General features: G+C 49.8%; 46 protein-coding genes and 1 tRNA gene (2 of these 47 only partly in view). 22 read left to right on the top strand and 25 right to left on the bottom strand.

From position 1 onward, the window contains the following. The 5 genes in view from rfbC to ICL55_RS19650 are tightly spaced (at most 23 nt apart) and all read right to left on the bottom strand, a layout consistent with a single transcriptional unit that may run on beyond the window. On the bottom strand, positions 1-351 hold the 5' portion of the coding sequence (rfbC, locus tag ICL55_RS19670; RefSeq protein ID WP_188100335.1) for a dTDP-4-dehydrorhamnose 3,5-epimerase. The gene continues 204 nt to the left of window position 1, outside the view; only the first 351 of its 555 coding nucleotides appear in the window; its start codon is at positions 349-351; the stop codon falls past the left edge of the window. An 8-nt stretch (positions 352-359) separates the two neighbouring features. Then, the gene (gene rfbB / locus ICL55_RS19665) at positions 360-1,415 is read right to left on the bottom strand and encodes a dTDP-glucose 4,6-dehydratase (RefSeq protein WP_188100333.1); all 1,056 of its coding nucleotides are present in this window, start codon (positions 1,413-1,415) and stop codon (positions 360-362) included. A 21-nt stretch (positions 1,416-1,436) separates the two neighbouring features. Then, positions 1,437-2,381: a UDP-glucuronic acid decarboxylase family protein gene (locus ICL55_RS19660; RefSeq protein ID WP_168871638.1), complete on the bottom strand. Its 945-nt coding sequence runs from the start codon at positions 2,379-2,381 to the stop codon at positions 1,437-1,439. 23 nt (positions 2,382-2,404) lie between these two features. Next, entirely contained in the window at positions 2,405-3,715 is a 1,311-nt protein-coding gene (locus tag ICL55_RS19655; protein WP_188100331.1) for a UDP-glucose dehydrogenase family protein, read from the bottom strand. Next, the gene (locus ICL55_RS19650) at positions 3,712-4,836 is read right to left on the bottom strand and encodes a DegT/DnrJ/EryC1/StrS family aminotransferase (protein WP_343067827.1); all 1,125 of its coding nucleotides are present in this window, start codon (positions 4,834-4,836) and stop codon (positions 3,712-3,714) included. The genes ICL55_RS19655 and ICL55_RS19650 overlap by 4 nt, the downstream gene beginning before the upstream one ends. Positions 4,837-4,961: 125 nt before the next feature. On the opposite strand from ICL55_RS19650, the gene ICL55_RS19645 reads away from it, so the two are divergent. Continuing rightward, positions 4,962-6,221: a 3-deoxy-D-manno-octulosonic acid transferase gene (locus ICL55_RS19645; RefSeq protein ID WP_188100327.1), complete on the top strand. Its 1,260-nt coding sequence runs from the start codon at positions 4,962-4,964 to the stop codon at positions 6,219-6,221. Here ICL55_RS19645 and ICL55_RS19640 read toward each other — a convergent pair. Further along, positions 6,191-7,102 (bottom strand): hypothetical protein, encoded by a 912-nt coding sequence (locus ICL55_RS19640; RefSeq protein ID WP_188100325.1) that lies wholly within the window; start codon positions 7,100-7,102, stop codon positions 6,191-6,193. The genes ICL55_RS19645 and ICL55_RS19640 overlap by 31 nt on opposite strands. A gap of 89 nt (positions 7,103-7,191) precedes the next feature. On the opposite strand from ICL55_RS19640, the gene ICL55_RS19635 reads away from it, so the two are divergent. Further along, on the top strand, positions 7,192-7,761 hold the full coding sequence (locus tag ICL55_RS19635) for a thymidine kinase (RefSeq protein WP_188100323.1): 570 nt from the start codon (positions 7,192-7,194) through the stop codon (positions 7,759-7,761). Between the two features lie 92 nt (positions 7,762-7,853). On the opposite strand, the gene ICL55_RS19630 is transcribed toward ICL55_RS19635, so the two are convergent. Further along, positions 7,854-8,336, bottom strand: coding sequence for a GtrA family protein (locus ICL55_RS19630; protein ID WP_188100321.1), 483 nt, complete (start codon positions 8,334-8,336; stop codon positions 7,854-7,856). A 56-nt stretch (positions 8,337-8,392) separates the two neighbouring features. Further along, positions 8,393-9,883 (bottom strand): acetyl-CoA carboxylase biotin carboxylase subunit, encoded by a 1,491-nt coding sequence (gene accC, locus ICL55_RS19625; RefSeq protein WP_188100319.1) that lies wholly within the window; start codon positions 9,881-9,883, stop codon positions 8,393-8,395. Positions 9,884-10,059: 176 nt separating this feature from the next. On the opposite strand from accC, the gene ICL55_RS19620 reads away from it, so the two are divergent. The 4 genes from ICL55_RS19620 (at position 10,060) to ICL55_RS19605 (ending at position 13,218) form a co-directional block, all read left to right on the top strand. Next, positions 10,060-10,722 (top strand): heme exporter protein CcmB, encoded by a 663-nt coding sequence (locus ICL55_RS19620; protein WP_188100317.1) that lies wholly within the window; start codon positions 10,060-10,062, stop codon positions 10,720-10,722. A gap of 144 nt (positions 10,723-10,866) precedes the next feature. Continuing rightward, the gene (gene ccsA / locus ICL55_RS19615; RefSeq protein WP_188100315.1) at positions 10,867-11,529 is read left to right on the top strand and encodes a cytochrome c biogenesis protein CcsA; all 663 of its coding nucleotides are present in this window, start codon (positions 10,867-10,869) and stop codon (positions 11,527-11,529) included. Beyond that, on the top strand, positions 11,526-11,759 hold the full coding sequence (locus tag ICL55_RS19610) for a CcmD family protein (protein ID WP_188100307.1): 234 nt from the start codon (positions 11,526-11,528) through the stop codon (positions 11,757-11,759). Before ccsA ends, ICL55_RS19610 begins: the two co-directional genes overlap by 4 nt. A 40-nt stretch (positions 11,760-11,799) precedes the next feature. Beyond that, complete coding sequence (locus ICL55_RS19605) at positions 11,800-13,218, top strand: Glu/Leu/Phe/Val family dehydrogenase (protein ID WP_169228354.1); 1,419 nt, start codon at positions 11,800-11,802, stop codon at positions 13,216-13,218. Between the two features lie 138 nt (positions 13,219-13,356). Here ICL55_RS19605 and ICL55_RS19600 read toward each other — a convergent pair whose 3' ends face one another. Further along, positions 13,357-13,797 carry a type I restriction enzyme HsdR N-terminal domain-containing protein gene (locus tag ICL55_RS19600; protein WP_188100305.1) on the bottom strand — a complete coding sequence of 147 codons (441 nt, stop codon included), beginning with the start codon at positions 13,795-13,797 and terminating at the stop codon, positions 13,357-13,359. Positions 13,798-13,882: 85 nt separating this feature from the next. Between ICL55_RS19600 and ICL55_RS19595 the strand changes: the two genes are divergently transcribed. The 4 genes from ICL55_RS19595 to ICL55_RS19580 all read left to right on the top strand — a co-directional run bounded on the left by ICL55_RS19595 (position 13,883) and on the right by ICL55_RS19580 (position 18,391). Beyond that, positions 13,883-14,653 carry an AMP nucleosidase gene (locus tag ICL55_RS19595; protein ID WP_188100303.1) on the top strand — a complete coding sequence of 257 codons (771 nt, stop codon included), beginning with the start codon at positions 13,883-13,885 and terminating at the stop codon, positions 14,651-14,653. Positions 14,654-14,673: 20 nt separating this feature from the next. After that, positions 14,674-16,422, top strand: a complete 1,749-nt coding sequence (locus ICL55_RS19590) for an ABC transporter ATP-binding protein (RefSeq protein WP_188100301.1) — start codon at positions 14,674-14,676, stop codon at positions 16,420-16,422. Positions 16,423-16,524: 102 nt separating this feature from the next. After that, a complete protein-coding gene (gene queA / locus ICL55_RS19585; protein ID WP_168871653.1) occupies positions 16,525-17,574 on the top strand; it encodes a tRNA preQ1(34) S-adenosylmethionine ribosyltransferase-isomerase QueA in 1,050 nt (349 codons plus the stop codon). Between the two features lie 136 nt (positions 17,575-17,710). Next, positions 17,711-18,391, top strand: a complete 681-nt coding sequence (locus ICL55_RS19580) for a 2-C-methyl-D-erythritol 4-phosphate cytidylyltransferase (protein WP_188100299.1) — start codon at positions 17,711-17,713, stop codon at positions 18,389-18,391. A 137-nt stretch (positions 18,392-18,528) separates the two neighbouring features. Here the strand turns inward: ICL55_RS19580 and ICL55_RS19575 are convergent, their stop codons facing one another. Further along, positions 18,529-19,500, bottom strand: a complete 972-nt coding sequence (locus ICL55_RS19575; protein ID WP_188100297.1) for a Gfo/Idh/MocA family protein — start codon at positions 19,498-19,500, stop codon at positions 18,529-18,531. 55 nt (positions 19,501-19,555) lie between these two features. Then, a complete protein-coding gene (gene radC, locus ICL55_RS19570) occupies positions 19,556-20,263 on the bottom strand; it encodes a RadC family protein (protein WP_188100295.1) in 708 nt (235 codons plus the stop codon). Between the two features lie 222 nt (positions 20,264-20,485). On the opposite strand from radC, the gene ICL55_RS19565 reads away from it, so the two are divergent. From ICL55_RS19565 to ICL55_RS19550, 4 genes are all read left to right on the top strand, one after another. Further along, on the top strand, positions 20,486-21,442 hold the full coding sequence (locus ICL55_RS19565; RefSeq protein WP_188100293.1) for a ribose-phosphate pyrophosphokinase: 957 nt from the start codon (positions 20,486-20,488) through the stop codon (positions 21,440-21,442). Between the two features lie 38 nt (positions 21,443-21,480). Beyond that, entirely contained in the window at positions 21,481-22,071 is a 591-nt protein-coding gene (locus tag ICL55_RS19560; RefSeq protein ID WP_169228361.1) for a 50S ribosomal protein L25, read from the top strand. 65 nt (positions 22,072-22,136) lie between these two features. Then, a complete protein-coding gene (pth, locus tag ICL55_RS19555; RefSeq protein WP_188100291.1) occupies positions 22,137-22,712 on the top strand; it encodes an aminoacyl-tRNA hydrolase in 576 nt (191 codons plus the stop codon). 58 nt (positions 22,713-22,770) lie between these two features. After that, the gene (locus ICL55_RS19550) at positions 22,771-23,382 is read left to right on the top strand and encodes a fumarylacetoacetate hydrolase family protein (RefSeq protein ID WP_188100289.1); all 612 of its coding nucleotides are present in this window, start codon (positions 22,771-22,773) and stop codon (positions 23,380-23,382) included. Positions 23,383-23,507: 125 nt separating this feature from the next. Here ICL55_RS19550 and ICL55_RS19545 read toward each other — a convergent pair whose 3' ends face one another. After that, positions 23,508-23,951, bottom strand: a complete 444-nt coding sequence (locus ICL55_RS19545; RefSeq protein ID WP_188100287.1) for a MarR family winged helix-turn-helix transcriptional regulator — start codon at positions 23,949-23,951, stop codon at positions 23,508-23,510. A gap of 81 nt (positions 23,952-24,032) precedes the next feature. Here ICL55_RS19545 and ICL55_RS19540 point away from each other — a divergent pair, with 81 nt between their 5' ends. After that, entirely contained in the window at positions 24,033-26,162 is a 2,130-nt protein-coding gene (locus ICL55_RS19540) for an alpha-ketoacid dehydrogenase subunit alpha/beta (RefSeq protein WP_343067825.1), read from the top strand. Between the two features lie 89 nt (positions 26,163-26,251). Here ICL55_RS19540 and ICL55_RS19535 read toward each other — a convergent pair whose 3' ends face one another. The 7 genes from ICL55_RS19535 to ICL55_RS19505 all read right to left on the bottom strand — a co-directional run bounded on the left by ICL55_RS19535 (position 26,252) and on the right by ICL55_RS19505 (position 36,785). Next, complete coding sequence (locus tag ICL55_RS19535) at positions 26,252-27,538, bottom strand: DUF4302 domain-containing protein (RefSeq protein ID WP_188100285.1); 1,287 nt, start codon at positions 27,536-27,538, stop codon at positions 26,252-26,254. A 24-nt stretch (positions 27,539-27,562) separates the two neighbouring features. Then, a complete protein-coding gene (locus ICL55_RS19530; RefSeq protein ID WP_188100283.1) occupies positions 27,563-28,876 on the bottom strand; it encodes a DUF4302 domain-containing protein in 1,314 nt (437 codons plus the stop codon). Between the two features lie 36 nt (positions 28,877-28,912). Further along, positions 28,913-29,767 carry a zinc-binding metallopeptidase gene (locus tag ICL55_RS19525; protein ID WP_188100281.1) on the bottom strand — a complete coding sequence of 285 codons (855 nt, stop codon included), beginning with the start codon at positions 29,765-29,767 and terminating at the stop codon, positions 28,913-28,915. 21 nt (positions 29,768-29,788) lie between these two features. Beyond that, positions 29,789-31,243, bottom strand: a complete 1,455-nt coding sequence (locus tag ICL55_RS19520) for a RagB/SusD family nutrient uptake outer membrane protein (RefSeq protein ID WP_188100279.1) — start codon at positions 31,241-31,243, stop codon at positions 29,789-29,791. A gap of 21 nt (positions 31,244-31,264) precedes the next feature. Then, positions 31,265-34,855, bottom strand: coding sequence for a SusC/RagA family TonB-linked outer membrane protein (locus ICL55_RS19515; RefSeq protein ID WP_188100277.1), 3,591 nt, complete (start codon positions 34,853-34,855; stop codon positions 31,265-31,267). 178 nt (positions 34,856-35,033) lie between these two features. Then, the gene (locus ICL55_RS19510; RefSeq protein ID WP_188100275.1) at positions 35,034-36,011 is read right to left on the bottom strand and encodes a FecR family protein; all 978 of its coding nucleotides are present in this window, start codon (positions 36,009-36,011) and stop codon (positions 35,034-35,036) included. A 135-nt stretch (positions 36,012-36,146) separates the two neighbouring features. After that, complete coding sequence (locus ICL55_RS19505) at positions 36,147-36,785, bottom strand: RNA polymerase sigma-70 factor (protein ID WP_188100273.1); 639 nt, start codon at positions 36,783-36,785, stop codon at positions 36,147-36,149. Between the two features lie 976 nt (positions 36,786-37,761). Here ICL55_RS19505 and ICL55_RS19500 point away from each other — a divergent pair. Together ICL55_RS19500 and ICL55_RS19495 are read left to right on the top strand one after the other, a co-directional pair. Then, a complete protein-coding gene (locus tag ICL55_RS19500; protein WP_188100271.1) occupies positions 37,762-40,920 on the top strand; it encodes a SusC/RagA family TonB-linked outer membrane protein in 3,159 nt (1,052 codons plus the stop codon). Between the two features lie 28 nt (positions 40,921-40,948). After that, positions 40,949-42,517: a RagB/SusD family nutrient uptake outer membrane protein gene (locus tag ICL55_RS19495; protein WP_188100268.1), complete on the top strand. Its 1,569-nt coding sequence runs from the start codon at positions 40,949-40,951 to the stop codon at positions 42,515-42,517. Between the two features lie 116 nt (positions 42,518-42,633). On the opposite strand, the gene ICL55_RS19490 is transcribed toward ICL55_RS19495, so the two are convergent. Together ICL55_RS19490 and ICL55_RS19485 are read right to left on the bottom strand one after the other, a co-directional pair. After that, a complete protein-coding gene (locus tag ICL55_RS19490; RefSeq protein WP_188100266.1) occupies positions 42,634-43,194 on the bottom strand; it encodes an RNA polymerase sigma-70 factor in 561 nt (186 codons plus the stop codon). A 135-nt stretch (positions 43,195-43,329) separates the two neighbouring features. Then, positions 43,330-44,775 (bottom strand): hypothetical protein, encoded by a 1,446-nt coding sequence (locus tag ICL55_RS19485; protein WP_188100264.1) that lies wholly within the window; start codon positions 44,773-44,775, stop codon positions 43,330-43,332. A gap of 163 nt (positions 44,776-44,938) precedes the next feature. On the opposite strand from ICL55_RS19485, the gene ICL55_RS19480 reads away from it, so the two are divergent. The 4 genes from ICL55_RS19480 to ICL55_RS19465 all read left to right on the top strand — a co-directional run bounded on the left by ICL55_RS19480 (position 44,939) and on the right by ICL55_RS19465 (position 54,059). Further along, on the top strand, positions 44,939-45,985 hold the full coding sequence (locus tag ICL55_RS19480; RefSeq protein WP_188100261.1) for a FecR family protein: 1,047 nt from the start codon (positions 44,939-44,941) through the stop codon (positions 45,983-45,985). A gap of 255 nt (positions 45,986-46,240) precedes the next feature. Then, complete coding sequence (locus tag ICL55_RS19475) at positions 46,241-49,642, top strand: SusC/RagA family TonB-linked outer membrane protein (protein WP_223151508.1); 3,402 nt, start codon at positions 46,241-46,243, stop codon at positions 49,640-49,642. 20 nt (positions 49,643-49,662) lie between these two features. Beyond that, positions 49,663-51,459 (top strand): RagB/SusD family nutrient uptake outer membrane protein, encoded by a 1,797-nt coding sequence (locus ICL55_RS19470; protein ID WP_188100259.1) that lies wholly within the window; start codon positions 49,663-49,665, stop codon positions 51,457-51,459. A 143-nt stretch (positions 51,460-51,602) separates the two neighbouring features. Continuing rightward, complete coding sequence (locus ICL55_RS19465; protein ID WP_188100256.1) at positions 51,603-54,059, top strand: outer membrane protein assembly factor BamB family protein; 2,457 nt, start codon at positions 51,603-51,605, stop codon at positions 54,057-54,059. A gap of 213 nt (positions 54,060-54,272) precedes the next feature. Here the strand turns inward: ICL55_RS19465 and yiaA are convergent, their stop codons facing one another. The 3 genes from yiaA to ICL55_RS19450 all read right to left on the bottom strand — a co-directional run bounded on the left by yiaA (position 54,273) and on the right by ICL55_RS19450 (position 55,930). Next, positions 54,273-54,686, bottom strand: coding sequence for an inner membrane protein YiaA (yiaA, locus tag ICL55_RS19460; protein ID WP_188100254.1), 414 nt, complete (start codon positions 54,684-54,686; stop codon positions 54,273-54,275). A 170-nt stretch (positions 54,687-54,856) separates the two neighbouring features. After that, positions 54,857-54,928 (bottom strand) — tRNA-Met (locus ICL55_RS19455). A 234-nt stretch (positions 54,929-55,162) separates the two neighbouring features. Further along, the gene (locus tag ICL55_RS19450) at positions 55,163-55,930 is read right to left on the bottom strand and encodes an NIPSNAP family protein (RefSeq protein WP_188100251.1); all 768 of its coding nucleotides are present in this window, start codon (positions 55,928-55,930) and stop codon (positions 55,163-55,165) included. Between the two features lie 108 nt (positions 55,931-56,038). Between ICL55_RS19450 and ICL55_RS19445 the strand changes: the two genes are divergently transcribed. Continuing rightward, the gene (locus ICL55_RS19445) at positions 56,039-57,154 is read left to right on the top strand and encodes a suppressor of fused domain protein (protein WP_188100248.1); all 1,116 of its coding nucleotides are present in this window, start codon (positions 56,039-56,041) and stop codon (positions 57,152-57,154) included. Here ICL55_RS19445 and ICL55_RS19440 read toward each other — a convergent pair. Then, positions 57,151-57,671: the 3' portion of a hypothetical protein gene (locus ICL55_RS19440; protein WP_188100246.1), read on the bottom strand. It continues 1,384 nt past the right edge of the window; the window shows 521 of its 1,905 coding nt (coding positions 1,385-1,905); its start codon lies beyond the right edge, outside the window; it ends in the stop codon at positions 57,151-57,153. The genes ICL55_RS19445 and ICL55_RS19440 overlap by 4 nt on opposite strands.

Below are 57,671 nucleotides of genomic sequence, written 5' to 3'. Positions count from 1 at the left end.
TGCAAATCCTTTAGGGACCAGCAACTGTTTTTTATTTTCTGCAGTGAGTGTTATCGTATAGGATTTACCGTAGGTAGGTGATCCTTCACGAAGATCCACTACTGCATCTACGATGGCACCTTCCAATACTCTGATCAGTTTGGTTTGTGCATAAGGTTCCAGCTGATAGTGCAGGCCTCTCAGCACACCGTAGGAGGAGCGAGCCTGGTTGTCCTGAACAAAGTTGTATTCTATGCCGGCAGCCAGGAACGTATTGGCATTGTAGCTCTCGAAAAAATATCCACGGTGGTCTCCGAAGACAGTTGGCTCATATATGATTAACCCGGGAAACCCGGTTTCTGTAAAAGGCATAACTATATTTATCGCTTTTGGTACTGTTCCTGATAATATTTTTGGTAATTGCCGCTGGTGACATGTTGTAACCACTCTTCATTGGCAAGATACCAGTCCACTGTTTTTTCCAGGCCTTCTTCAAACTGGAGGGAGGGTTCCCATCCCAGTTCCTTGTTCAGCTTGGTGGCATCTATCGCATAGCGCAGGTCATGTCCGGCGCGGTCTTTTACGTAGGTGATCAACTGAGCAGAGGTACCTTCAGGGCGGCCCAGTTTCTGGTCCATGATGCGACACAGCAGCTGTATCAGGTCAATGTTTTTCCATTCGTTGAAACCGCCGATGTTGTAGGTTTCACCAATTCTGCCTTTGTGGAAGATGGTATCGATGGCACGGGCGTGATCATTTACATACAGCCAGTCACGAACGTTCTCTCCTTTACCATATACAGGTACCGGCTTGTTGTTTTTGATATTATGGATCGCCAGCGGAATCAGTTTTTCCGGGAAATGGTGTGATCCGTAGTTGTTGGAACAGTTGGAGATAATGGCCGGCAGATGGTAAGTATGGTAATAAGCCATGACAAAATGGTCAGAGCTGGCCTTGGAAGCAGAATACGGCGAACGCGGGTCGTAAGCGGTGGTTTCATGGAAGAAACCTTCTTCACCAAGTGAGCCATATACTTCGTCGGTAGACACATGGTAAAACAGTTTGTTGTCCATGTTGTCTTTCCAGTACTTGCGGGCGGTGTTGAGTAACACAGCGGTGCCCAGCACGTTGGTCCTGATGAAAGCCAGTGGATCCATAATAGAACGGTCCACATGGCTTTCAGCAGCAAGATGTATCACGCCATCAAACTGGTACTTTCCGAAAAGCTGATCGATGAAAGCTTCGTCTGTAATATCTCCTTTTTCAAAAATATAATTTGGAAGATCTTTTACATCCAGCAGGTTTTCAAGGTTACCGGCATAGGTCAGTGCGTCCAGGTTCACGATCTGATAGTCGGGGTATTTGGTGACAAATAATCTGACTACGTGTGAACCAATAAAGCCTGCCCCACCTGTAATAAGTATTCTCCGTTTCATGGAATGGTTAATAGTTGTTTTCTATTTTAATAATGCTTGTTTGAAATATTCGTAGGTGATCTTTAACCCTTCCTGTCTGCCTACCTTAGGCTCCCATCCCAGGAGGGTACGGGCCTTGGTAATGTCCGGCTGTCGTTGTTTCGGATCATCTTTAGGCAACGGATGATAAACGATCTGCTGTTTGGAACCGGTCAGTGCAAGGATTTCCTCTGCAAACTGGTTGAGGGTGATCTCTTCCGGATTGCCGATGTTCACTGGCAGATGATAGTCGCTCAACAGCAGGCGGTAGATGCCTTCAACGAGATCGTCTACATAACAGAAGGAACGGGTTTGTTTACCATCCCCGAACACAGTCAGGTCTTGTCCGCTCAGTGCCTGGCTCATAAAGGCCGGTAATGCACGGCCATCGTTGAGGCGCATGCGCGGGCCGTAAGTGTTAAAGATACGGACGATCCGGGTTTCTACGCCATGGAAGTTATGATAGGCCATGGTAATAGATTCCAGGAATCTTTTGGCTTCGTCGTACACGCCTCGTGGTCCTACAGGGTTTACGTTGCCCCAGTATTCTTCCGTTTGCGGATGTACGTTAGGATCGCCATATACTTCGGAAGTGGAAGCTACCAGTATGCGGGCTTTCTTTTCCTTGGCCAGTCCCAGCAGGTTGTGTGTCCCCAGCGATCCTACCTTCAGTGTCTGGATCGGCATTTTCAGGTAGTCTATCGGGCTGGCTGGCGAAGCGAAGTTAAGGATATAATCCAGTTTACCCGGTACGTGGATAAACTTGGTTACATCGTGATGATAATATTCGAAGTCCTGTAGGGGGAACAGGTGTTCAATATTTTTGATATTGCCGGTAAGAAGGTTGTCCATGGCAATCACATGAAAACCTTCCTTAATGAAGCGGTCGCAAAGATGCGAGCCCAGGAAGCCGGCGGCGCCGGCTATCAGGATTCTCTTTTTTTCCATGTATTCAAGGTATGTGGTGATCGTTAAGCAATGGCAGCACGGCCCACACTCTCATAATGGTATCCCATTTCCCTCATACGCGCTACTTCAAAAAGATTACGGCCATCGAAGATGGCTTTGTGTTTCAGGGCTGCGGAGATCTTATTGAAATCCGGTGTTCTGAACACACTCCACTCTGTGGCAATGATCAATGCATCGGCCTTGTCCAGGCAGGTGTACTGATGTTCAGCATAGGTGATCTTGTCGCCTACTACCTGCCGTACATTCTCCATGGCTTCAGGATCGAACACGGTAACGGTAGCGCCGGCAGCGAGCAAGGCATCGATGATGTACAATGCGGGTGCCTCCCGGATATCGTCTGTATTGGGTTTGAATGCCAGCCCCCATAAAGCAAAATGTTTGCCTTTCAGGTCGTTGTTAAAAAAGGCTTTTATCTTAGGCAGCAAAAACAGTTTCTGTTTTTCGTTGACGTCCATCACGGCGTTCAGTATCCGGAAGTCGTAGTTGGCATCCTGGGAAGATTTTACCAGGGCCTGTACGTCTTTCGGGAAACAGCTGCCGCCGTAACCGATACCGGGAAACAGGAACCTTTTTCCGATACGGTCGTCGCTGCCAATGCCTCTGCGCACCATGTCTACGTCGGCGCCCAGTTTTTCGCACAGCACGGCGATCTCGTTCATGAAAGAGATCTTCGTGGCGAGGAATGAGTTGGCGGCGTATTTGGTCAGCTCAGCGGATTTTTCATCCATGTATATGATCGGGTTGCCCTGCCTTACAAAAGGAGCATAGAGCTCACCCATGATTTTGCGGGCCCTTTCGGAATTGGTACCGATGACTACGCGGTCGGGCTTCATAAAATCGTCAACAGCCACGCCTTCACGCAGGAATTCCGGATTGGAGACCACGTCAAAAGGTGTTTTGCAGTTTTGTGCAATAGCTGCGGTTACCTTTTCAGCGGTACCTACAGGTACGGTGCTTTTGTCGATGATCACCTTATAGTCGGTCATCAGTTTGCCCAGCTGGTCTGCTACTTTCAGTACAAAAGACAGGTCGGCAGCACCGTCTGCACCAGGCGGTGTGGGCAGCGCCAGGAAAATAACTTCCGCATCGCGGATGCCGTCTTCCAGGCTGGTGGTGAAAAACAAACGTTCTTCTTTGAGGTTGCGTTCAAACAGTTTTTCCAGTCCCGGCTCATAAATGGTGATCTGGCCGGCGGACAATTTCGCTACTTTGTTGACATCGATATCTACGCAGGTAACTTCGTTGCCTGTTTCTGCGAAACAGGTGCCTGTTACCAGCCCTACATAACCGGTGCCTACTACTGTAATCTTCATGCTGGGGGATGGTTTAGAAATGATTTGACAGAATGAATAATGTGATCTAACTGATCTTTGTCCATTTCAGTGTGTATCGGCAAGGAAATCACCTTGGTGGTGAGGTTATCGGTTACGGGTAAATCAAAGGCTGCACTGCCAAAATGCCCGAACATTTTCTGGCGGTGGGCCGGTACAGGGTAATAGATCATGGATGGCACCTGTTTTTCTGCCAGGTATTGTTGCAGCTGGTTTCTGTCTGCTCCGTTCAACTGGATCGTATATTGGTGAAACACATGATAGCTGTTGGCGGCACGATATGGCGTGGTGATCTGCGGCATATCGGCGAAAGCAGCGTCATAGGCGTCTGCTACGGCTCTGCGGGCGTTGATGTATTCATCGAGCAACGGCAGTTTGATGCGTAATACTGCTGCCTGCACGGAGTCGAGGCGGGAGTTAACGCCTACCACATCGTGATAGTAACGGGCTGACTGGCCGTGGTTGGCCACCATTCTGATTTTGGCAGCCAGGGCATCGTCGTTGGTGAACAGCGCGCCGCCGTCGCCATAACATCCCAGATTTTTGGAAGGGAAGAAGGAAGTACAGCCAATATGACCGATAGTACCGGCTTTCTTCACGGTGCCATCTGCCAGGGTGTAATTGCCACCAATGGCCTGTGCGTTGTCTTCAATCACATACAGATTGTGTTTGGCGGCAACAGCCATCAGCGGCTCCAGGTCTGCCACATGGCCATAGAGGTGTACCGGCACGATCGCTTTCGTCTTAGGCGTGATCGCCTTTTCTACGGCAGCCACATCGAGACAGTAAGTCTTCGGGTCCACGTCCACAAATACAGGCTTCAGTTGCAGGAGCGCTATCACTTCCGCAGTAGCAATGAAAGTAAAAGAAGGGGTAATCACTTCGTCACCGGGCTGCAGGTCCAGTGCCATCATCGCGATTTGTAAGGCATCGGTGCCATTGGCGCATGGGATCACATGCTTGATGTCCAGATATTGCTGCAGCTCTTCCGCAAACTTCTGCACGGCCCCGCCGTTAATAAAAGCGGCACTTTCCAGTACTTCCTGGATGGCAGCATCCACTTGCGGTTTAATCTTCGTATACTGGCGTTTCAAGTCAACCATCTGAATAGGCACCATATAATATGTATATTTTTATTTTGTTTAAAGTGTGCAAATTTACAAATTTTGGGATTGGGTGGGGATTATCTTTGCAGGACGATTAAATTTCAGTAAAAGTACGCAGGCGAATGTTAGCAAAGGCGATTTATAATACAGGTATCCGTTTGTACAGGGCAGGAGTAGGCCTGGCAGCCATGGGCGGTAAAAAGAAGGCATCTTTATGGCTGAATGGCCGTCAACACTGGCGTTCCCGGATGCAGCAGGCCGGTATCGGCCAGCACCCGCTGATCTGGGTGCATGCTGCCTCCCTCGGAGAGTTTGAACAAGGCCGGCCGGTACTGGAGGAGCTCCGCCGTCAGTATCCTGCCTATAAAATTTTGTTAACATTTTTTTCTCCCTCCGGATACGAGGTCAGAAAAGACTATCCCGGCGCTGACTATGTGTGTTACCTGCCGTTGGATACCCGCCGTCATGCGCGCGACTTTATCGACATCGCCCGGCCGGCGCTGGCCATCTTTATTAAATACGAATTCTGGTATCACTTCCTCACGGAGCTGTATACACGAAAAATACCCGTGCTGCTCGTGTCTGGTATCTTCCGGGAAAACCAGGTCTTTTTCAAAGGCTATGGCGGCATGTTCCGCCAACTGCTGCGGCAACTGACCCATATCTTTGTCCAGAACGAGCGCTCCCTGCGCTTGTTGCAGGGCATCGGTATCTCAACGGCCAGCATCAGCGGTGACACGCGGTTCGACCGGGTGGCGGCGCTGCTTACGGAACAAACATCCCTGCCGCTGATAGAACAGTTTGCTGGCAATGGCCACCTGCTGGTAGCAGGTAGTACCTGGCCGGAAGATGAACAGCTGTTGGCTTCCTGGTGGCAGCAAACGGCCGGTCAGGGCATGAAGCTGGTCATCGCGCCCCACGAAATCCACGAAGCACATATCCGGCAGATACAAGCCCTTTTCCCCACAGCGGTTACCTATTCAGCGCTCCGGGCGGGCACGGCTCCCGCCGATGTGCTGATCATGGATAATATTGGTATGCTCACCACCCTGTACCGCTATGCTCATATTGCTTATGTGGGCGGTGGCTTCGGGAAAGACGGTATCCATAACCTGCTGGAACCGGCAGTATATCATATGCCGGTGATCATCGGGCCGGAATACAGCAAATACTTTGAAGCGGTGGAGCTGGTGGAACTGAAAGGCGCGCTGGTAGTATCGGGGCTTACTAACCTCGATGACTATATGAAGAGATTGCTTAGCGAGCCTGCTTTTTATGAGAAAACCGCTTCCATAGCGGGCAACTACGTGATGGACAACAAAGGGGCTACCGAAAAAATTCTGCAATACATTCAGGAGAAACGTTTCCTGAGCAAAGAATAGAAGTGTTTCACCAGGTGATGCTCATCCTGCCATCCCTGAATGATCTTGATTTCCCGCTGTATCCAATAATCGGCTTCCTGCAGGGTGTTACATTCATTAATGGTTTTGACAGAACGTTCGTAGAGGTCGGTGTCACCGCGGAACAGTTCCTGAATGAATTGGTATTTGTCGTTGATACCAATGGCTGCGCGCAGGTCTTTTACCGGCATGTCACCCAGTTTCTGGGCTACTTCCGTTTGTTGCTGCCGCAGGCGGTCGTTCAGGGAGAGGCCACTGTGGTTGCCCACGAGATCGTTCAGGTCTTTGCGGATACCGTTGGTATCGGGCACTGCCTGTGATTTTGCAGGTGCCGGCGCTGGTGTGGGGGCAGGAGCCGGAGGGGGAGGTGGAACAGGAGCCGGGGCCTCTGTCTGATCAAACAGGGTGGCGGGGGCGGGTGTTTTCTCCTTCTCTTTTTCCTTTTCTTTTTCTTTTACAGGCGGGTCCTGGAAAACAGGTTCCTGCAATGGTTCCCTGGCAGGGAGCGGCGTGGTGGCGGCCAGTGTGGGAATGGGCTGAGCCGTTATCACCGGTTCCGGTTTGGAAGGAACAGGATCTGCTGCCACAGCGGATTGTGGATAACCTGCAGCCGGTACTTCCGGTTTATCTGCCGGTAATGTTGTAGTTTGCGCTGCGGTTGTAACCGGTACGGATACAGGTGGCTGCACAGGCATGATCACAGCAATGTCTTGTCTGCTCTGCATCTCCTGTCGCTGTTGTTTGCTACGCACATACAACACCTCCGCCTGCAGCAACTGTACATAGTAGGATATCGCCTGCAGGTCTGCACCGGAATTTTTCAATTCCTGTAACTTCTCAATTAATGCATTTATTTTTTCCATGCCTTAATTGTTAACGCTTAGTGATAGGAATTATTTTATTTGGATAAAATTAGCGTATTTTAATTAATTAATAATCAAAATAATACAATATGTTTATTGAACCTTCTCTTGCAGGAGGACGGAGGGGCTGGATCGAGGTAATTTGCGGCTCTATGTTCTCGGGGAAAACCGAAGAGCTCATCCGCCGCCTGAAACGTGCCCGTATTGCCAACTTAAAGGTAGAAATCTTTAAACCGGTGGTAGATACACGTTATGAGGAAGGGAGCATTGTATCACATGATGAGAATAAGATTGTTTCCACGCCGATAGAAAACTCGCAGCAGATCCTGCTGCTGGCCCAGGACGTAGATGTGGTGGGCATCGATGAAGCACAGTTTTTTGACGCGGAGCTGCCTAACGTATGCGACCAGCTGGCCTTGCAGGGTATCCGTGTGATCGTGGCCGGACTGGATATGGATTATACCGGTAAGCCCTTCGGGCAGATACCATTTATGCTGGCCAAAGCCGATTATATCACAAAGCTGCACGCCATCTGCGTGTGCTGCGGCAATATCGCCAACTATTCTTTCCGCAAATCTGCGTCAACAGAAACGTTGCTGCTGGGCGAAAAAGACCTGTACGAGCCCCGTTGCAGGCACTGCTACTACGAAGTAAAATAACAACGCCCGGAAATAAAGCGTATGGCCGGTCTCTCAGAGACCGGCCATACGCTTTATAATATCTTAGCCCATGGCTTCCGCCCCGGGACCCGTTATGCGGTTTGTTTTACCTTAAAAGTGAATTTTTTCTGGGTAAGGTAGCTGAAAATGACCACCAGCGCGGTGGTGAAGATCTTGCCCACGGTAGGATAGAAGTGCAGCCTGTCTACGAACAGCTTCATCAGGAAGTAGTTGAGCAGGATACAGATACCCACCAGCAGGAAATAACGGAACAACTGTACACGGCCCCGGATATTGGAATCCGAGAACACCACGTACTTGCTCAGAAGGAAGCCTGTAGGGAAAGTCACTGCCATCGACATAAACAGGGCAGCAATATGTGCGCTGATATCAATAAACGGGAGATGGATCATCTCCTTGTGCAGCACAAAATTGTAACAGATAAAGTATAAAAGGATATCCATCGCGGTATTTCCGCCACCACAGGCAAGATAGCGGAATGTCTGCCGGGGCATTACCCGGGCAAACGGCTGATAGAAGAAGTCGATTATTTGTAGAATGATCCTGCGTAACATGTTAAAAGCTGGCGCAAAGTTAGTCGTTTTCGAAATTTTTGCCGACCTATTTAAACTTATCTTAACATATTTCTTTTTTTCCAGGCAGATGAGGGCTGTTTTTCATAACCGGTCGCTGACTGTAAAGCTACGTTTTGTTGCTGCCACACTTGTGCAGCCAGGATGGCGGCCAGTTTGTCTATTTCAGGACGCTCTTCCAGCAAGGCTTGCGGCGTATAATATTTATTGATAAAATTGGTATCGAAATTACCCTCAATAAACGCAGGCTGCTGCAGTGCCCAGTGGCCGAAAGGCAGGGTGGTGCGGATGCCTTTCACCTGATATTCCTCGATGGCCCGGATCAGCCGGTGGCGGGCTTCTTCGCGGGTGCTGCCCCAGGCTATCAGTTTGGCGATCATCGGATCATAGAAAATGGGGATGTTCATGCCCTGTTCGTAGCCATCGTCTACCCGTACACCGTAGCCCTGCGGGCGTACGTAGGTTTCCAGGCAGCCGGTGTCCGGCAGGAAGTTGTTGGCCGGGTCTTCGGCGCATATACGCAGTTCTATGGCATGTCCGTTGATGGTGAGGTCTTCCTGTGAGAACGACAGTTTTTCGCCCCGGGCCACGCGTATCTGCTCTTTCACCAGATCGAGGCCGGTGATCAGCTCTGTCACGGGATGTTCTACCTGCAAGCGGGTGTTCATCTCCAGGAAATAGAAATTCAGCTGCTCGTCCACCAGGAATTCCACCGTGCCCGCTCCATAATAGTTACAGGCTTTGGCCACATCTACCGCACATTTGCCCATGGCGGCCCGGATGGCGGGCGTTAATACGGAGGAGGGTGCTTCTTCTATCAGTTTCTGGTGGCGGCGCTGGATAGAGCATTCCCGTTCAAAAAGGTATACACAGTTGCCATGCTGATCGCCCAGTATCTGTATCTCAATGTGACGGGGAGCGCCTACATATTTTTCGATGAAAACGGCATCATCGCCAAAGGCGCTGAGGGCCTCGCTTTTAGCCAGCCGGATCTGTTCTTCCAGTTCTTCCGGAACGTTGACTACGCGCATGCCTTTACCGCCACCGCCGGCGGAAGCTTTGATCAGGATAGGAAAACCGGTTTTTTTCACCACTTCCCGCGCTTCTTCCACGCTGCGAAGCGGTGTTTCGGTGCCGGGCACCATAGGCACCCCAAACTTTTGTGCGGCCTGCTTGGCGGCCAGTTTGCTGCCCATCACCTCTATAGAAGCGGCAGCAGGACCGATGAAGGTGATACCGGCATCGGTCACCTGTTGCGCGAAACGCGCATTCTCGCTCAGAAACCCGTAGCCCGGATGGATAGCATCTGCGCCTCTTTCTTTGGCCACCGCTATGATCTTCTCCCCCAGCAGGTATGACTGGCTGGATGGGGCAGGCCCTATACACACCGCTTCATCAGCATACTGCACAAAAGGCATGGTGCGGTCGGCTTCAGAATAAACGGCGACTGTCTTAATTCCCATCTCACGCGCAGAACGCATGATACGTAAGGCTATTTCTCCACGATTGGCTACCAGGATCTTTTTCATGCAAAAATTTTAACAAGCAGCTAATATAAGCAATTACGAATTACGGATGACGAATTACGAATAGAGGGCTTCCTCACAGCGCGTTTATTTAATAACTGTGCTATCAGTGGCCCCCTAATTCGTCATTCGTCATTCGTAATCTGTCATTCATAATTGGTTCTTCGTAATTTCGCCGGATGAAACAAACCGTCCACCAAATATATACCCTCGTCCGGAAAGACCTGGTGCTGGAGCTGCGGCAGCAATACGCCTTTTATGGCGTGCTGCTTTACATCATCTCCACCGTATTCGTGATCAACCTGATGATGGGCAAGCCGGACGATAAGTTGTGGAACGCCCTTTTCTGGGTGATACAGCTGTTTGTGGCGGTGAATGCGATCGCCAAAAGCTTCATGCAGGAAAACAGGGGCCGGTTGTTGTATTTCTATTCCCTGGTGCCGCCGAGGGTCTTCATTGCTGCCAAACTTATCTTTAATGTTATCCTGATGATGCTCATGAGCATCATCGCGCTGGTGTGCAGCTTTACATTCCTGGGCAATCCGCTTCATAACACCGGGTATTTCGTAGGGATCGTGCTGTTGGGCGGTACGAGCCTGAGCTTGTTGTTTACGGTACTGGCGGCCATTGCGGCCCAGGCCAACCATAACGCGGCCCTGATGGCGGTGATGGGCTTCCCGCTCATGATGCCCATGCTGATGTTGCTGGCCAATGTGTCTTTATCGGCATTTGTCACGGTATATCAGCCGGGACTCCCCAAGATGTTTCTCCTGCTGGGGGGGATGGACCTCCTCACCATTGCCCTTACCATGGTGCTCTTCCCCTTCCTGTGGAAAGACTGATTTCGAAATATCGAATATTTCCGCTACTTATATAAACGGATTTTAACGGGTAATTCAGGATTTTGGATAAACTTAAAATCGCGTAAAATCTTTGCGATTAAGGATAAAACGTGTAGGTTTGCCCCGGAATATAGCTGTTAAAAAATGGCCAGACATTGGTGGAAAGCATTAGCGATACTGCTTCTGATTTATGTAATTATCGCCGGGTTCACTATCAAAATACCAATCATAGGAACCAATGGACAATCATCCCGTGGATTGTTTTTTCATGTGCCAATGTGGATATGTATGTATACCATGTTCACCATCTCTGTTGTCAATTCCCTCCTTTACCTGTCAAAATATGATCTGAAAAGAGACGTATATGCCTCCAGTGCTGCACGGGTAGGCGCCTTTTTTGGCGTGTTGGGTTTTGCCACCGGTTCTCTCTGGGCTACCTATACCTGGGGCGGTACACTGACAGACGATCCCAAACAGATATGCACGGCCATCGCCATCCTGATTTATATGGCTTATCTGGTACTGCGCATCTCTATTCATGATATTGATAAAAGGGCCCGTATCTCCGCGGTGTTCAATATTTTCGCTTTCGCCCTGCTCATCCCGCTGACGTATATCATTCCCCGCATGGTGGACTCCCTCCATCCGGGAAGTGCCTCTACGCCCGGATTTGCTTCAAAAGATACGGATGGCGGTATGAAATTGGTACTGTACCCTGCCTTTATTGGCTGGACGCTCCTGAGCGTGTGGATTTACACCCTGCTGGTCCGCTATAAAAAATTAGAGCTTAAAAATATTTTTAAATGATCAACAGAGCGTTTTCATTTTGCCTGACACTCACCCTCCTGCTGGTGTCTGTACTGGCAAATGCACAACAACAGGATACAGAGAAAGGAGCTTTAAATGAGTTCTTCCGCAGCAATGACAAGATATATGTGATCGTGGGCGTTTTAGTGATCATCTTCCTGGGCATCGTACTCTTCCTCATTAACCTGGACAGAAAGATCAGCAAGCTGGAGCAGCGGGACAAAAAATAATCCGTGATAATCTAATCGTTATACCAAAACAATACATATTATGTCGCAAGATCAGCATTATAGCTTTTTCCAGAGTGTGGAAAGAAGTTTCGACAAAGCCGCAGCATTCACGAAGTGGGACAAGGGTATTCTGGAGCAAATCAAGGCTTGTAACGCCGTTTACCAGATCAAATTTCCGGTAAGAATCGGCGATGGTGTACAGGTAATTGAAGCTTATCGTGTACAGCACTCTCATCACAAACTGCCTTGTAAAGGTGGTATCCGCTTCAGCGATGAAGTGAACCAGGATGAGGTGATGGCACTGGCTTCCCTGATGACCTACAAATGCGCGATCGTAAACGTGCCTTTCGGTGGTGCTAAAGGTGGTCTCAAAATCAATCCCCGCAATTATACTCCCTTCCAGCTGGAAGCGATTACCCGTCGTTATACCGCTGAACTGGTAAAGAAAAACTTTATCGGCCCCGGTACAGACGTTCCGGCCCCTGACTATGGTACCGGCGAAAGAGAAATGAGCTGGATCCTGGATACTTACATGAGCCTCCGTCCGGGTGAAATCGACGGCTACGGCTGTGTTACCGGTAAACCGGTATCTCAGGGTGGCGTACGCGGACGTACCGAAGCTACCGGCCTCGGTGTGTTCTACGGCCTGCGCGAACTGTGCAACATCAAGGAAGACATGGAGCGCCTCGGCCTTACTACCGGCATCGAAGGCAAACGGGTAGTCGTACAGGGTATGGGTAACGTAGGTTACCATGCCGCCAAATACTTCCACGAAGCAGGTGCTAAAGTGATCTGCCTCATCGAATGGGATGGCGCCATCTTCAATGAAAATGGCCTTGATCCTGATGCGGTGCTGAAACACAAAAAAGAAACCGGCTCTATCATTAACTTCCCTGGCTCTGCCAACCTGAATAAAAATACAGACGGTCTGGAACTGGAATGCGAAATCCTGATCCCTGCGGCCCTGGAAAATGTGATCGACAAACATAACGCTCCTAACGTCAAAGCAAAAATCATCGGTGAAGCTGCCAACGGCCCGCTCACACCGGAAGCTGACGAAATCCTGAACAAAAAAGGTGTGATCGTAGTACCTGACATGTTCCTGAACGCCGGCGGTGTGACCGTTTCTTACTTTGAATGGCTGAAAAACCTGAGCCACGTGCGTTATGGCCGTCTGGGCAAACGCTTCGATGAAAACATGAACATGCACATTCTGCAAACCATCGAAGACCTGACCGGCAAAAAAGTGTCTGATAAAGAAAGAAAATTCATCGCACACGGTGCCGATGAAGTGGACCTGGTGTACTCCGGCCTGGAAGAAACCATGCACGCTGCCCTCCACGAAGTACGCGACGTGATGATGGCCAACCCGCAAATCCATGATATGCGTACAGCCGCTTACGTGGTAGCTATCAATAAAGTGGGTGCTGCTTACGAGCAACTGGGTATCTTCCCTTGATCATTTAGTGATTGGGTTATTTTTGAATTTAGCTATTTGAAAAGCAGCGGAGATCTTAGCGGTCTTCGCTGCTTTTTTATTTGGAGGCTTTTATCTAAAGAACCCGGCTAAATAACAAAATATCAAAATAACAAAATATCAAAATGCGGGAAGGGCATCGAGAAACAGCCATTGCCCCGATTCGACGTGATGTGTACAGCAAAAGGTATGGGTACCGTTGGTCATCACCAGATAGGTGGCAGGAATCACCATATTATAACGGACAATCTGTTCCAGCGTTTGCTGGCTGATGGGAACATTCATTTCCTTGCATTCTATCAGCATCCATGGCTCCATATGGCGGTTGTATACCACAATATCGAACCGCTTTTTCAGTTCCCCGAGCATAATTTCCCGCTCAATCCCAATCAGGGAAGCCGGATATCCCATGGATTTTACAAGGTAGTTGAGAAAATTCTGCCGTACCCATTCCTCCGGGGTAAGTCGTACGAACTTCTTCCGGTAGCGATCAAAAATCAGCTCTTTATCCTGCTCCCTGCTGATCCTGAAATCCGGTGGTGGAAAGTTAATGGTGATCAATACGTTGATATTTATGCCGGTACGAAGATAGGGGGATAATATGGAGAATAGCGAATAAAACCCTATATTTGCTTGTCAAAAGGCTATGAAGACAAAAGAAGAAATTGTAGCTAATTGGCTTCCCCGCTACACTGGTGAAAAGCTGGACCACTTTGGGTCTCACATCCTCCTCACCAATTTCAGTAACTACCTGACCATGTTTGCCGAATGGAACAACGTCGAAGTGATCGGCGCTGGTAAACCCATGCAGTGCGCTACTGCCGGCGACATTACCATCATCAATTTTGGTATGGGCAGCCCCGGCGCCGCTACCGTTATGGACCTGCTCAGTGCCATCCACCCCAAAGCGGTACTGTTTCTGGGTAAATGTGGTGGACTGAAAAAGAAAAATGCCATCGGCGACCTGATACTACCGATTGCGGCTATACGAGGGGAGGGTACTTCCAATGACTATTTCCCGGCTGAAGTGCCCGCACTGCCTGCATTTGCGTTGCAGAAGGCTATCTCCACCACCATCCGTGAGCTGGGCCACGACTACTGGACCGGTACCTGCTACACTACCAACCGCCGGGTCTGGGAACATGATGCTGAATTCAAACAGTACCTGGAACGCGTAAGGGCCATGGCCGTAGACATGGAAACAGCCACCATCTTCTCTGTGGGCTTCTTCAACAAAATCCCTACCGGCGCACTGCTGCTCGTATCCGACCAGCCTATGATCCCGGAAGGCGTGAAGACCGAAGAAAGCGATAAAAAAGTGACCACCAAATTTGTGGAACGTCATCTCAAAATCGGCATTGAGTCTCTGCAGAAACTGATCGACAGCCACCAGACCGTGAAGCACCTGCGTTTTTAGAATTGTTGTATCTTCCGGGCATGCATTCTACGCGCCTGGAGATACAAGACATGGAAGTTACCTTCCATGCACATGATACCACCGTTAAAGCTGTCAACCACCTGAACCTGTCTGTAGGCAGGGGAGAGATCATCGGGGTAGTGGGGGAATCCGGTTCCGGAAAATCGGTCACCTCCCTTTCCGTAATGCGCCTGATCCAGGCGCCGGGGAAGATTTCCCGCGGTAAGATCCTCTATCATCATGCCGACGGTCAGGTTACAGACCTGGTGCAGCTCTCCGATACTGCCATGCGGGCTTACCGTGGCAATGAGATCGCCATGATCTTCCAGGAGCCCATGACCTCCCTGAATCCTTTACATACCTGTGGCGCCCAGGTCACAGAAGCTATCCGGCTGCACAAGGGTATCCCGTTGAAGGAAGCCCGTGAGCAGGCGAAGGCGCTGTTTGCCCGGGTGAAACTGCCCGACCCTGCCGCTATCATGGACCGTTATCCCCATGAGTTGTCCGGTGGACAAAAGCAGCGCGTCATGATCGCGATGGCCATCTCCTGTGAACCACGCTTGCTGATAGCCGACGAGCCCACTACCGCTTTGGATGTGACGGTACAAAAAGCCATACTGGAACTGCTGAAAGAACTACAGCAGCAGATGGATATGAGCGTGCTGTTTATTACACACGATCTGGGCGTAGTGGCGGAACTGGCGGAAAGGGTAGTGGTGATGTACAAAGGCAGTATTGTGGAGCAGGGACCGGTACAACAGGTGTTTCTGCATCCGCAGCATCCCTATACCAAAGGGCTGCTGGCTTGCCGGCCGCCGTTGGACAAACACCTGTCGAGACTGCCCGTGACCCGTGATTTTATGGAGACCGATGCGGACGGGCGTATTCAGGAAAAGGCTGGTGCCATCGCGGAAGTGGTGAACAAGCTGGTGATCAGTGAGCGTGAATGGAGAGCCCGCCAGGCGTTGCTGGCCGGCAATCCGCCGTTGCTGGAGGTGCATGGGCTGCAGACCTGGTTTCCCGTGAAGAGAAGCATTACCGGCAAAGTGCTGCAATGGTACAAAGCGGTAGATGATGTCAGTTTCACCGTAGTGAGCGGTGAAACACTGGGCCTGGTGGGAGAATCGGGGTGTGGCAAGACAACGTTGGGAAGATCTCTTTTACGGTTGATAGAACCAACCGGAGGGAGTATTGTTTATAAAGGGCAGGATTTACGCAGCCTGTCACCCGCCGGTATGCGGGCGCTACGGAAAGATATGCAGCTGATTTTTCAGGACCCGTATGCTTCGCTGAATCCGCGGAAGTCCATAGGGGCGGCTATTCTGGAACCCATGCAGGTGCATGGGCTGTATGGTGGTGAGCGGGCGCAGAAAGAGAAGGTGTTGGAATTACTGGAGAAAGTGAACCTGTTGCCGGAGCATTTTAACCGTTACCCGCATGAGTTTTCCGGCGGGCAGCGTCAGCGGGTGGTGATAGCCCGGGCATTGGCGGTAGATCCTTCTTTTATCATCTGCGATGAATCGGTGGCGGCGCTGGATGTAAGCGTACAGGCGCAGGTGCTCAATCTGCTGATCCGGTTGCGCGAGGAGTTTGGCTTCAGCTGTATTTTTATCTCACATGACCTGTCGGTAGTGCGCTTTATCAGTGACCGGATGATGGTGATGCAGAAAGGAAAAATGGTAGAGACGGGACCGGCAGATGAAGTGTATCGTCACCCGCAACATCCGTACACGCAGCAGCTCATTGCTGCCATTCCGAAAGGGATGTAATGCATATATGGCTGATTAATAACCTCATATGTCATTTTTTGATGGAATAGGTAATAATCAGTACCTTTGCACCCACTAAAAATTTCTTATTCATACCGTAATATGAAACTATCACAGTTCAAATTCGATCTCCCTTTAAACCTGATCGCACAGCACCCTTCCAAGACAAGAGATGAGTCACGCCTAATGGTGGTTAATCGCGCAACCGGAAAAATTGAACACAAGGTATTTAAGGATATCCTGGGTTATTTCAATGACAAGGATGTGATGATCGTCAACAACACCAAAGTGTTTCCGGCAAGGTTGTATGGCCGTAAGGAGAAAACAGGAGCAAAAATTGAGGTTTTCCTGCTGCGTGAGCTGAACAAGCAGAATCGCCTGTGGGACGTCATTGTTGACCCGGCACGTAAAATCCGTGTAGGTAACAAATTGTATTTTGGTGACGATGAGTCACTGGTGGCAGAAGTAATTGATAATACTACTTCCAGAGGCCGTACCATCCGTTTCTTATTTGAGGGTAACGACGACGAGTTCAAACAGGTGCTTGACACGCTGGGTGAAACGCCGCTGCCTAAGTATATCAAGCGTAAACCGGAAGAAGAAGACAAAGAGCGTTATCAAACAGTGTATGCCAAGTATGAAGGTGCCGTAGCTGCGCCAACTGCTGGTCTGCACTTCAGCCGCGAGCTGATCAAACGCCTGGAAATTAAAGGGGTGAAATTTGCAGAAGTAACGCTGCACACCGGTTTGGGCACTTTCCGTCCTATCGAAGTAGAAGATCTGAGCAAACACAAAATGGATGCTGAGTATTTCCACATCGAGGAACATGCGGTAAAAGTGGTGAACAAAGCTAAAGAAGAGAACCGCAGGATCTGCGCTATCGGTACTACTTCCGTACGTGCCGTAGAATCTTCCGTAACTGCGCAGAACCACCTGAAAGCTGCAGAAGGCTGGACCAACACCTTTATCCACCCTCCGTATGATTTCGCTATTCCGAATGCGCTGGTAACTAACTTCCACCTGCCTAAAACCAGCTTGCTGATCATGGTATGTGCCTTCGCAGGATACGATCTGATCATGGAAGCTTATCAGCAGGCCATCAAAGAAAAATACCGTTTCTTCAGCTATGGCGACGCCATGTTGATTATCTGATAACGACTATCGGAATTACGAATTACAAATTACGAATTACGAATTGAGGGCTTACTGTCAGAAAGGTTATTAAGTAAACCTTCGATAAGTAAGCCCTCAATTCGTAATTCGTAATTTGTAATTCGTAATTTTTTTTATGGGCAATAGAAAAAAAACAGCCATCATTGTGGCAGGCGGCTCCGGTTCCCGGATGCAGAGCGCCATACCCAAACAGTTCATGGACCTTGCAGGCAAGCCGGTACTGTATCATACTATTACTGCTTTTACAGAAGCTTATCCCGATATAGAAATTGTGCTGGTATTACCAGAGCAGCATATCAGTTATGTCAACAGCGTGTTGCAGGCTTTTGATAATGTTCCGGCCATTACCATGGTGCGGGGTGGTGAAACCCGCTTCCACTCTGTGAAAAACGGATTGCAGCAGGTGAAGGGAGACGGGGTGGTATTTGTTCATGACGGGGTAAGGCCGCTGGTATCGCCGGCGTTGATCCGTACCTGTTATGAGGCTGCGTTCAGCCATGGCAGCGCTATTCCGGTGATTGATATGAAAGACAGTATCCGGGAGATAAATGGGGAGCATAACAGGGCGGTAGACCGGGAGTGTTTCCGCATTGTTCAGACGCCGCAGACTTTTGTATCATCCCTGATATTACCGGCTTTTGAGCAGCCTTATGATCCGTTGTTTACCGATGAAGCTACCGTAGTAGAGCATTTCGGGCATTTTGTGCATCTGGTGCAGGGGGAGGAGTCGAACCTGAAGATCACCAGGCCGTTGGACCTGTTGCTGGCGAAGGCTTTCCTGGATTTGCGCGGGTAGTGCACGCAAAGTTTTATAAGAGAGCAAAGCAACAAAGAGCGTATATAGACGGGCAAAGAAAAAACAAAGGAGCGGAGATTAATTTGATCTCCGCTCCTTTGTTGCTATATTGATCAGAAAAACTTTGCGGTCTTTGCTTACTTTGTTTCTTTGCGAGAAATTTTCTCAAGGATCTGATGGGCTACGTCCATTGCCTGCAGGCCGTCGATGGCGTTTACCACTACGGGTTTGTTGAGCAGGATAGCGTCGCGGAACAGTTCCAGTTCCATGCGGATGGCGTTGGATTGTTTTACTTCCGGGTTATCGATGGCGATGGTTTTTTTACCGCTGTTGGTTTCGATATCGAGGGTAAAGAGGCCTTCGTCTTCCGGTGTTTTCAGTTTGATGATTTCTGATTTTTTATCGAGGAAATCGATGCCGATGTAGGCATCTTTCTGGAAGAGGCGCATTTTGCGCATCTTTTTCAGGGAGATGCGGCTGGAGGTAAGGTTGGCCACGCAGCCGTTATGGAACTCGATGCGTACGTTGGCGATATCGGGGGTATCGCTCATGACCGCTACGCCGCTGGCGGATATACGGCTGACAGTAGATTTTACGATACTGAGTACGATGTCGATGTCGTGGATCATGAGATCGAGGATCACGCTCACGTCGGTACCGCGGGGGTTGAATTCTGCGAGGCGGTGTACTTCGATGAACATGGGCTTCAGGTCATAGCCTTTTAATGCGAGGAAGGCGGGGTTGAAGCGTTCCACATGGCCTACCTGGAATTTGATATTGGCTTCATCCACCAGTTTAACCAGTGTTTTAGCTTCTTCCATGGTGTTGGTCATGGGTTTTTCCACGAAGATGTGTTTGCCATTGCGGATGGCCAGTTCACATAATTTATAGTGGAGGGTGGTAGGCGCTACGATATCGATGGCGTCTACGGCCAGGATCAGTTCTTCCGCTGTGGTGTACCGGGTTATGTTGTACAGCTCTGCCACGCTGGCCGCGTTGGCGTCGCTGGGATCATAGAAGCCTACTACTTCCACATCTTTCATGGTTGAAAGTTGGGAGAGATGAATTTTACCCAGATGTCCTACCCCGAAGATTCCTATTTTGAGCATAGTGGTTCTTAATAAATAAATGCGAAAGTAAATACATTTGGTTATTTTTTGATTTTTATATCACACCTTCTTCCACGAGGCTATAGTAGCCTGTTTCTGATACGATAATATGGTCCAGCACATCGATATCAAAGAGCTGGCCCTGTTCCTTTATTTTCAGGGTGATGCGGATATCGGCCTGGCTGGGGCGCAGGCTGCCGGAGGGGTGGTTGTGGCAGAGGAGCAGTTTACAGGCCTGTGCTTCCAGGGCTTCGCGGAAGATCATGCGGGTGTCCACTACGGTGCTGGTCATGCCGCCGGTGCTGATACAGCGGTAGTTCAGGACTTTATTGGCCTGGTTGAGGAACATGACATAGAAGGTTTCGAAGGAGTGGTCTGCCAGGATGGGTTTAAAGAACAGGGCGGCGTCTGCACCGGCGCGGATCACGGTTTTTTTGTGGATGGGGCTTGCCTGCCGGCGTCGTGCCAGTTCCATAGCGGCGATGACGGTGACGGCTTTGGCGTTGCCCATGCCCCGCAGCTTCTGTAGTTTACGGACGCTGATACGGCCCAGTTCCGGTAAATTATGATGTGCCAGCTGCAATACTTCCCGTGCCAGGTCCAGCGCTGATTTGTTTTTATGGCCGGTGTGGAGTAAAATAGCGAGCAATTCGGTATCGGAGAGGGTGGCTGCACCGTGTTGCAGCAGCTTTTCCCTGGGTTTTTCGGCATCCGCCCATTGGGGGATGGCCACACGGGGTTGTGGTTTCGGGCTAACAAACATACTTCATGGCATTTCTCCGAATTTACGCATTCTCCTCCGGAATTATCCGGTCCCCCGGCACTTTCTTTTTTATAAAAATCATCCCAAAATCAATATAATGTATTAATTTAAAAATAAATAAATATTTAAATTAAAAATAATCTAATTTTTGATCGAAAAAAAATCACGCCGGTAGCCCTAAAAAATCATAGTTTTGCCACCTCTTTTCTACTAGTATCCAGTATGCAACCTTCAGTTAAAATCTTCACAGGCAACAGTAATCCGGCATTGGCTGAGAAAATTGCCAAAAGATACGGCAATGGAGTCAATAGCCTCGGCAAGTTAAAAATTCAGAAGTTCAGTGATGGCGAGTTTCAGCCCGTTTTCCTGGAAAGTATCCGTGGTGACTATGTTTTTCTTGTGCAGGGCACCAATGCCCCGTCAGACAACCTGATGGAGCTGCTGCTGATGATTGACGCGGCCAAACGCGCATCAGCCGGTTACATTACTGCGGTAATCCCCTATTTCGGGTTTGCGCGGCAGGACAGGAAAGACAAGCCCAGGGTGGCAATCGGGTCTAAACTGGTGGCCAATCTGCTCACCTCTGCAGGAGCTAACAGGGTGATTACCATGGACTTGCACGCGCCGCAGATCCAGGCTTTCTTCGATATCCCGGTAGACCATCTGGACAGTTCCGCTATTTTTATTCCTTATATTGAGCAATTAAAGCTGGAAAATCTTACCTTTGCGTCCCCTGACGTGGGTAGCACTAACAGAGTGCGCGAAGTGGCGTCCTACTTCAATGCTGAGATGGTGATTTGCGACAAACACCGCAAAAGAGCCAACGAAATAGCATCCATGGTAGTGATCGGTGATGTAAAAGACAGGGACATTGTGCTCATTGACGATATTTGCGATACTGCCGGCACGCTGTCTAAAGCAGCTAACCTGCTGAAGGAAAAAGGAGCCAGAAGCGTTCGCGCTTTCTGTACCCATCCGGTGTTCAGCGGTAAAGCATATGAAAACATCGAGAATTCCGTACTGGAGGAAATAGTGGTTTGTGATACGATTCCTATCCGCCCGGAAAGCTCCAAAGTGAAAGTGGTGTCTGTGGCAGACCTGTTTGCGGTGGCTATCCGCAACATGCATGAGAACAAGTCTATTACCAACCTGTTCATTCACAGTCACCGGAAGCAATAACAACGTATATTTTATCATTTATATAAACTGTATAAACAATGAATACAATAACCATCGAAGGACAACTCAGGAGCGAATTCGGCAAAAAAGCCACCCGCCAGATCCGTTCTGAGGAACAAGTGCCTTGTGTTATTTACGGGGGTGCAGAAACTGTTAATTTTTCAGCTCCTGCCAAAGCATTCAAAAACCTGGTGTACACTGCTGCTTTCCAGATTGCAGAGATTAAACTGGGCGGTAAAACTTACAACTGCGTACTGAAAGATCTGCAGTTTGATGTAGTAACAGACGAACTGGCTCACATTGATTTCATGGAGCTGGTGGAAGACAAAAAAGTGTCTGTAACCCTGCCTATCAAACTGGTTGGTTCTTCTGTAGGTGTGAAAGCCGGTGGTAAACTGGTGAGCAAACTGAAAGCGCTGAAAGTAAAAGCTTTGCCTAAAGACCTGGTAGAAAGCATCGAAGTGAACATCGAAAACCTGGAACTGAACGCCAACATCCGTGTTGAAGACGTGAAAGTAGAAGGTATCGAAATCACCAACTCTCCGCGTATTCCTATCGCTTCTGTGGTAATGACCCGTCAGCTGCGTCAGGAAGAATCTGCTGCTGAAAAAGACGCTAAAAAGAAATAATCTTTTAGAAATATTTTTCCAGAAAGCCTCTCTACTTGTAGAGGGGCTTTTTAATTTGAAACAAGATGAAATATCTGATCGCCGGTTTGGGCAACATTGGAGAAGAATACCGTCATACCCGCCACAATATCGGGTTTGACGTGGCAGACGCTTTTGTGGCCAAACATAACGCCAGCTTCGATAACGACCGACTGGCAGAGGTGGCTACCTGTAAATGGAAAGGCAAAACGTTTATCGTGATCAAACCTACCACCTATATGAACCTCAGCGGTCGCGCTGTCAAATACTGGATGGACAAGGAAAAGATCACCATGGAAAACGTGCTGGTCATCATGGATGAACTGGCCCTTCCGCTGGATGTGCTCCGCTTACGTCCCGGTGGCAGCGATGCCGGCCACAACGGCCTGAAAAGCATACAGGAATCGCTGGGCTCCAACCAGTATCCACGCCTGCGTTTCGGCATTGGTAACGACTATCCGAAAGGCCGGCAGGCAGATTTTGTACTGAGTAAATGGAAACCAACGGAAATACCGGTAGTGCAACAGAAAATCAATGCCTGTTGCGATATCATCGAGAGTTTTGCCGGTATTGGACTGGCCCGTACCATGAATGAGTACAACAAAATGATTTTTCCCCTGTAAAGTAAATTTGCAAATCTGCCCGCTATCTGCTTAATTTATCTTCTAAAACTCACGCATTATGAAAATTATTTGCGTAGGCAGGAACTATGCCGACCATGCCAAAGAATTGAAAAATGAGGTGCCGACTGAGCCGGTGTTGTTTATGAAACCCAAGAACGCGCTGTTGCAGAATGGCCACCCTTTTTATTATCCGGAGTTTACCACCAACCTGCACTACGAATGTGAACTCGTATTGCGTGTCAGCAAAAACGGCAAGCACATTCAGGAGAAATTCGCAGATAAATATTATGATAAAATCTCGGTGGGAATCGACTTTACTGCCCGTGACCTACAGGATAAACAAAAAGCCAAAGGCCTGCCCTGGGAAATAGCCAAAGCCTTTGATAACTCCGCCATTGTAGGCTCTTTTATTCCTGTTACACCGGAGATGGACAAGAAGGATATTAACTTCTGCCTGTATAAAAACAAAACACTGGTACAACAGGGCAATACTAAAGATCTCCTGTTCTCGTTCGACTTTCTCGTTTCCTATATTTCGAAATTTTTTACCCTGAATATCGGGGACCTGATCTTTACCGGTACACCGGTGGGAGTGGGCCCTACTGAGATCGGTGATTCTTTTGAGGCGTTTATTGAAAATGACAGCCTGCTGGAATTCGCTGTGAAGTAATTTGATTATTTAGATATTCTATTATTTTGATATTGTGTTTAGGAATTTGGGATTCGTTCTTCCGGTAGGGATTTCAAATTCCTAAACCCATAACCAGATATCTAAATAATCAAATAATCAAATAATCAAATCTTCGTGGGGATATTGTTATAGATCGTGTCCAGTATTCTTGTTAACTCCGCATAGTCTGCTTCTGTCAGCGATTTCCAGCCTGTTTTCCGCATTTCATGTACCAGCGGTTTTACCTGTTTGTATTTTTCCGTTCCATCCGGCGTAAGCTGCAGATATACCTTTCTCCGGTCATAGGTATCGGCTTCCCGCTTTACCAGCCCTTTTTTTACCAATAATTCAATAATACGGGAGATCGTTGTGATGTCCTTGGAGGTATTACGGGCCAGCTCGTTATGGGTCGTCTTTTTGTGCTTGTACAGATTCTCCACCAGCAGCCACTGGTCCACCGTAATGTCCATCTGGCGGGAATCAAACATTTTCTGCCAGTAGTTGCGCAGTTTTTTCAGGGTCGCATCCAGCTTAAAAAAAGAGGGATTGTTGACAAAAGTATCAGCCATATTAATTAATTTGCAATAGCAATAGTTGTTATAGCAACTATTTTGCTTAAACCACCATCGTCATCACCAAAACAGTTTTACGTGTTTAAAGATAGTACAAGCGTTTCAACTTTAAAAGCCGGTACTAACGGCCAGCACGGGAAGAAGAGCGAGCTGGCGGAGTTACTGGCTGCTTACCGGTGGATGTGCCAGGCAGGCCAGATGGCCGCTACCTATGAGGCCAACCGGCCAATATGCAAATACGTGCATTCCACCTCGCGGGGGCATGAGGCCATCCAGATCGCCACGGGGATGCAGCTGCGGCCGTGGGACTTTGCCAGTCCGTACTACCGCGACGAGAGCATGCTGCTGGCCATGGGCTTTGAGCCTTATGAACTGATGCTGCAGCTGCTGGCCAAAGCAGACGACCCTTTTTCCGGCGGCAGGTCTTATTACAATCACCCTAACAGCAGGCGGCCGGACAAGCCCCTGATTCCCCATCAGAGCAGCGCCACAGGCATGCAGGTAATACCTGCCACAGGCATGGCACAGGGCGTACAATACCTCGAAATGATCCATTCCCAATTATTACGGACAGGCCCCAACGGTGAACTGCCGGTAGTGGTTTGCTCCCTGGGCGATGGCAGCGTCACGGAAGGGGAAGTCAGCGAAGCCTTTCAGTTTGCCGTATTGAAACAATTGCCGGTCATCTACCTGGTACAGGACAACGACTGGGGTATTTCGGTAACGGCAGCGGAAGCGCGCGCCATGGACGCCTACGACTACGCTGGCGGCTTCAGGGGGATGGAACGGATGCGGGTGGACGGCAGTGACTTTACTGCCAGTTACGCCGCTATGGAAACAGCGATCGGCTACGTGAGACAGGAGCGCAAGCCTATCCTCGTGCAGGCTAACGTGCCGCTATTGGGCCATCATACTTCCGGAGTACGGAAAGAGTGGTACCGTACGGCGGAAGACCTCGAAAAACATGCGGCTAATGACCCGGTGCCCAAACTACGGGCGTTGCTGTTGAAACATGGCGTGGCAGAGGCCACCCTTCAGGAAATAGAACAAACAGCCATTGAAGATATTGAAGCTGCCTTTGCGGCAGCGGTGAAAGCGGCGGAACCAGCGCCGGAAACTGTCCGTGAACATGTGTTTGCCCCGGCAGCAGTGACGCAGGAAGCGGGCACGCGTGTGCCTGCCAATGGCAATAAAGTGGTGATGGTAGATGCTGCCCTTCACGCGGTGGAGGAAATCATGCAGCAGTACCCGGAAGCTATCTTTTTCGGGCAGGACGTGGGTAAACGGCTGGGGGGCGTATTCCGCGAAGCGGCTACCCTCGGTGATAAATTCGGGGACCACCGCGTATATAACACCGCTATTCAGGAAGCTTATATTATCGGCGCTACGGCGGGCCTGTCGGCCACCGGTGTGAAGCCTATCGTGGAGATACAGTTTGCGGATTACATCTATCCGGGATTCAACCAGCTGGTGACAGAGATCTCCAAATCCTGCTACCTGAGCCAGGGTAAATTTCCGGTGCAAACGCTTATCAGGGTGCCGATTGGCGCCTACGGCGGCGGCGGCCCTTACCATTCCGGCAGTATTGAATCTACGCTGCTGAGCATCAAAGGCATCAAAGTAGTATATCCTTCCAATGCGGCAGACATGAAAGGCCTGCTCAAAGCGGCGTTCCTGGACCCTAACCCGGTCGTGATGCTGGAACATAAAGGGCTCTATTGGAGCAAGGTACCTGGTACCCAGGATGCGATGACGATAGAACCGGCGGCAGACTATGTGCTGCCTCTGGGGAAAGCCAATGTGGTACTGCAGGCGCATCCGAAAGATGTACAACGCGGAGAATCTGTCTGTATCATCACCTACGGGATGGGCGTATACTGGGCGAAGGCTGCTGCCCGTGCCTTTCCGGGCAATGTGGAAATCGTGGACCTGCGCACCCTCTTCCCGCTGGATGAAGAGCTGGTATTCCAGACTGTCCGTAAACATGGTAAATGCCTGTTGCTGACAGAAGAGCAACTGAATAATTCCTTTACACAGGCGCTGGCCGGCCGCATTCAGAAAGAATGTTTCCGACAGCTGGACGCCCCGGTGCATATGCTGGGGGCGCTCGACCTGCCGGCGGTGGCACTTAATACCGGCCTGGAAGCCGCTATGCTGCCCAACGCGGCCAAGGTAGAGGCTATGATCAAAGCGCTAATGTCCTACTGAGAACCAACCCATACGTTTATGTAAAAGGCCCTGTCAGCGTCCTGACAGGGCCTCTCTCTTTTTTATCGCGAAAGGATAGTACTGGGTGCTTACCAGTAACCGGTAAAGCCAAGCGTTGGTTTGTCGGCACTTTTGAAGCTGACAAACACCCCGTCCGGCGCATCGAGGTAATCGAGGGTGAACCGGTTGGTAGATAACATATTTGTCAGCGGTTGTGCCAGTGTTTTTAATGCATTGCCGTTGGCGCCCTCTGTGTTATTGGTAAATGGCGCTGCCACAAAGGAGTAGACGCCATCGGCTGTTTTGGTGTATCTGAAAGAATACCTGCAAACAGCCTGACCAATATAAATATCCATGTACAGCATATTGCTAAGGGGCTGAAAATCCATCACCACTTTGCTTATCAGGAATTTGTTGGTTTTAAATCGATTATAAGCATCGTTCCAGACTGTCATAAAATCAGCTGTCCAGCCGGGCAGCGGATAGGTAGTGGGTGGCAGCAGTGTCAGCGCACCGGGGAGCTCGCTGCCCAGTATGTAGTGGACCGGCACTACCGGTACGTTGGTCCGTTCCAGGTATACCTTGTTCTTATCGATCAACGCATAGAAGTTATTGGCCGTAGCGTCCCAGGTGAGAGAAGACACGCTCTGATTGCCCACCACGATCGGATGACGAAGGGTTACACCAGTCAACGTATAGGCGTAGCCGGTACCAGAGGAGATCCTGGTTTTGTTGTTAAGGAAAGCAAAGCCACTGATTTTGCTATCAGTATTAAAGAAGACAAAAGCCTGCGTATTACCCGGGGTGATGGCAAAGAATCCTGGCTGGTTGAAGAAGTCGGCACTGGCAGCCATAGACGCCTGAAGTTTACCGGCGGTATAATCTGCTTTTACCTGTGCGCCGGCTTTTACCAGTTTCAGTTCGTCACTGAATTTGTTACCGGTCAATACGAGCGTGTCTCCGTTGATATAACGAAAAGCATAGGCGGTGTCCACGCCTCTGTTAGACAGTTTGATGTCTCCCAGTTGGGAACCTTCGCCGAAGTTGAGCGTGGGGTTGACCGTCTGTGAAATGCCGAGGGAAAAGCGGCTTTTGCTGGGAGTGGCGGCGGCATTGGCGCTAATGTCCGTGTATAGGGTCGCTTCGCTTTTGCTATTATCGAGCTGTAGGTACACATTGTACAGTTCTTTGCCGTCACGGGGAGTGAGCGTACCCACCCACCCGTCAGGCGCGGCGCCCAGTATGGTTTTGAAGGAGTCGAGCTGTTGTTTGGGATCGGCGTAGGACTTCTCCACCGGAATGTCGAGTGAATTGTCTTTCCGGCAGGATGCCAGTACGGCAGCACAGAGTAAGGTATATAATGCGATTTTTTTCATTTGAATGAGTTGCAGATGAAGAAATTATTTGAGTGAACCGCCAATGGTGATGGTGGGGTCATCTACACTGATCAGCTGCGCCATCTGGGGGTTCCCTGGCATGGAGAAATAATCCACCCGGTATTTACCGGTAGCCAGTTTATCCAGAATTTGTTTCATGGCAGGGTAAACAAGCCCGGGAATTTCTCCTTTGATGTCCTGCATGGTGAAACTGTATTCGCCGTTTTTATTTTTAGCATAATCGAAAATGTATATTCCGGTGAAGGAATTGGCATTTTGGGTCAGTCTGATCTGCACTCCCATCAATTTGGCCTCGGCATCGAAAATAATGTTCAGCCCCACCAGTTGCAGGTTGGGAAAGCCAAGATTGGGCATCCGGGTTTTAGCGGTGGTCCACATGGTTTTGTAGCCGGGAGAGAAAGCTCCCTGCGTGGCGTCGGACGTCTGTATGGAGTTGTAGCCGATCCCCATCAGCAGGTGCAGGGCGAAAATAGGACCATTGGCTACCTCTAATGCGGTGTTTTTCCCATTTCCTTTCAGGTACATCACCTGTTTGTCGGTGTCAAACAGCAGTTCCCGATAGCTGTTGTTGTTGATGGTGAAAGGATTTTTGGTGAATAAACCAGAAAGCGTATAGGCATAGCTGTTAGCTTCCGTGGTGAGCTCCCCGTCTTTTTCATATACCAGTGAAAATCCACGTGTGTTGGGATTTACAACGGTCTGTACTTTCTTCCCGTCGGCAGTAGTGGTATAGAGGGTGGCGTGCGTGGAAACGTAGCCGGTGACCGCATCACGGATGATATTGAGGCCGCCTGCTTTATAAGCTGCTTCCTCGGCGGCGCTGGCCCTGACGAGTATCATCTTGCTTTTTTGGGCATTGCCGGTAAGGAATACGGTGTCGGTGCGGGTGGAGTCGTAACCGAATTCAAAGTCGGAGCCATAACCTTTGCCCCGTAGCCCGCCGAATACTCTTTCGTCCGGATCGGACAACAGATGGAGATAATTGTAGGTATCGAATACCAGTGATGGCCGTTGTTGTGCTCCCATGCGATAGGAGCTTTCAGACAGGTCCTGCCCGGTGGCGGGGGTGAGGTCGCCCAGCATATTCACCCGGTTGTTTTCCCCAAATTTAAAGTAGAAGCCGAAGCCCTGGCCGCCATCAGGGAAAAGATACGCTTTCCAGCCGCTGGCGCCACTGGTGAGTTGTTGTTTGTAAGCGGTGAGGGTGGCGTTCATCCGTTCTTCGGGTTTGAGACCGAATACGGAGCCATCATTGTCTTTGCGGCATGACGCAGCGAGTATACATAACACCGTGCCTGCGATTATATATTTTTTCATATATCCGTTGTAGTTATAGTACCTGTTCATAAAAAACTATCTGATCGCTTCAGCGATGGCAGTAGATGTTTTCGCCTGCAGGCTGTCAAAATTTATTTTCCAGCTGTTCTGGAAATAGTTTCTGACGATTTGTGCTTTCTGGTGGAGCATGTCTTTGCCGACAGTGGTTTCGGACTGGTCGACTATTTTTTCAAAGCCGTCTTTGCCTTCTGTCAGCATAGTGGACACCATTTCCACAAAATCTTCATCTGCCTTGGAACGGGCATAGGGTGTAATAAAGCCGAGGTCCAGGGCTTCCTGCATGGTGGTATTGTTCCAGGTGCCGGTATAACCGCTCGGGGTAAGGGCTTTGTACTCTCTTGGATAGAAGATGGTCTGATGCAGGATGTGTGCAAATTCGTGGTGAATCGTATGCAACATGAATTTTACAAACGCTTCGTTCTTTTGATCGAATTCGTTGAGGCGTAGCAGCTGTATGGTTTTACCACCTTCCGCTTCTCCAAGGGTAATGGTGCCGTTGGAGTTGTACTTAGGGCTGCCTACCAGTATTACCTGCTTCGGACAGTATTTAAGGAAGAAGGGTAATCCGGCTTCGTTGACATAAGGTTCAATCCAGGTTTTATGGATCAGGTCCATGACGGGTATCACCATCGATTCCTTCACCGGAACGAGGGTTTTGTCGGTAGATACTGCGTAAGGGTCCCATTTATACCTGACTTCAATATTATAAGGCTTGGTATAATTGGTCGTAATCCAGTTGTCCAGCGCGGTGGGCTGCTGGTTGTTGTCCGGGAACAGATTGGAGATGTCCAGGTTTTCTTTTTTGCTGCAGCCGGACAGAACGGTGATCAGTCCTGCTATCAGTAGGGGAATAATATAATGACGTTTCATAAATGCGGGTTTGAGCGGTGTTTATCTTGGATTTAATTCCAGGCCAGACAGTTGTGCTTCCTGTGGTATTTGTACCAGGCGGCGGGGATCGTTGGCGCCCAGCACCATTTTGGTTTTACCATCGAAGGAGGTATGCGTCACCGGTATTTTATGACGAAGGATATCGAACCAGCGAAGCCCTTCCAGCATGAACTCTATCCGTTTATAGTGCAGGATGGTTTCCAGTATGGCCGCCCGTGTATCTATGGTGCCATAGTAGTCTCTGACCTTATCAATAGACAGGTTCTGGGCCGTGTTATAGCGGTTGTTTCGCTGGCTGAGGAAGTCGTTGATATCGGCCAGTGCTTCATTGAAGTTGCCCAGCTGTGTATTGGCTTCGGCCCTGTTGAACAGCACTTCTTCTGCGGTCAGCAGGGGGACCATATCCCAGGGGGTACCAATATTGGCGTTCTGATCTACGCGGATAAACAGCTCATAGAATTTCGGAATGAAATAATCTTCCGGTTTTTGGTAGTACACTTTATAATCCATTCTGGTGCCGGAAGGGTTATCGAGGCCATTGATCAGGTCACCGAGCGTAGGGTCGCAGCCATAGCGGTTGGTGATTACGTTTCTGGCCCAGAGGGATTCCGTTTCGGCGAGTAACAGATTGGCTTTCTGGGTGGCGCGGGTGTATTCCTTGCGGAGCACCAGTTCTTCCATGGCGATGTAAATGGTATTTACCGGCCGCAGGTAAGGCAGTGCTTTGCCGGCAGGGAAAGTGAGATTGGCATGTTCCACTACTTTAGCGTAGTTCTTTTTGAACAGGTAGAACCGGGACGCAAAAGCATGTGCAGCCGCGGTAGTGAAATGATAGGAAGGCGTACCGGTGTAGGAGTTATCATCGATCAACGGTAATCCTTCGGTGAGGTCTTTTTCTATTTGTTCGTAGACATAGGCTACTGTTTTTCTTTCATATTTCTCCACCACTACTTTTTCCGGTTTGGTCACGTAAGGGATACCCGGGTCTTTGGCCGCGGTGGCCGGATCGTATGATTTGGAGAAGATGGTGACCAGCATAAAATGCGCATAGGCCCGGCAGAGCAGTGCTTCCCCTTTAGAGGCGTTGTAGGCTGCTTTATCGGCTGCCTGGTCGATCACTTCCAGCGCCTGATTGGCGGCAGCAATGGCGGCATAGGCTTTTTGCCAGTAGAAGTCAGGCGTGTCCTGGTCTCTGTCTGAAGACACCTCCCAGAACCAGGGCTGGCGATTGGCGCGGGTATTGTCTTCGGTGCCTTTATCATTGGCATTGTCTGACATAGCTTCGAGAAACGGAATATAGTTGGCGCGGGGATAGGCAGAGGTCAGGAGCTCGGCCACCTTAGCGGGAGTATTCACTTCGGTACGCTGATCGGGCAGTTGCTCGAGGTATTTTTTACACCCGGGCGCAACAGTCATGATCGCTAACGCTGATATATATACGAGATTTCTTTTCATATCCAAAACTTTTCATTCAGGTTAAAAACCAACTTTTACGGACAGGGTGTATTGTTTGGGGACTGGTAACGCTACGCCGCCAGACTGGAAGAACTCAGGGTCCTGGCCTTTCAGTTTAGGGTCGGCATAGATCAGCCAGGGGTTGTTGGCCACCAGGCTCAGCGAAGCGTTGTTAAGGCCTATTGCGGAAGTATATTTCAGCGGCAGGCTATAACTCAGTGATACCTGTTTCAGGCGGATGAAGCCCCCATCAGCAACACGGGTAGAGGAATAGTTATAGGTATAATAGGGTGTTACGCCACTCAGTCTGTTGATAACCCGGAGATCTGATAAGGCAGGGATGTCTGTCTGCTTTTCATCGCCGGTCATCATCCAGCGGTCGAGGAATTCTTTCGGCATGGCCGTGAAATCGGTATACCGCTGTTGGAAAGCCGGATTGAGGCGGATGACATTGCCAGCGCTGAAAGTGAACAGGGCAGAGAAGGTGAAGTCCTTGTAGCGTACAGAGTTATATAAGCCACCGGTTAATTTGGGGTCGATCGGCCCGTTGTATTTCAGGTATTTGATGGCATCACTTTGCAGGTTGACTTCATTTACTTTCTCTCCTTTTTCATTGACAAATACGGGGGTACCGTCGAGTGCGGACAGTTCCTGCAGGTCGATGGAATACAGGCCTCTGTAAGGACGGTCCAGCATAGGGCCGCCATCAGGACCGATGAGGTCCCAGATATTGGGATTGGTTTTCAGGTTGGTGATTTTGTTTTCGTTGTAGGCCGCGGTGAGCTGGGTCCTCCATTGCCAGTTTTTCTGTTGGACAATAGCGCCGCCAACTGTCAGTTCCACGCCGTGTGATTTCATGTCGGCATAGTTGGCGTTTTTGATAAACTGGCCACCGATGCCGGAAGTGCGGATAGGGCTGATGAGGTCGAAGCCGTTACGGTTATAGCCGTCGAGGGTGATGGTGAGGCGGTCTTTGAACATACCGAGGTCGATGCCCACGTTGGTTTCGTATTGTTTTTCCCAGGTCAGCTCTGAGTTTTCGAGGTCGGTGATATTGATGACAGACTCTATTTCAGGCAGATAAGGGCGATATGTTTTGCCGCTGCGGGTAACGAGGCTGGAGTTGGTGGCTTTGCCTTGCAGGCTGGCGGTGAGGCCATAGGTAGCGCGCAGGGTAAGGCGGTTGATGTGCTGTGCCTCTTTCATGAAATCTTCCGTGTCCACGTTCCAGGAGCCGCTGATGTTCCAGGTGGGCAGCCAGCGCGCAGTGCGGGATTTGCCGAGCAGGTTGGAGCCATCGTAACGGATGGTACCGTTGAGGTTGTACTTGCCTTTGTAGGAATAGGCGCCGTTGGCCATATACGCGAGGAAGCGGTCGTAGTAGTTCTGCATGCCGTAGAAATCGAAGCCGCTTTCCACGGCCTGTTTGATGATGCGGGGATCTACATAGGGCACGCCGCCTTTGTCGAACTGGTAGCCGTAACCGTTAGAGAATTTGTTCTGGCGGTTGGCATATCTCAATTCCTGAGAGGCATAGGCCACGAAGATGTGGGTATTGTTATATGTTTTATTCCATTCGAGGGAGTTGCGGATGTTGTAGCTGACGAGGTAGTCATCATTGGTGTTATAGAAACCGCCATAGGGCAGTACTACCACGGGATAAGCTTCCGGATCATCGGGGTCGCGGTAGAGGAATTTGTTTTTGCTCATCACATCGGCGTTGTCTGCTGCGCGATAGGCCATGGCCATATTGGAGTTCTCTCTTACCTTATGTTCGCGGTTGGTTTTGGCATAACGCAAAGCGCCGAGGAACGTGTATTTCAGGGTAGGCGTGATTTTATAGCCGGCTTCACCCTGAAGTTTGATGTCCACCATGGTCAGGTCGAGCGTATTATTGTTCAGTTCATTGATGATATTGAACGGCGCAAAGTTGCGCCGGAAAAATTCCAGGTTACCTTTCTCATCGTAGGCGGTCATGGTACGGCTGGTATTGAGGGCGTAGCTGAATGGGTTGATGTCGAAATCGCGGTCGTACTTACCTTCCACCGGATTGCTGACCCTGCCGATGCTGCCGGGTGCGCGCTGATCTCTGATGGAGCCTTGTGTGATGAGGCCTATATTGAATTTGGGGGAGATATTGAAGTTGGCGCGGGCGTTGCCGGTAAAGCGTTTTACCCGGTCGCCGATGGTCCAGCCGTTATCATTGAGGAAGCTGGTGGAGAAATAGAGCTGTGATTTTTCGGTACCGGAGGAGATACTCAGGGAGTGTTCCTGCAGGAGGGAGTTGCGGAACAGTACGTCGAACCAGTCGGTATTAGCGAGTGCATATCTTTTGAGGAATTCATTTCTGGATTTCTCATCATTGTAAACTGTTCTGTTGTTGATATTTTCCGCCAGTTTGGTGAATACGCCGCCATCCTGTCTGGTGGCCAGGTCTCCGTACTGAAGGAAGCCACGGCTTTCCATGGATTTGTACATCGACATCTGGTCGGCCGAGTTCATGATATTAAAATCTTTATATGTTGGTTTGATATAGGTAGAGAAGTTACCGGTATAGGAGATGAGGGGTTTACCGATGCGTCCTTTTTTGGTGGTGATGACGACCACGCCGTTCATGGCGCGGGCGCCATACATGGCGGTAGCGGCGGCATCTTTGAGGATCTGGAAGCTCTCGATATCGTCGGGGTTGAGGCCGGCCACAGAAGAGCCCAGCAGGGTGGTGGGGTCTCCGGTGGAGAGCTGTTCGTTGGATACGTTCACTACATCTTCCAGTACGATACCGTCTACCACCCAGAGGGGTTTGTTATCGCCGGTGATGGAGGTAGCGCCACGGACGCGGATTTTAGGTGCTGCGCCGAAGGTGCCGGAGACGTTTTGGATAGAAACGCCGGCTACGCGGCCTTCCAGCATACGGCTTACGTCTGTGATACCATCCCGTTTCACGTCATTGGCTTTGAGGGTAGCCGCTGATCCGGTGAAGAGTTTACGGTCGATAGTTTGATAACCGGTCACGACTACCTGGTTCAGATTCGTAACATTTTCTTCGAGGGTAACGATAATGGGTTTGTCGGCGGTGGCTTTCACTTCCTGTGTTTTGAAGCCTACCATGCTGATAACGAGGGTAGCGCCGGGTTTCACGCGGATGGTGAATTCGCCTTTGCTGTCGGTAGCGATACCGTTGCCGGTACCTTTTTCCACGATGCTGATGCCGGGCACAAAGGAAGCATCACCGTTTTCCGCGCGGGTACCGGCCCGGCCTTTCACGGTGATGACCTCCTGTTGTGGCGCGATTACTTCGGCGGGGCGTGTGAGCACGATTTTATCGCCGATTACTTTATGTGCTATGCCTTTACTCTCGAGCAGATTAAGCGCCTGCTGCATAGAAATTTTATCGGGATCGATTTCCAGATTCATATTCTTGTTGATCACTGCGGCATCGTACACAAAAACGACATTGTACTTTTTCTCCATCCTGCCGAGGATGACTTCCAGCTTCTCCCTGTTTTGTTCATTGGTCAGTGGTGCGGCCTGGTTTTCCAGGCATGCCACTGTCAATAGGGCCAGGAGCAACTTCGATTTTGGTCTCTTTTTTTTGTAAAGAATTTCAAACATCGTGTATAATTATTATAGGTTAAACGGGTCTGCGCAGGCATGGGCGATGCGCCCCACGGGGAGCGGAACATAGCCTGCATGATGTTGGTTGCATTTCCGGGTTACAGAACTGCGATGTACGATTTCAGTTGACACATTGGGTTGCTAAACAACGGAGAAAGGCCTGACACAGCAGGGATTACCTGCCGGTGATCGTTATTTCCCGGTTGCGGTGCACTACCGTGATAGGGTAGGTAGCTTGTAGCACCTCCAATACTTCCTCCAGCTTATTGTTTTTAAATGTTGCATTCAGTTTTTTCACAGGGATTTTACCCCGGAGGTTGATTTTAACCTGATAGAGTGCTTCGACTTTTTTGCATACTTCTGACAGTGGGGCATCCACGAAAACAAGTTCATGAGTGATCCAGGCGTCGGCATTGCTGTTGATGGCATTAAACTGTTCCACGCTGCCGGTAGCCGGATCGAAGCGTATGCCTTCGCCGGCAGTGAGGATGGTGGCTGGCGTGTTGGCGTGGCCGGTAGCGAATTTGATTTTGCCGGTTTTTACGGTGACGCCTATACGACGATCTTCCATGTGGATGTTAAAAGCGGTGCCCAGTACGGTGATGCTGGATTGTCCGATTTTAACCACGAAGGGAACTGCTGTTTGTGTGGACACATCAAAAAAGGCGGTGCCTTGTTCCATGATGACGGTCCTGTTTTTTTGCATTTTTTCCGGATAGCGTACCCGGCTGTTTTTGTCGAGATAAACACGTGACTGCTCAGGCAGGAGCAGGGAGTCTATGGCGGCCAGTGTGGCTTTTTCTTTGTAGATGATGCTGCCGGAGCTGTGGTAGAACCAGTATGCGGCGGCCACTATAGGGACCATGACGGCAGCTACGCGGAACCAGCGGTAGCGGCGTGCAGGCAGTTGGTGAATGGTGGTTTCCTCTTCCGGCAGGGCTTCCTGAAGCCGGGCGATGGCGGTTTGGGTATCCAGCTGGTCCAGTATTTTCAGGTCTGGTGACAGTTGCCATAGTTGTTGCACCTGCAGGAAAGTGGCTTCATTTTCCGGGGAAGCAGCGGTCCATTGCCGCACTTGCTGCGCCAGAGCAGCATCCTGCGGATTGTTCAGGTGTTGTACCAGTTGCAACCAATTGACTGTTTCTTTTTCCATGGACAGAAGCCTTTGTGTATTGTTACAATTCAGGGAGGGGGATACCCCCAGTGAGGAGCAAAAAAAATCAAATTAATTTTTATATAATATAATATGGAGCAGGAAAAACGGGGTGAAAGGGGAGAGCTGCGGGCATTAGAGGCGGTTCGCCAGTTCTCCTGCCAGCGCGATAAAAAGTTGCAGCATGCGGAGGTGGGCGGTATAATCGCGGGAGTTGTCCTGGCGGTAAAAGAGGTTTTCGCGGAGTGTTTTGAGTGCGTGGACCATGTGGTTTTCCACTGTTTTTTCGGAGATCTGCAGGTGTTCCGCTATTTCACGGTATTTGAGGCCATCGAAGCGGCTCATTTTAAACACTTTTGCACATTGTTTAGGCAGTTTTTCTATTTCCTGCCAGATACGCATTTTCAGTTCCTGTTCTTCCTGGAGGTTATGCAGATAACTATCGGTCAGTGATTCGGCAATAAGGGAGTGATGGCGGGCGATGTTTTTTTCCCGCTTAAGATAGTTGAGCGCATGGTTGATGACCGCTTTGTACAGGTAGGCCCGAAGGGCGCCATTTTCATCCAGCAATGCGGGATGCTCCCATATTCTGATGAACACTTCCTGTACCAGTTCCTGGGCAATGCCTGCATCTTTACAGTAGCGGAAGGCCGCCATCACCAGTTCCCGGAAGTGACGTTCATAGACATAGGTAAAGGCCTGCCTGTTTTTCGCATGAATTTCCCTGATCAATGCAGCCTCGCTCAGTTGGGCAATATCGCTGGTTCTCACCATTATTTTTCCTACTCTTTTCCAGGTATCAGGGTATAAGGTATAAAAAAAATCATGAATTCGGTTAGTGGAAAAGAAAGAAATAGCCTCGCAGGGTAGTAGGGTTACTGCCTATTCGTATGGGTTATTTCATTTTTCCCTGTTCTTTAAGCAGATCGCGGGTAATTTATCATCAACCGGCTACCAGTGATAAAAAAAATTGCAAAAACGTTTTAGTTATCTGGAAATAATTATATTTTTATGGTCAGAGCTGTAGTGAAAAGCCAAAAAAGTATTGTTTGATAATATATCAGCTCAGGTCTAAATCTAAAATCATTCACTTGTAAAGGTAGCGCCGTAAAATGAAAATCACTTGTAGCCGGCAGGAGTACTAAATCGATTCAGCTCCCACCGCAATTTCACGTTAGAGGTTGTAAACCATATTTTTCTGAATCAGGAAAACTGCCTTGTCGGGCAGTGTAAACAGGTATTTATCACATTATTTAAAACAACATCATTTTTTGTACGCCAGGGAACGATTTGATTTTAAACAAAATCGTTTTAGCACGCAGGCAAAAGGCATTTAGAAAATTCCACCATCGTACCACGTTTGTGATGGAGCTTTTCCGGAAAGCCGGAAGTCAGTAATGTCAACGCTTCCACGGTCATCTACGTATAGCCTTTTCCGTGTACATTTCCAGGTATCAGGGTATGTTTGTGCTATTACCCTTTGTGGCAGCATCCGCCCATACAACAGCTGGTCAGCAATAGATACTTTTCCGGGTATCAGGGAGTTATCGCATCGCTCCTTTTGTAACACAGTCTGCCTGTATGCGCCTTGTCAACAGCTGGCATGTTTCAAACATCATCTATCGTGCCCGCCTGCCTTTACTGTATTTCAGAACTGCTTTCCTTCCAAAAAATATCCGGAGGGGATCATGGGTTCTTTTTGCAAAATCGTTTTAGCATTGAACCTTTATTAACCAAAAAACAAACATGTATGAAGAAAAAACTGACCTTCCTGGTACGGACCAGCCTGCAGAGCAGCATCCTGCTATTGCTGTCGCTGCTGGCCTTCTCCCAGGGAAAGAAGATCACCGGTAAGGTGTTTGATGCACGGGATAACACACCGCTTCCGGGCGTGACAGTGCAGGTAAAAGGTACCAACACCGGTACCCAGTCAGGCCCGGACGGTAGTTATACCATTAATGTACCCGGTAATAACACCACGCTCATATTTTCTTTCGTTGGTTACACGCCCACTGAAAAACTGGTGGGTAACGCCACCACACTCAATGCTGCCCTGGGCACCGATGTGAAGTCGCTGCAGGACGTGGTCGTGATCGGTTATGGTACCCAGAAAAGATCAGACGTGACCGGCGCTGTAGCATCGGTGAGGGCTGGCGCACTGCAGGAACGCCCTGCTCCTTCTATCAACCAGGCCCTCAGCGGCCGTATGCCCGGCGTACAGGTAAGCACCAACTCCGGTCGCCCTGGTGGCCAGACAAGAGTGCGCATCCGCGGTTTCAGCTCTATCAACACTACCAGCAACCCGCTCTACGTGGTAGATGGAGTTGCCTTGCCCATGGGTAACCAAACACAGAACTCTAACGCGATCGACTATATCAATCCTAATGATATCGAATCCATTGAAGTACTGAAAGATGCATCTTCCACAGCTATCTACGGCGCCAGAGGCGCTAACGGCGTAGTACTGGTCACCACTAAAAAAGGTTCTGCTACCGGCGGCCGCGTAACATACGATAACTACTTCGGCATCAACACACCAGGCCCGCACCGCGTGAAAATGCTCAACGCGAAAGAATACCTCGATCTGGAAACACTGGGCTGGAAAAATGCGCAGATCTATGATAAACCAGGCTGGGACAATGGCAACTACGTGGCCAGCAACCCTGCCCTGAAAAGAACAGACTCCCGCTTTTTCGATAAAGACGGCAACCCGCTTTATAATACCGACTGGTTCAAGGAATCCATTCAGCACAAACTGACACAGAACCATCAGTTAGGCTTCACCGGCGGTAACCCCGATACCCAGTATGGGCTCTATCTCGGTTACCTCGATGATAACGGCTTGTTGCTGAACTCCTATCTGAAACGTTACTCCGCCCGCTTCACCATCGACACCAAAATCAAAGAATGGCTGAAAGTAGGTGGCTCACTCAGTTACAACAACCAGGAAGAAAATCTGGTAGACATCGGTACCGGCGGCCTTAACTCCGTGCGGATGATCACCGAAGCGCTGCCATTCCTGCCGGTGAAACTGGCTGATGGCTCCTGGAGCAACAACAAGATGTATCCCGGTGCTGAAGGCGGTTCCAACCCGGTACAGATCCTGACAGACAGAAAATATATCCTGAATACACAAACTACGCTCGGCAACGCTTACGCCAACCTTACGCTGGCCAAAGGCCTCGAACTGCGCAGTACACTCGGCGCTAACATCGTGACCCGTGGCCGTAACGAATGGAATGGCCGTTCCCTGCTGGATATCTCCGCCTCTCAGAAAGGTATTGCCATCGTAGCCAACGACCGCGAATCTTTCTGGTCCTTTGAAAACTACCTGACCTATAATAAACGTTTTGGTACCGATCACTCCTTCACCGGCATGGTTGGTATGGGCGCTTCTGAAAACAACTTCTTCACCATCAATGCAAGGGGCGAAAATTATTCGACGGATTATTTCGGAGATAACAACCTGGGCGCAGGTTCTGTGATCCCTGCCAGTGGCGTGGGCTCCAACCGCAACCGGTTTTCGTTCTTCTCTTACTTCACCCGTTTGAACTATGCTTACAAAGACCGCTACCTCCTGACGTTAACAGCTCGCCGGGACGGATCTTCCCGCTTTGGTCCTTCCAACAAATACGCCACCTTCCCCTCCGCCGCGCTGGCGTGGAGAGTGTCTGAAGAACCGTGGCTGAAAGGCAACAACCTGCTGTCCAACCTGAAGCTGCGTACCAGCTACGGCGTAACCGGCAACTCTGAAATTCCGCCGTACCAGTCGCTCGCCACACTCGCTGCCAGCGGCACCTACGCGGCGGTGATCAATGGCGCTAAAGTACAGGGTATCGGTACCAACAGGCTGGCCAATCCTGACCTGAAATGGGAAAAGACCGCACAGGCCGACTTCGGTGCGGAGATAGGACTGTTCAACAACCGCATCAACCTGGAAGCGGACATCTACTACCGTAAAACAACAGACATGCTGCTCGATGCGCCGGTACCTACTACCAGCGGTTACGCCACCATCCGTAAAAACATCGGCTCCATGGAGAATAAAGGCCTGGAACTGGCATTGAACGCACTGGTGATAAACGGCAAAGACTTTAACTGGAACACCACCTTCAATATCTCTTTCAACCGTAACAAAATCCTGTCGCTCGCTACACCGGCAGATATCTTCGGTGTGGGCGGTCCCAATTTCACCAACCAGACCAATATCCTGCGTGTAGGCGAGCCCGTTGGTTCCTTCTGGGGACTGGTACGCGAAGGTACCTGGAGTGAGGCGGAAAGAGCGCAGGCCGCTAAATTCCAAAGCTATCGTGGTGGTAATACCATGCTGCCCGGCGATATCAAATACCGCGACGTGAACGGTGATAACGTGATCAACGATGCCGACCGTATGATCATTGGCAACGGTAACCCGAAAGGCTGGGGCGGTTTTATCAACAGCTTCAAGTATAAAAACTTCGACCTCACCCTGGAGCTGCAATACTCTTACGGCGCCGACGTGCTGAACATGGCACACCACTCCGGTGAAGACCGTATCAGCATTGCCAACAGCTTCAGGTCTGTATTGGACTACTGGACACCCGAGCATCAGAACACATCGATCGCCGCACCCCGTCCGGTGGCAGCAGGGTATGTTACCAACGTAGATACCCGCTGGGTAGAAGACGGTTCTTTCCTGCGTGGTAAAAACTTACTGCTGGGATATACTTTCAAACCGGAAGCACTGCAGAAAATGCACCTGAGCCGCCTGCGCATATGGGCGTCTGCACAGAACTTCTTCGTGTTGACCAAATACAGCGGCAACGATCCGGAAGTAACCACCTATGGTGATTCTTTTGCACAGGGACAGACATTCTTCGACTATCCCAAACCCACTACGTATCAGCTGGGGTTAAACGTGGCGTTCTAATTTGTTCAGTATTCAAAAAGACTTTATCATGAAGAAAAATATCATTCTTAAAACGATACAGCTGGCACTCTGCGGCGCTATGCTGATAGGGGCGGGCAGTGGTTGCAAAAAGTTTTTGGAGGAAAAAGATCCGTCCAACCTCAGCCCTGACAGCTACTTTACTTTGCCTGAACATGCCGATGCCGCTGTCTTCGCAGCCTACGCCCGGCTTCGGTTCATCGGCGAAGATGCGGGTATCTTCACCAACAACTACGTGTTCCTCGATGCGGCTACCGGTACCGTGATCACTAAAACGGCCCAGAACTCTGACCTGAACAACCTCCTGGGCCTGGTGTACAATGGAGATAACCTCCAGATCGGCAACTGGTGGAAAGGGCTTTACAGCGTAATAGCGCAGACCAACCTCGTACTGGACAACGTGCCGAAAATTAATCCGATGGATGAGGTGGCCCGTAAAAAAGTAATGGGGGAAGCCTATTTCCTGCGTGCCTGGGCTTATTTTTATGCAGTAAGACTGTGGGGTGATGTGCCGTTGATCCTCAAGTCACAAACACCGCAATCTTCGGACTTTGCTCCCGGCCGTACCAGCACCGAAGAAGTGTATAAAGCTATCGTAGATGACCTGCAAAAAGCAGAAGCTGCCGGCCTTCCCTGGAAAGATAATACCGGCCGCGCCTGTGCGGCAGCTGTTAAAGCCTTGCTGGGCAAAGTTTACCTGACTATGGCCGGTTTCCCGCTCAATAAAGGACAGGCTTACTACAAACTGGCTGCTGATAAATCGAAAGAAGTGATCGACTATGCCAACGCACATCCTTCTGAAATAGGGCTGTTCTCCAGCTACGATGATCTGCATAGCGTAGGTACCAACAACAAACTGGAGCTGCTGTTCCAGATACAATACCTGAGCGGCGTGGCAGAGAACCCGGTTCAAACCACCATGCTGCCGAACAACTCACAGCCGGACATTTCTGCGAAAGGTATCATGCAGGGTACATACGTGCCGTCTGTTTCTTTTTATAATTCCTATAAGAAGTTTGAACCAACAGACAAACGTCCCGATCAGCAACAATTCTTCTACACTTATTATTTCTCAAAAGGTAGCGGCGATACCATCAAACTGGATGCGCCCTACATCTTCAAGTTCTTTGATATCATCTGCCATGGCTCTCCCGGAAAACCCGGCACTGGTATCAGTAACCTGAACCTGACCCTGATGCGTTATGCGGAAGTGTTGCTGACCTACGCAGAAGCACAGAACCGCGCTGACGGGGCACCTAACACTGATGCCTATACGGCTTTGAACGCGATCCGTCTCCGTGCCAACCTGCCGGCCAAAGCGGGCCTGAACCAGGCCGACTTCGAACAGTCTGTATGGCGCGAACGCTGGCATGAGCTGAGTTATGAAGGCGTGGTTTGGTTTGATATGCTGCGCCTGCGCAAAGTATACAACGAAGACACGAATGGTTTCGATGATTTTGTGGGGCACGTTAACAAATCAAACGGTGCTGTACTGGCGAAGAAACACCTCTTGTATCCATTGCCGGTATTTGAAATGAAGAACAACCCGAATCTGAAACCACAGAACGAAGGATACTAGTCATTTGATTATTTAGTCATTTGATTATTTGATTATTGAAACACGAAGACCGAAGCGAGCAATTGCTTCGGTCTTCGCTTTTTACTAAATATTAAAATAACTAAATATCAAAATGATCAAATTTTTTCCAGGGTGAAATTAACAGCGGTGGTCAGCCTTTTCATGGCAATGGCCAGTTGGTTTTCCACTGTTTTAACGGAGAGATTGAGTACGGTGGCCACTTCTTTGTACCGCAGCCCGTATTGTTTTACGAGGATGTACACCATTTTACATTTGGGGGGAAGTTGTTCGATGGTGTGTTCCATTTTGCGGATCATTTCCGCGGAGATCATCAGTTGTTCGGGATCGCTTTCAAAAGATATTTCCAGTTTATCTTCTTCTGCGATGGTCACCTGCCGGGAGGCAGATTGTTTGCGCATATGATCGATGGCCTTGTTTTTAGCCACCACAAAGAGGTATACCTGCGGATTTTTTATGTCCGTCAGCGATTGCCTTTTTTGCCAGCAATGCATAAAAACATCGTTCGTAATTTCTTCTGCCACCTCTTTGGAGCGGGTGAGCGAGAAAGAAAAACGCAGCAGTTTTATAAAAAAATGATTGTAGAAAGCTTTGAAGGCTGTCTGGTCATTGTTCGCTGTGATGTTTTTGAATAGTTCATTGATTATACACTGATCCATCCCTTTTTAAGCCACTGATATTGGTTGCAATAATATATAACGCAGATTACGCTAAAGTTAACAAAATAATTTATCCGGTAATTTTTTTTTGGCGTAATGCTTTTTTGGCGAAAGGTGATGGTATCTAAGCTCGTATTATCCGGCGCCACCATATAAGTCGGCAGTATGGTGGAGAATATAGTACACTTCCTCTGCGTTCCCTTCCTGATAGCGGCGTGCCCAGAAAGATACCAGCCATACGGCGAGGCGTTTGCCCTGGCGGTTGCCTTTAGCAATGGCAGCGTCAATTTCATGCAGGCCTCCGGTAAAGGCGATATCATTAATATAGGCCTCTGCCTGTGGCTCCACGCTGCCCGGCGGTACGTTCATTTTGTCATACAGGGTTTTCAGCGAGTCGCGATAGTGGGGAATGTCCTGCAGATATTCATGGGTGGCAATGAGGTTATCGATATAACGGGCTGCCGGCGAACGGCGGTATACTACGGTGGGTATTACTTGCCGGATATAAGGCCCGAAGTGTTCGAAACATGCTTTCAGGCGGCGGCCATCGCGGCCGGTGAAGTCGAATATGTCTACTACCGGCGCCAGTGAGGTCGTGTTGAATATTCTCGCAGCATCAGCCTTGGTGGCGCGGTCCTGCTGCGCGAAGAGGCTCCGGATGCCCATGCCCCAGTTCAGTATAAGGTCCGTTGGGTCTGTATTGTTTTTGCCGAGTTCCAGCTGATCATAACAGATGAATTGCAGCGCCGCCCTGATGCTGTCTCCCGGAGGCTCTGGTCCTTTCCATTCATCAGGTGCCGCTTCGGCCACTGCGTCAGCGGCAGGTGCATCCGCTGTGTTCACGACTGCCGGCCCTGCTGTTTCTTCATTGATCGTCGCAGTCAGATCGGCCGCTGCCTGGGCTACTTCCGGAGATACTTCATCCGCCTGGACATAGGGTTGGTAATGCACCAGATCATAGACGATAAAAATCACGGCCAGCATGCCGGTCAGCACCACCCCGCTTAAGGCAACGCTGATGACACGATTCCGCTGCCATAACTTTTCTATCAGCCACCAGCTGGCGCCCAGCAGCACTGCACCGATCATGGCAGCCCAGCAGAATAAACAAGTCCCGGTATAAATATCTAGGTCCGAATGAGCAATCGTTCGGATGGCATTCGTTCGGAGGGTAAAAATAAAAGCAAAGGCCACCAGTGATATCAACAGATCAGACAAAAAAACTTTTTTCCAGAAACCCCCACGGGAAGGGACTGTGGCCGTTTTCCTGCGTAACAGGCGGATGATACCATATAAGATGCCCACCCATAAACAGCTGGTCAGCAGCCATACTATCGGAGAAACAAATGTATCCATGATGGTGCCCTGCTGAGAGCAATACGAAGCTATGTTCGATAGTACGTCCAGTTCATAGAGGAATCCGAAAGGGAGCGCAATCATTTGATGGTAGGAGGCTATCTGCAATCCTGCTGCTTCCAGTGTTGCATTACCAACGTTTTGCGCCAGCCGGGGAATACCGAAAATAGTTGTTACCAGTAATGCTTCCAGCAATAGGATGTACTTATACAGTTTGTTTTCCATAAGGGACAGGTTAACCCGCACAAATATATTATTAAAAAAATTATCTGCTTAACCTCAAAAAAATGTTAAAAACGTTTTGGGGGTTTTTGATTTTCTTTTCGACCTTATTCTGAAAACAGGTATTAAAAAATAAATGATCGAGCGTAACCGGATAAATACTTTGATGGCCAGGAAGATATCCGGCGAGGCCACCATGGAGGAATTGAAAGAGCTGGAAATGCTGCTGATGCAGTTTCCGGAATTACAATATGCCTTTACCATTGTGGAAGATATCCAGGCGGTGAACCCGGTGAAGGGGTTTACGCCGGAAGAAGAAAGCCGGTTGGCCAGTGAAGGGCTGGACCGCATGAATCTGTTCCTGCAGCAGTCGCAGGACGCGCCTGTTATCAGGACAATGGCCCCGTGGAAAATAATGGCCGGTGTGGCCGCCATGGTGGCTGTGCTGCTAAGCGTGTGGGCATTATGGCCTGCATCGCCCGACAGGCAGGCATTTCGTAACGAGGTAGTCACCAAAACCGGTTCCAAAACCAGTGTGATACTGCCGGACGGCACCACGGTAGTACTCAATGCCTGTAGCCGTCTGCAATATGATGCCACCCGTTTCCTCAACGGGGAAAGGGAAGTAGGACTCACCGGAGAGGCTTATTTTGATGTAAAACATGATCCGGCACATCCGTTTATTATCCGGACCGGGCCGGTGAACATACGCGTATTAGGGACCGTATTTAACGTAAAAGCCTATACGGAAGATGCTACCGTAGAAACCACGTTGCTCAGCGGTAAGGTGGAGGTGAGTTTTCCACAGGGCAGCAACGGCCAGAAAGTGGTACAGTTGCAGCCAGACCAGAAACTGGTCATCGCCAATCATAAAGACCAACCGGTACAGGACAGTAAAAAAGCCAACTTTAGTATTACACCGGTAAAAAATATCACTGCCGGCACGGTAGCCACTCCGGATGCGGAAAAACCAACCACCGCCTGGATCAACGACCGGTTCGACTTTGATAACGTAACATTTGAACAGCTGTCGCACGATCTGGAGCGATGGTACAACGTCACATTGCGGTTTAAAAACGACCGTTACAAGCATGAAGTATTTACGGGCGCTTTCCGTAAGCAGGGCATCGAGGATGTATTGCAGGCCCTGCAACTGATGTCAGGTTTTCACTACGAAGTGAATACAAAAGAAAATGTCATTTATATATGGTAAAAACGTATCAGGGAATAAAATGCCGGGTGCGGCAGACAACTATGGCATAACTATTCAATAAAATTTTTTTTGCGGACAGCAAAAAGGGAAATGCGGCAACATTCCCCTTTTACAATGCTGGCTAAACAATCTAAACCGATTCGAGAGAATCCGGTAATGGCTAATTATTTAACCTAACGAAACAAATTTATGAAAAAAAGCTTTTGGTGGCCTTCTGATATTCCCCGGCGGAATATGAGGAAACTGTTAATGCGTATGAAACTAACCTCCGTATTGCTCTGTGCAGGGTTTTTACAGCTTAGCGCACATGGTTTTTCCCAGGAGCGGCTCACTGTTAATTATAACAATATTAACATTGGAAAGCTCCTGAATGTGATCGGGCAGAAAAGCGACTACACTTTCGTGTACAAAAATGCCAGCATCCCCGACCGGAAGATCTCTATTGCCATGAAAGATGCTCCCGTGCGGGATATTCTGGACAAGGCACTGGAAGGCACCTCTCTGGGATACAAGATCATGAAAGATAATCTGATCGTGATCCTGGAAGCCGGCGAAACAGTGCAGAACGTTCCCATCAAAGGACGTATCACCGACGAAGCCGGCAATCCGCTGATTGGTGTGACCGTACTGGTAAAAGGTACCACCACCGGTGCTAAAACCGATGCCGAAGGCCGGTTTAAGATGGAAGTCCCCGAAAATGCCATTATCGAATTCTCTTATGTAGGCTACGAGCCACAACAAATGAAAGCCAAAGAAGGCGCTGTCTTCAATATCTCCCTGAAAGCCAATTCCAGTGGCCTGAATGAAGTGGTGGTAGTAGGTTATGGCAAACAGAAAAGAGTGAACCTCAGCGGCGCGGTAGACGCCATTTCCGGCAAGGAACTGGAGAGCCGTCCCATCGCCAATATCAACAACGGTTTGCAAGGCCTGCTCCCTAACCTGAACATCACCAACGACAACGGCCGTGTGTCGTCTGCTTCAAAGTTCAATATCCGCGGTATGACCTCCATCAACGGTGGTGATCCGTTCATCCTGGTAGATAACATTCCTTTTACTAACGAGGAAGTGTCCCGCCTGAACCCTGCCGACGTTGAAAGCGTAACCGTGCTGAAAGACGCTGCCTCCGCTGCTATCTATGGCGCCCGTGCCGCTTTCGGGGTGGTGCTCATCACCACCAAATCCGGTAAAGACGGCCGCCTCCTGGTAACCGCCAATACCAACTACGCCGTACGCACCCTCGGACTGGTACCGAAAATTGTGACCGATCCGCTGACCACCATGGAATACAAACACGACGCCGCTACGCCGCTGTACGACCTGTATCCCGCTGCTGAAAGAGCTTATGCACAAAGGCTGAAAGACGATCCATCCCTGCCTAACGTTATTGTCAACCCGAACGATAAAAACAAGTGGAGCTACTACGGTACTACCGACTGGCTGCATGAAGTTTACCAGAAATCAGCCCCGGCTTATAACGCCAACGTCAGCATCTCCCGCGGTGATGAGAAACTGAACTACTATTTCTCCGCGGATTATTATTCACAGGATGGTATGCTGCGTTATAACCCCGACAAGTACAACCGTTATAACCTGCGCGCCAAAGCCACCTATACTTTTAATGATCGCCTGAAAATAGGTAGCAATACTATGTACACCAATACGACGTACGCACAGCCGTCCAGTACCATAGAGTACCTGTTTTTCCACAACTCCAACCGTACGCCTGCCCTCAGCGTTCCCCGCAACCCGGACGGTACCTGGACTTCCGACGGTGCAGCCCTGCTGGGCAACCTGCAAAGCGGTGGCCGTTCTACCGATACCTGGAGCGAGTTCATGACCACCCTCAATGCAGAAGTAGGCATTATCAAAGATATGTGGACCCTGAAAGGTGACGCCACTTTCCGCAGAGGCAACGATGTAGGCAACACCTACGTGCTGCCGGTAGCTTATCGCACCGGTCCTGACCAGCCCTTCGGCTATACCAACGGTAACAAATCCTCTGCTACCAACCAGAGCATGGACGTGAAGTATAACGTGTATAACATTTATACCGACTTCCATAAAACCTTCAACAAAAAACACTACGTAGGCGCACTGGCTGGTTTTAACCAGGAGTACCACTTCTACAACAAATTCGAGGTTAAAAAACTAGACCTGATCAGTACCCAGTACCCTACTTCACAGTTGGCTACCGGTACTATCACCCAAAAACAACAGATTGAAGATTGGGCCGTAAGAGGTATCTATTATCGCCTGAATTACATCTTCGACGATAAATACATTGTAGAAGTAAACGGCCGTAATGATGGTTCTTCCCGCTTCCGCACCGATCACCGCTGGGGCTTTTTCCCTTCCGGTTCCCTCGCGTGGGTCGTGTCTAAAGAAAACTTCTTCCGCGGTATCAAAGACCGCCTGGGTGTGGATATGTTGAAACTCCGTGGTTCCTACGGTTCCCTGGGCGACCAGCAATGGGATGCCTACGGTTATATGGAACGCATGACCACCAATAACATCAACTCCGTCCTGAACGGACAAATTCCAATGGGCGTATTCTCTCCGACGCCTGTAACGGCTACCTACAGCTGGCAGACCGTTAAGACTGTCAACGGTGGTATCGATGTTACCCTGCTGAAAGAAAAATTATCGTTCAGCTATGACCGTTATACCCGCTATACCAACGGGATGTTCGCTAAAAGCCAGGAACTGCCTGCTGTTTATGGCGCAGACGCTCCCCGGACCAACTCCGCTGACCTGAAAACAAAAGGATGGGAGATGACCCTGTTCTGGCGTGATCAGTTTAAAATTGGTAAAGATGATTTCAGCTATGGCGTAAAACTCCTCCTGGCTGACAGCCGGTCTTTCATTACCCGTTACACCAACCCCACCGGTACCCTGGTCAACTATGACCACTCCGATCCTAAGAAGAGGAACTATTATAACGGACAGCAAATCGGTGATATCTGGGGCCTTGAAACAGAAGGTTTCTTCCAGAATGCTGATGAACTGAAATCACATGCCAATCAGTCTAAAGTAGGTTCCGATGACCAGCAGTACCTGTTTTACGTAGGTGACCTGAAGTTCAAAGACCTCAATGGCGACGGCGTAATTGATTATGGTGATAATACCGTTTCCAATCCGGGCGACCGCAGGATCATCGGTAACAGCGCTCCCCGTTTGCCTTACAGCATTGACCTGACGGCTTCCTATAAAGGTTTCGACTTCCGTGCGCTGATACAGGGCATCGGTAAAAGAGACTGGTACCCTAATCCGGGCAACCACTACTTCTGGGGCGTATATGCGCAACCGTGGACAAACGTACAGGTGCATAACATGGACAGATGGACACCGGAAACACCGAATGGTTATTTCCCCCGTCTGAAATCCTATATCGCAGAAGATGCTACCGAACTGGGCGCACCACAGACAAGATACCTGCAGAATGCAGCATACACCCGTCTGAAGAACGTGACGCTGGGTTACTCCCTGCCGAAATCACTCGTCGGAAGAGCGAAGATCACCCGGTTACGCATCTACGTAGCGGCTGAAAACATCTTCACCATCTCCCACCTGAAAGCCAACATTGATCCGGAAGGTCTCGATGGATCGGTATATCCTTATCAGAAAACTTATTCGTGCGGATTGAACCTGAACTTTTAATTGAAGCAAAAAAGTGCAACATGAAAAACAAGAAACTTATTATACCATTTCTCATACTGGGTTGTGCCGCTGTTTCCTGTAATAAGGATTTCCTGCAAAGGATGCCACAGACGGAGATCACGCCGGACGCCTATTTCAAAACACCGGGCGACCTGCAGACTTATCTGAACGGCCTGTACGACGATAACCTGTCGGCCCCTTACGATGACATCAACTCCGACAACGTTTCCGGTACTACCGGCAGCGAAATGGATAAACTGGTACATGGTACGCTGGACGCCACTACAGTAGATGGTTGGAACAACTGGAACCTGCTGCGTAACGTCAATTATCTGCTGGACAACGTGAACAAAACGCAGGGTGATCCGATAGAAATTAAGCACTACACCGGTGTGGCACGTTATTTCCGCGCCCGCTTTTATGCAGACATGATCGCCCGTTATTCCGATGTGCCTTTTTATGGTCATGTGATGACCGATATCGATCCTGATTTGTACAAAGGCCGTGACCCACGGGCCAGTGTAGCAGATTCTGTGTTGGCTGATCTGCAGTTTGCCGTAGATAATATCAAAGCGGATACGAAAGACAACGGCACGTTGGTGAACAAATACGCCGCACTGGCGCTGATGTCCCGCTACTGCCTGTTTGAAGGCACTTTCCGTCGTTATCATCCTGAGCTGAAACTGGAGGGGACAGCCGATACATGGCTGAAAAAATCGGTATGGGCTTCTCAGCAGATCATGAGCAGCACCCGTTATGATATCTACAATACCGGTAAAGGCGGCGCCGATTATCGCGCTTTGTTTTGCAGTGTTTCACTGGGCGGCAACAAGGAAGTGATCCAGTGGCGTGACTATCCGCAGAGCCTTGGTAAAGGTAATAATACCCATACCGTATTGGGCTGGACATGGTCACTCAGCCAAAGCCTGGTATACAGCTATCTGATGAAAGATGGTACCGCTTTCACTGCTCAGGCGGGTTATGATAAAATGGATTTCACCACCACCTTCAAAAACCGCGATCCGCGGTTAGCGGAGACAGTGGCATATCCCGGATTCAGCACCACACAGAACAGCAGCCTGTATATCGCCAAACCTAACCTCGGCGGTTATGACCAGCTGAAGTTCTACCCCCGCGATGCCAGCCAGCGTGCAGGATGGGACGCCAATTACACCGCGTTGCCGGTATACCGCTATGCAGAAGTATTGTTGAACTTCGCCGAAGCAAAAGCAGAGTTACAGGACCTGTCGCAGGCCGACCTGGACAACTCCGTGAACCTGCTGCGCCGTCGTGTACAGATGCCTGACCTGAGCCTCGCCATCGCCAATGGTAGCCCTGATCCGGTTATGAGCAACCAGTATAACGTGAACAGCGCCAATAAAGGCGTTATCCTCGAGATCCGCCGTGAGCGCAGAGTGGAAATGGCCTGCGAAGGTCAGCGTTTGAATGACATCAACCGCTGGGCTGCCGGTACCCGCCTCAAAGAAGCGCCGGCAGGGATGTACGTCGCCGGATTAGGTGGCATCGATATGACCGGTGACGGTGTTGCAGATATCGCTATCCTGCCCAATCCTAATGACAGCGCTGCCATCGCCGGCCTGCCTGCTGATGTGAAAATACGGCTGGCCCGCTACTATCTGGCAGACAAAAACGGAGGACTGAATAACTTCTATCTGGAAAACGGCACCAGCGGCCATATCCTGTTTGCAACAGACCGCGCCGGACGTACCTTTACAGAACCTAAGTTTTATTATCGCCCGATCCCTAAACAACAGCTGGTACTGAATACCAAGTTGCAGCAGATCATGGGCTGGTAATAACTTCATTTAGTTATTTTTTCATTTGTTTATTTTTTTATTGAAAATGCAGCGGTGATTATGCTAACAAAAGATGATCTCCGCTGCATTTTCAATAAAAAAATAAACAAATGAAAAAATAGCCAAATAAAATAACATTGACGATGAAAAAGATTTTGTTTGCTTTCCTGTCTTGCTGCACCTTGCATACAGCCGTGGCACAACGTTTTCCGGGAACCGTGTTCCTCGACAGCAATGCCAACGGTAAACAGGACGCTGCCGAAGCCGGCATCCCCGGCGTACGGGTGTCTGACGGCCTCTCTGTGACCATTACCGACAAAGCCGGCCGCTTTCAACTGCCTGGACATGCCCGTGCCCGTTTTGTGTTTATCACCACACCCGCCGGTTATCAGACTACCAGTGAGTTCTATATCCGTACTGACAGCAGCCGCACCGCCTATGATTTCGGGCTGCAAGCCCGCGCTAAAGCCTCCGATAGTAAAGCCAAATTTGTAAGGCTGGCAGATACCGAAACAACACAGTTCAATAACTGGATGACGGAAGCCAAAGAATATGCCCGCAACGAAGGGGCTGACTTCATGATCCATACCGGGGACATCTGTTATGAGAAAGGCATGGCTTTTCATGCGCAGCATGTCAACAGCCGTACCATGGGCCTGCCGGTATATTACTGCATCGGTAACCACGATCTCGTAAAAGGCGCTTATGGAGAGGCTTTGTATGAATCTCTCTTCGGTCCGGTGTTTTATTCCTTTGAAGCCGGTCCGGCGCACTTCATTGTAACGCCTATGCGCTATGGCGATTACCAGCCTTCCTACACGCTGGAAGAAGTGGTGAAGTGGCTGAAGAATGACATCGCCAATACTGATCCTGCCAAACCGGTGATCGTTTTCAATCACGACCTGTTGACCTACGACACGCTGTTTGCCCTGCGGGCCGGCAATGACAGCATCAACCTCAATGAACATAACCTGAAGGCATGGATTTATGGACATTGGCATATCAATTTCGCCCGTACGCATGGCAACACCGGTATCCGATCGCTCTGCGCCGCACCTCCGCCGGATGGCGGTATCGACAACTCCGCTTCCAACTTCGATGTAGTGGATATCGATAAAAACGGTATTTCGTTGGTGCAACGCCGTTATACCTACGTGGAAAACCAACTTACGCTGTTGTCGCCAACGATCAGCAGCATTGCTGGTAGTGGGGATAAAATGGTGATCAGCGTCAATGCGTACCATACCGCATCGCCGGTGAAGACCGTGCGCTTCCGTATGTTCGATAAAAAGGGAAATCTGCTGCAAGAGCTGCCGCTACAGCGGCGGACAGACTGGAACTGGGGCGCGATGGCAACCGTACCGGCCGGCGGAAAAAATGACGTATATACGGCAACGGTAGAGGCTACGCTCGGCACCGGCCGAATGCTCTATACCCGCGATTCTTTCCGTTTGGTTAAAACCACCCTTCCGGTGGCTACAACCACGGAGTGGCCGGAAGCATTGCAAAATGCGCAACGCACGGGCGCTACCCGTCTTGCCGGCGCAGGAAGGTTATCTTTGCAATGGACCAGCAACATCGGTGGTAACATCTGGAAATCATCTCCGATATGCGCCGAAGGCAAAATATTTGTGGGCACCATCGATGATGAAGGCAATCATCATTGTCATATCAGTGCGCTGGACGCCCATACCGGCCGTGTGTTGTGGCAGTTCCCCACGGGCAACTCCATCAAACACAGCATGAGCTACAGCGGGGGAGTGGTGCTGGCTACTGACGCGGAAGGTGTTACTTATGCCGTGGAAGCGGCTACCGGCAAATTGCGCTGGAAGCATCAGGGCAACCAGCAATCGCTGCCAGGCTATAATTCCGGCGGCGTAGCGCAGGACGGCGTTTATTACACCGGTTCAGGCAACAACCTGCAGGCGCTGGATATCCGTACCGGCCAGGTGAAATGGACCAACCAGGACTGGACCGGCGGGGAAGGTACGCCAGCCTCTATGGCACTGCTCAACGGTCAGCTGATCACCGGCTCCAACTGGAGCCACCTGTACGCCCACGATGCGGCCACCGGCCGTGTACAATGGAAACGCAGCGATGAAGGCATCCGCTTCCGCAGTGGCACCCCTGCTTTCTTCAATGGCAAGCTGTATGTACATGGCATCAATAAATTGCATGTGCTGGAACCCGCTACCGGCAAAACGATCGATAGTATTCCGGTAACCGCCGAGCTGAAAACCATGACAGCGCCGCTGGTAACACCAGACTATATTATTACCTGCACTGCCGCTGGCGGCATGATGGCCTTTGATAAAAAGACCAAAACATTGGTGTGGCAGTTTACACCGGGTGAGGCGCTGTTCTATACTGCTCCCTATACTTCGCCTTCTTCCGCTACGATAGAATCCACCCCGCTGCTGGCTGGCAACCGCTTGCTGGTAGGAGCTTCCGACGGATTTGTATACGTAGTGGACCTCCATTCAGGAAAGATGCTGCACCGGATGGCAACAGGGGCGCCTGTATTTGCGGATTTGGCTGTTTATAATAACGTGTTGTATGTAGCCGATTTTTCGGGTAATGTGAACGCCTATACGTTGTAGCGCTCGCTGGTTCACGCAAAGGCGCAAAGCAGCAAAGACGCAAAGCACCAAAAACACAAAGACACAAAGCAGCAAAGACGCAAAGCGCAAAATATAAGTGGGCAAAAAAAACAAAGGAGCGGAGATCAAATGTAGATCTCCGCTCCTTTGTTTTCTTATAATTCTTAAAAAAATAATTCTTTGCGTCTTTGCTGCTTTGCGCCTTTGCGTGAACTATTCGTTGTTTCTGATATTCTCTTTCGCAGCAGCCTGGCTGTCGCGGGTGTTTTTCTGCACCGCGATGGCGCCGAAGATGCTCAGCAGAAAAGCGAAAGCATAGAATCCTTTTTCGCTGGGGAGCAGCGTGGCATTCCACAAACCGATGATCAGCAGCACAATGGCTATCAGCATAGACACCCAGCTGATGCCGTAGTACATATCGGTTACAGGAATGTTTTCCAGCCTGTCGCGCACACACTTCTGCACAGACACCGCCGCAAAAAGTGCGTACATCAGGATGGTGAAATAATAACCTTTTTCATTCAGCTGCATAGTGGCGTTCCACAGCCCGATAAGGTATCCCACAACACCGGCAAGTAAACCTACCCAGGATGTGGCGATAAAGGCCATTGATGGTTTTTGTCTCATGGATTAATTGTTGTTAATAAAAAGGATGAACACGATGGTGATAAGGATATCTCCGTTGATATATTTCACAATATAATAATACTACTTATTTCTGATACCGGAAGGTATGTTGAGGAGAAAGACAATTGGGTTACAAATAAAAATCCCGGGCATTACCCGGGATTTCTTTGTAGCGAGGAGCGGATTCGAACCACTGACCTTCGGGTTATGAGCCCGACGAGCTACCTCTGCTCTACCTCGCAATGAGGTTGCAAATGTAGGCAATAAAATCAAACTACAAAATTTAACAGAAATTTTTTTTGTTCTTAACACGCAGGAAATGTTGCTGACCTTCGCAAAACAGCTAATTGATTATCAGTGTATTCCCTTTCTGGTAAGGCATTTGCGGTTTTCCTTCGGTGTTGGCTATACGGTGACTTGCCCGTTGAAAAATATTTTATTTATTTTTCAGAAAGACAAAAAAACAACGCACCTCTCTATATATCAGAGTAATCTGTAGGATGCAAAAAAGTGATTTCAGATTTGGATACATTGTGTGCATAAACCGACATCGCCTGTAGTTTTTTCCAGCCCGGGTCTGCTGAAAATGATTTCCAGTGAGCATCACGATCTGCTTTATTGTTGAAAGTAGTCATATACATGAGGTTGGGCATACGACTGCCGGAGAGCACAGCACCATAAAATACCGCATGGAAGCCCAGCTGCCGGAAGATACCGATCTCATCACCCTCGTTGAACATCTGTACTTTGTTGACATGATATTGTTCGGAGGGACTTTCATAACTGCGCAATTCGTATATCCGTTCTGTTTTGGGAGCAGACAGTACCGGCATCGTGATTACCGGCGCATTGGGGAAAGCCTGTAGCAGAATGGATTCCAGCCGGCTGTAAGGGATATCGTTCCAGGCGGCGTCCAGATAAGGCCGGCCGGACTCCCGGAAAATTTTGTCTGCCGCCAGTTTCTTATCGAGTTGCAGTAGTTGGTCCATGTTGCGGAAAGGCACCAGTACGTAGATGCGTATGTCTGCGGTGTCTACCGCTACCGGTTTAAAAACGCCGACTGTGCTGATACCGGCACGATGCAGCGCCGGCAGGTAAGCTGTTTGTAGAAAGCTGTCTACCCGGGCTTCCTGGGCGGCCGTTTTCAGGTGGTAGATCTTTATCTGATACAATTGTCTTTCTTTGGCCATCAGCTGGCAACATCCCAGCAGCAACGCTGTCAGCAGAAACGTGGAAAACTTCATGGTGGATGGTTTATATCTGACAAAATAATCGATTTTGACCTGGATTACTAGTCTCAGCGATGAATACATTATTTTTGGAGAATTCTGTATTACTAAAAAATTGATGTTATGCCCGATCCGGTTATGTTACTGGAAGAAACCAACAGCCGCAATACCATGTACGCGGTGGTAGAGCAGGATGACAGAGTTGCTTATTTTTATCTGTATCCTTCAGAACTGATGGCCAACAAATATTCTCCGCGTCCATGCTGGTTGCGCAACCTGAAGCCTGCACCGGAGAAAAAAGATGTGCAGGCCATGGAAGAGGGGCTGGCCCCCATGCTGGAAGCCCGTTATTGTAATCACCCCGAAGGTAAGGCTCCGTTAGACCCCGCATTGATCCGCATTGTATGGATGGAGGAAGGCGATGGCGCCGCTGTGATCTACGACGATGAACTGCTGGCCGTTATCCCGGGCTGGACGCTGTACACCCAGGAGCGCAGTGTAGGCTATGCGGCCGACTGTATCGGTGGCGGCGACGATAGCCTTATGTTCCCGCTGGGGACCCCTGACACTAATCAGCTGCATAAAAAAGTGGCAGAAGCGACTGCTTTCTGGAACGACTGGTCCGATGAAACCAGCCAGACATGGAGCATCCTGCAACAGCAGTACCTCGATGCCTATGAAGCGGTACTGGGCCCGACTGTAAAATATTACGCCATAGATGGCGGTCAATGGCCTCCTATCGGCATGGCCCGTTTCGAGAAAGATGACGTGGTCTATTTTGTGACGCTGGGGGTGAGCATCCGGCCGATGCCCTGGGTGGAAATCCTGTACAACGAAAAAGCGCCCGGCTTCCGTCGCATGGAGCTGGCACTGGCCGTCAGCAAAAAAGACTTCGATGAGAAAACGATCATGAACCTTGCCAGCATGGTTTCCGGCCTGGCCGACCGTCCGTGGAAACAGGTCACCTGGCTTGGAGAAGGCCATACCATCAGCTTCAACGAGCTGCCGGCGCCTTACGAAAGCCTGGTGTTATCTGCTGCCCTGTATACCGGCCCCGCTATCGAAATGCCCGTGATCTATAACGATCCTGTTAACCTTTACTGGGCATCCCCCATCACCAAAGCGGAACGGCTGTTTGCGCACGAACAACCGAACGGCGGCTATGTGCTGCTGGAAAAAATGATCAACAACGGTATCAATCACCTTATACAACCCCGGAAGGAAGTGGTGGCCGGTTAACGGCCACTACCCGCTCCGGCGAAAATGCCGGGCGAAAATGTTTTCAATGCCGCCGCTGCGGCAGGTTTCAGTAATATATAACGGTGAGCTATATACGAATAGCCGTCGCGTCCCAGCAGATAAAGACGGAAAGGTATTCCCTGTTTGCCTAAAGCCTCATTGATCATCTTCCGCGCATCACCATTTTCAGGCTGGCGGGTAGTGGAAAAAAGAAAACGGCGGGCCCGGAGCCGCTGCAATGCTTCCTGCGTATGACTGACGAGGTTTTCCAGGTAGGACGCGCTGCTGAATACCGCCGGCGAGAAAGACAGCACATCCTGATAACCAGTCGGGTTCTGCTCCCGGACCGCAGCCTGCAACAGGGCCGTATCCTGCTGCGGGAACAGCTGATGTTTTCTGCCCAGGGCCACGAAGGAATCAATCTGCTGCTTATTCAGGCGGCTATGTGTATCAAAATACTGATAAGGGTATACGGCATAGTCATAATCACCAGGACTGCCGTTGTAACAGCCTTCTA

Origin of the sequence: Chitinophaga varians, from assembly GCF_014529945.1 — a bacterium.
GTDB lineage: Bacteria > Bacteroidota > Bacteroidia > Chitinophagales > Chitinophagaceae > Chitinophaga > Chitinophaga varians.
The sequence above is the reverse complement of the archived record's forward strand: the minus strand, read 5'-3'. Positions and strand labels throughout refer to the sequence as shown.

Excerpts from the sequence above, each read along its gene's own strand:
- rfbB (WP_188100333.1), bottom strand. The coding sequence starts at position 1,415 with ATGAAACGGAGAATACTTATTACAGGTGGGGCAGGCTTTATTGGTTCA.
- ICL55_RS19660 (WP_168871638.1), bottom strand. The coding sequence starts at position 2,381 with ATGGAAAAAAAGAGAATCCTGATAGCCGGCGCCGCCGGCTTCCTGGGC.
- ICL55_RS19655 (WP_188100331.1), bottom strand. The coding sequence starts at position 3,715 with ATGAAGATTACAGTAGTAGGCACCGGTTATGTAGGGCTGGTAACAGGC.
- ICL55_RS19650 (WP_343067827.1), bottom strand. The coding sequence starts at position 4,836 with ATGGTTGACTTGAAACGCCAGTATACGAAGATTAAACCGCAAGTGGAT.
- ICL55_RS19645 (WP_188100327.1), top strand. The coding sequence starts at position 4,962 with ATGTTAGCAAAGGCGATTTATAATACAGGTATCCGTTTGTACAGGGCA.
- ICL55_RS19640 (WP_188100325.1), bottom strand. The coding sequence starts at position 7,102 with ATGGAAAAAATAAATGCATTAATTGAGAAGTTACAGGAATTGAAAAAT.
- ICL55_RS19635 (WP_188100323.1), top strand. The coding sequence starts at position 7,192 with ATGTTTATTGAACCTTCTCTTGCAGGAGGACGGAGGGGCTGGATCGAG.
- ICL55_RS19630 (WP_188100321.1), bottom strand. The coding sequence starts at position 8,336 with ATGTTACGCAGGATCATTCTACAAATAATCGACTTCTTCTATCAGCCG.
- accC (WP_188100319.1), bottom strand. The coding sequence starts at position 9,883 with ATGAAAAAGATCCTGGTAGCCAATCGTGGAGAAATAGCCTTACGTATC.
- ICL55_RS19620 (WP_188100317.1), top strand. The coding sequence starts at position 10,060 with ATGAAACAAACCGTCCACCAAATATATACCCTCGTCCGGAAAGACCTG.
- ccsA (WP_188100315.1), top strand. The coding sequence starts at position 10,867 with ATGGCCAGACATTGGTGGAAAGCATTAGCGATACTGCTTCTGATTTAT.
- ICL55_RS19610 (WP_188100307.1), top strand. The coding sequence starts at position 11,526 with ATGATCAACAGAGCGTTTTCATTTTGCCTGACACTCACCCTCCTGCTG.
- ICL55_RS19605 (WP_169228354.1), top strand. The coding sequence starts at position 11,800 with ATGTCGCAAGATCAGCATTATAGCTTTTTCCAGAGTGTGGAAAGAAGT.
- ICL55_RS19595 (WP_188100303.1), top strand. The coding sequence starts at position 13,883 with ATGAAGACAAAAGAAGAAATTGTAGCTAATTGGCTTCCCCGCTACACT.
- ICL55_RS19590 (WP_188100301.1), top strand. The coding sequence starts at position 14,674 with ATGCATTCTACGCGCCTGGAGATACAAGACATGGAAGTTACCTTCCAT.
- queA (WP_168871653.1), top strand. The coding sequence starts at position 16,525 with ATGAAACTATCACAGTTCAAATTCGATCTCCCTTTAAACCTGATCGCA.
- ICL55_RS19580 (WP_188100299.1), top strand. The coding sequence starts at position 17,711 with ATGGGCAATAGAAAAAAAACAGCCATCATTGTGGCAGGCGGCTCCGGT.
- ICL55_RS19575 (WP_188100297.1), bottom strand. The coding sequence starts at position 19,500 with ATGCTCAAAATAGGAATCTTCGGGGTAGGACATCTGGGTAAAATTCAT.
- radC (WP_188100295.1), bottom strand. The coding sequence starts at position 20,263 with ATGTTTGTTAGCCCGAAACCACAACCCCGTGTGGCCATCCCCCAATGG.
- ICL55_RS19565 (WP_188100293.1), top strand. The coding sequence starts at position 20,486 with ATGCAACCTTCAGTTAAAATCTTCACAGGCAACAGTAATCCGGCATTG.
- ICL55_RS19560 (WP_169228361.1), top strand. The coding sequence starts at position 21,481 with ATGAATACAATAACCATCGAAGGACAACTCAGGAGCGAATTCGGCAAA.
- pth (WP_188100291.1), top strand. The coding sequence starts at position 22,137 with ATGAAATATCTGATCGCCGGTTTGGGCAACATTGGAGAAGAATACCGT.
- ICL55_RS19550 (WP_188100289.1), top strand. The coding sequence starts at position 22,771 with ATGAAAATTATTTGCGTAGGCAGGAACTATGCCGACCATGCCAAAGAA.
- ICL55_RS19545 (WP_188100287.1), bottom strand. The coding sequence starts at position 23,951 with ATGGCTGATACTTTTGTCAACAATCCCTCTTTTTTTAAGCTGGATGCG.
- ICL55_RS19535 (WP_188100285.1), bottom strand. The coding sequence starts at position 27,538 with ATGAAAAAAATCGCATTATATACCTTACTCTGTGCTGCCGTACTGGCA.
- ICL55_RS19530 (WP_188100283.1), bottom strand. The coding sequence starts at position 28,876 with ATGAAAAAATATATAATCGCAGGCACGGTGTTATGTATACTCGCTGCG.
- ICL55_RS19525 (WP_188100281.1), bottom strand. The coding sequence starts at position 29,767 with ATGAAACGTCATTATATTATTCCCCTACTGATAGCAGGACTGATCACC.
- ICL55_RS19520 (WP_188100279.1), bottom strand. The coding sequence starts at position 31,243 with ATGAAAAGAAATCTCGTATATATATCAGCGTTAGCGATCATGACTGTT.
- ICL55_RS19515 (WP_188100277.1), bottom strand. The coding sequence starts at position 34,855 with ATGTTTGAAATTCTTTACAAAAAAAAGAGACCAAAATCGAAGTTGCTC.
- ICL55_RS19510 (WP_188100275.1), bottom strand. The coding sequence starts at position 36,011 with ATGGAAAAAGAAACAGTCAATTGGTTGCAACTGGTACAACACCTGAAC.
- ICL55_RS19505 (WP_188100273.1), bottom strand. The coding sequence starts at position 36,785 with ATGGTGAGAACCAGCGATATTGCCCAACTGAGCGAGGCTGCATTGATC.
- ICL55_RS19500 (WP_188100271.1), top strand. The coding sequence starts at position 37,762 with ATGAAGAAAAAACTGACCTTCCTGGTACGGACCAGCCTGCAGAGCAGC.
- ICL55_RS19495 (WP_188100268.1), top strand. The coding sequence starts at position 40,949 with ATGAAGAAAAATATCATTCTTAAAACGATACAGCTGGCACTCTGCGGC.
- ICL55_RS19490 (WP_188100266.1), bottom strand. The coding sequence starts at position 43,194 with ATGGATCAGTGTATAATCAATGAACTATTCAAAAACATCACAGCGAAC.
- ICL55_RS19485 (WP_188100264.1), bottom strand. The coding sequence starts at position 44,775 with ATGGAAAACAAACTGTATAAGTACATCCTATTGCTGGAAGCATTACTG.
- ICL55_RS19480 (WP_188100261.1), top strand. The coding sequence starts at position 44,939 with ATGGCCAGGAAGATATCCGGCGAGGCCACCATGGAGGAATTGAAAGAG.
- ICL55_RS19475 (WP_223151508.1), top strand. The coding sequence starts at position 46,241 with ATGAAACTAACCTCCGTATTGCTCTGTGCAGGGTTTTTACAGCTTAGC.
- ICL55_RS19470 (WP_188100259.1), top strand. The coding sequence starts at position 49,663 with ATGAAAAACAAGAAACTTATTATACCATTTCTCATACTGGGTTGTGCC.
- ICL55_RS19465 (WP_188100256.1), top strand. The coding sequence starts at position 51,603 with ATGAAAAAGATTTTGTTTGCTTTCCTGTCTTGCTGCACCTTGCATACA.
- yiaA (WP_188100254.1), bottom strand. The coding sequence starts at position 54,686 with ATGAGACAAAAACCATCAATGGCCTTTATCGCCACATCCTGGGTAGGT.
- ICL55_RS19450 (WP_188100251.1), bottom strand. The coding sequence starts at position 55,930 with ATGAAGTTTTCCACGTTTCTGCTGACAGCGTTGCTGCTGGGATGTTGC.
- ICL55_RS19445 (WP_188100248.1), top strand. The coding sequence starts at position 56,039 with ATGCCCGATCCGGTTATGTTACTGGAAGAAACCAACAGCCGCAATACC.